The organism is Serratia sp. MF1(2023) (assembly GCF_030954545.1).
In the GTDB taxonomy this organism is placed as follows: domain Bacteria; phylum Pseudomonadota; class Gammaproteobacteria; order Enterobacterales; family Enterobacteriaceae; genus Serratia; species Serratia sarumanii.
Map to the genome: position 1 here is coordinate 57,672 of NZ_JAVHUX010000048.1, position 55,030 is coordinate 112,701.

The 55,030-nt window shown below is 61.5% G+C and carries 59 protein-coding genes, 1 tRNA gene and 1 riboswitch (2 of these 61 only partly in view); of the genes, 32 read left to right on the forward strand and 28 right to left on the reverse strand.

Annotated elements, in window-relative coordinates; genetic code table 11:
- From dacA to lipA, 4 genes are all read left to right on the forward strand, one after another.
- Positions 1-805: the 3' portion of a D-alanyl-D-alanine carboxypeptidase DacA gene (gene dacA, locus REA38_RS23280; protein ID WP_033637426.1), read on the forward strand. Its footprint begins 407 nt before the window's first position; the window shows 805 of its 1,212 coding nt (coding positions 408-1,212); its start codon lies off the left edge, out of view; the stop codon is at positions 803-805.
- Between the two features lie 104 nt (positions 806-909).
- Positions 910-1,176 carry a DUF493 family protein YbeD gene (gene ybeD / locus REA38_RS23285; RefSeq protein ID WP_033637425.1) on the forward strand — a complete coding sequence of 89 codons (267 nt, stop codon included), beginning with the start codon at positions 910-912 and terminating at the stop codon, positions 1,174-1,176.
- A gap of 134 nt (positions 1,177-1,310) precedes the next feature.
- Complete coding sequence (gene lipB / locus REA38_RS23290; protein ID WP_033637424.1) at positions 1,311-1,979, forward strand: lipoyl(octanoyl) transferase LipB; 669 nt, start codon at positions 1,311-1,313, stop codon at positions 1,977-1,979.
- The gene (gene lipA / locus REA38_RS23295; RefSeq protein WP_025301835.1) at positions 1,972-2,937 is read left to right on the forward strand and encodes a lipoyl synthase; all 966 of its coding nucleotides are present in this window, start codon (positions 1,972-1,974) and stop codon (positions 2,935-2,937) included. The genes lipB and lipA overlap by 8 nt, the downstream gene beginning before the upstream one ends.
- Before the next feature lie 93 nt (positions 2,938-3,030).
- Here lipA and tatA read toward each other — a convergent pair whose 3' ends face one another.
- Positions 3,031-3,246, reverse strand: a complete 216-nt coding sequence (gene tatA / locus REA38_RS23300) for a Sec-independent protein translocase subunit TatA (protein ID WP_004940019.1) — start codon at positions 3,244-3,246, stop codon at positions 3,031-3,033.
- 218 nt (positions 3,247-3,464) lie between these two features.
- Between tatA and REA38_RS23305 the strand changes: the two genes are divergently transcribed.
- Positions 3,465-4,532, forward strand: coding sequence for a diguanylate cyclase (locus REA38_RS23305; RefSeq protein ID WP_308886710.1), 1,068 nt, complete (start codon positions 3,465-3,467; stop codon positions 4,530-4,532).
- Between the two features lies 1 nt (position 4,533).
- On the opposite strand, the gene REA38_RS23310 is transcribed toward REA38_RS23305, so the two are convergent.
- Positions 4,534-4,665: a hypothetical protein gene (locus tag REA38_RS23310; protein WP_257791060.1), complete on the reverse strand. Its 132-nt coding sequence runs from the start codon at positions 4,663-4,665 to the stop codon at positions 4,534-4,536.
- A gap of 122 nt (positions 4,666-4,787) precedes the next feature.
- Positions 4,788-4,850, forward strand: a riboswitch (Fluoride riboswitch).
- A 79-nt stretch (positions 4,851-4,929) separates the two neighbouring features.
- Here REA38_RS23310 and crcB point away from each other — a divergent pair.
- The 3 genes from crcB (at position 4,930) to REA38_RS23325 (ending at position 7,395) form a co-directional block, all read left to right on the forward strand.
- Complete coding sequence (gene crcB / locus REA38_RS23315) at positions 4,930-5,313, forward strand: fluoride efflux transporter CrcB (RefSeq protein ID WP_039566950.1); 384 nt, start codon at positions 4,930-4,932, stop codon at positions 5,311-5,313.
- 288 nt (positions 5,314-5,601) lie between these two features.
- On the forward strand, positions 5,602-6,198 hold the full coding sequence (locus tag REA38_RS23320; RefSeq protein ID WP_038877424.1) for a TetR/AcrR family transcriptional regulator: 597 nt from the start codon (positions 5,602-5,604) through the stop codon (positions 6,196-6,198).
- Between the two features lie 6 nt (positions 6,199-6,204).
- On the forward strand, positions 6,205-7,395 hold the full coding sequence (locus tag REA38_RS23325) for a multidrug effflux MFS transporter (RefSeq protein ID WP_308886712.1): 1,191 nt from the start codon (positions 6,205-6,207) through the stop codon (positions 7,393-7,395).
- A gap of 57 nt (positions 7,396-7,452) precedes the next feature.
- On the opposite strand, the gene cspE is transcribed toward REA38_RS23325, so the two are convergent.
- Entirely contained in the window at positions 7,453-7,662 is a 210-nt protein-coding gene (gene cspE / locus REA38_RS23330; protein WP_004940030.1) for a transcription antiterminator/RNA stability regulator CspE, read from the reverse strand.
- A gap of 346 nt (positions 7,663-8,008) precedes the next feature.
- On the opposite strand from cspE, the gene REA38_RS23335 reads away from it, so the two are divergent.
- From REA38_RS23335 to REA38_RS23360, 6 genes are all read left to right on the forward strand, one after another.
- On the forward strand, positions 8,009-9,172 hold the full coding sequence (locus REA38_RS23335; protein ID WP_103829762.1) for a M20 peptidase aminoacylase family protein: 1,164 nt from the start codon (positions 8,009-8,011) through the stop codon (positions 9,170-9,172).
- 188 nt (positions 9,173-9,360) lie between these two features.
- Entirely contained in the window at positions 9,361-10,686 is a 1,326-nt protein-coding gene (locus tag REA38_RS23340) for an LLM class flavin-dependent oxidoreductase (protein WP_308886713.1), read from the forward strand.
- A gap of 26 nt (positions 10,687-10,712) precedes the next feature.
- Positions 10,713-10,922, forward strand: coding sequence for a hypothetical protein (locus tag REA38_RS23345; RefSeq protein WP_308886714.1), 210 nt, complete (start codon positions 10,713-10,715; stop codon positions 10,920-10,922).
- Between the two features lie 9 nt (positions 10,923-10,931).
- Positions 10,932-11,459 carry a GNAT family N-acetyltransferase gene (locus tag REA38_RS23350; protein ID WP_308886715.1) on the forward strand — a complete coding sequence of 176 codons (528 nt, stop codon included), beginning with the start codon at positions 10,932-10,934 and terminating at the stop codon, positions 11,457-11,459.
- Positions 11,460-11,489: 30 nt separating this feature from the next.
- Positions 11,490-12,377 (forward strand): amino acid ABC transporter permease, encoded by an 888-nt coding sequence (locus REA38_RS23355; protein WP_049199974.1) that lies wholly within the window; start codon positions 11,490-11,492, stop codon positions 12,375-12,377.
- Positions 12,378-12,386: 9 nt separating this feature from the next.
- Positions 12,387-13,214 carry an amino acid ABC transporter ATP-binding protein gene (locus REA38_RS23360; RefSeq protein ID WP_033637416.1) on the forward strand — a complete coding sequence of 276 codons (828 nt, stop codon included), beginning with the start codon at positions 12,387-12,389 and terminating at the stop codon, positions 13,212-13,214.
- A gap of 36 nt (positions 13,215-13,250) precedes the next feature.
- Here REA38_RS23360 and REA38_RS23365 read toward each other — a convergent pair whose 3' ends face one another.
- Entirely contained in the window at positions 13,251-13,760 is a 510-nt protein-coding gene (locus REA38_RS23365) for a VOC family protein (RefSeq protein WP_033637415.1), read from the reverse strand.
- A gap of 165 nt (positions 13,761-13,925) precedes the next feature.
- On the opposite strand from REA38_RS23365, the gene REA38_RS23370 reads away from it, so the two are divergent.
- Positions 13,926-14,405, forward strand: coding sequence for a cold shock domain-containing protein (locus tag REA38_RS23370; protein WP_308886716.1), 480 nt, complete (start codon positions 13,926-13,928; stop codon positions 14,403-14,405).
- Positions 14,406-14,429: 24 nt separating this feature from the next.
- Here the strand turns inward: REA38_RS23370 and REA38_RS23375 are convergent, their stop codons facing one another.
- The 7 genes from REA38_RS23375 to REA38_RS23405 all read right to left on the reverse strand — a co-directional run bounded on the left by REA38_RS23375 (position 14,430) and on the right by REA38_RS23405 (position 18,921).
- On the reverse strand, positions 14,430-15,878 hold the full coding sequence (locus REA38_RS23375; protein WP_033653356.1) for a GGDEF domain-containing protein: 1,449 nt from the start codon (positions 15,876-15,878) through the stop codon (positions 14,430-14,432).
- A gap of 630 nt (positions 15,879-16,508) precedes the next feature.
- Positions 16,509-17,060 (reverse strand): flavodoxin family protein, encoded by a 552-nt coding sequence (locus tag REA38_RS23380; RefSeq protein ID WP_033653217.1) that lies wholly within the window; start codon positions 17,058-17,060, stop codon positions 16,509-16,511.
- Positions 17,061-17,509: 449 nt separating this feature from the next.
- Entirely contained in the window at positions 17,510-17,653 is a 144-nt protein-coding gene (locus REA38_RS23385; RefSeq protein WP_162882640.1) for a hypothetical protein, read from the reverse strand.
- 109 nt (positions 17,654-17,762) lie between these two features.
- Positions 17,763-18,089: a gamma-glutamylcyclotransferase family protein gene (locus REA38_RS23390; RefSeq protein ID WP_033647222.1), complete on the reverse strand. Its 327-nt coding sequence runs from the start codon at positions 18,087-18,089 to the stop codon at positions 17,763-17,765.
- 132 nt (positions 18,090-18,221) lie between these two features.
- Positions 18,222-18,298: transfer RNA gene (locus REA38_RS23395), tRNA-Arg, on the reverse strand.
- 96 nt (positions 18,299-18,394) lie between these two features.
- Positions 18,395-18,733, reverse strand: a complete 339-nt coding sequence (locus tag REA38_RS23400) for a hypothetical protein (RefSeq protein ID WP_308886719.1) — start codon at positions 18,731-18,733, stop codon at positions 18,395-18,397.
- Entirely contained in the window at positions 18,712-18,921 is a 210-nt protein-coding gene (locus REA38_RS23405) for a hypothetical protein (RefSeq protein WP_207764472.1), read from the reverse strand. Before REA38_RS23405 ends, REA38_RS23400 begins: the two co-directional genes overlap by 22 nt.
- 205 nt (positions 18,922-19,126) lie before the next feature.
- Between REA38_RS23405 and folD the strand changes: the two genes are divergently transcribed.
- The gene (gene folD, locus REA38_RS23410; protein ID WP_033637396.1) at positions 19,127-19,993 is read left to right on the forward strand and encodes a bifunctional methylenetetrahydrofolate dehydrogenase/methenyltetrahydrofolate cyclohydrolase FolD; all 867 of its coding nucleotides are present in this window, start codon (positions 19,127-19,129) and stop codon (positions 19,991-19,993) included.
- Positions 19,994-20,003: 10 nt separating this feature from the next.
- Positions 20,004-20,216, forward strand: a complete 213-nt coding sequence (gene ybcJ / locus REA38_RS23415) for a ribosome-associated protein YbcJ (RefSeq protein WP_033637394.1) — start codon at positions 20,004-20,006, stop codon at positions 20,214-20,216.
- Positions 20,217-20,277: 61 nt separating this feature from the next.
- On the opposite strand, the gene cysS is transcribed toward ybcJ, so the two are convergent.
- Positions 20,278-21,663, reverse strand: a complete 1,386-nt coding sequence (gene cysS / locus REA38_RS23420) for a cysteine--tRNA ligase (protein ID WP_308886720.1) — start codon at positions 21,661-21,663, stop codon at positions 20,278-20,280.
- Between the two features lie 308 nt (positions 21,664-21,971).
- Here cysS and ppiB point away from each other — a divergent pair, with 308 nt between their 5' ends.
- From ppiB to purK, 4 genes are all read left to right on the forward strand, one after another.
- Positions 21,972-22,466 (forward strand): peptidylprolyl isomerase B, encoded by a 495-nt coding sequence (gene ppiB, locus REA38_RS23425; protein WP_016928800.1) that lies wholly within the window; start codon positions 21,972-21,974, stop codon positions 22,464-22,466.
- 10 nt (positions 22,467-22,476) lie between these two features.
- The gene (locus REA38_RS23430) at positions 22,477-23,199 is read left to right on the forward strand and encodes a UDP-2,3-diacylglucosamine diphosphatase (RefSeq protein WP_074026641.1); all 723 of its coding nucleotides are present in this window, start codon (positions 22,477-22,479) and stop codon (positions 23,197-23,199) included.
- 149 nt (positions 23,200-23,348) lie between these two features.
- The gene (gene purE / locus REA38_RS23435; RefSeq protein WP_033653219.1) at positions 23,349-23,873 is read left to right on the forward strand and encodes a 5-(carboxyamino)imidazole ribonucleotide mutase; all 525 of its coding nucleotides are present in this window, start codon (positions 23,349-23,351) and stop codon (positions 23,871-23,873) included.
- Positions 23,870-24,937 (forward strand): 5-(carboxyamino)imidazole ribonucleotide synthase, encoded by a 1,068-nt coding sequence (gene purK / locus REA38_RS23440; RefSeq protein ID WP_047568935.1) that lies wholly within the window; start codon positions 23,870-23,872, stop codon positions 24,935-24,937. The genes purE and purK overlap by 4 nt, the downstream gene beginning before the upstream one ends.
- A 162-nt stretch (positions 24,938-25,099) precedes the next feature.
- Here the strand turns inward: purK and REA38_RS23445 are convergent, their stop codons facing one another.
- The 3 genes from REA38_RS23445 to ybbA form a co-directional block, all read right to left on the reverse strand.
- Entirely contained in the window at positions 25,100-26,056 is a 957-nt protein-coding gene (locus REA38_RS23445; RefSeq protein ID WP_308886721.1) for a helix-turn-helix domain-containing GNAT family N-acetyltransferase, read from the reverse strand.
- Positions 26,057-26,260: 204 nt separating this feature from the next.
- On the reverse strand, positions 26,261-28,693 hold the full coding sequence (gene ybbP / locus REA38_RS23450; RefSeq protein ID WP_308886722.1) for a putative ABC transporter permease subunit YbbP: 2,433 nt from the start codon (positions 28,691-28,693) through the stop codon (positions 26,261-26,263).
- Positions 28,690-29,376 (reverse strand): putative ABC transporter ATP-binding protein YbbA, encoded by a 687-nt coding sequence (gene ybbA, locus REA38_RS23455; protein WP_004940192.1) that lies wholly within the window; start codon positions 29,374-29,376, stop codon positions 28,690-28,692. The genes ybbP and ybbA overlap by 4 nt, the downstream gene beginning before the upstream one ends.
- Here ybbA and tesA point away from each other — a divergent pair.
- The 3 genes from tesA to REA38_RS23470 all read left to right on the forward strand — a co-directional run bounded on the left by tesA (position 29,347) and on the right by REA38_RS23470 (position 31,720).
- Positions 29,347-29,985, forward strand: a complete 639-nt coding sequence (gene tesA, locus REA38_RS23460) for a multifunctional acyl-CoA thioesterase I/protease I/lysophospholipase L1 (RefSeq protein WP_160866764.1) — start codon at positions 29,347-29,349, stop codon at positions 29,983-29,985. The genes ybbA and tesA overlap by 30 nt on opposite strands.
- Before the next feature lie 26 nt (positions 29,986-30,011).
- Positions 30,012-30,788, forward strand: a complete 777-nt coding sequence (locus REA38_RS23465; protein ID WP_308886723.1) for an SDR family oxidoreductase — start codon at positions 30,012-30,014, stop codon at positions 30,786-30,788.
- 77 nt (positions 30,789-30,865) lie between these two features.
- A complete protein-coding gene (locus REA38_RS23470; protein WP_041033725.1) occupies positions 30,866-31,720 on the forward strand; it encodes a co-chaperone YbbN in 855 nt (284 codons plus the stop codon).
- A gap of 283 nt (positions 31,721-32,003) precedes the next feature.
- On the opposite strand, the gene cfa is transcribed toward REA38_RS23470, so the two are convergent.
- The 5 genes from cfa to REA38_RS23495 all read right to left on the reverse strand — a co-directional run bounded on the left by cfa (position 32,004) and on the right by REA38_RS23495 (position 38,102).
- A complete protein-coding gene (gene cfa, locus REA38_RS23475; protein ID WP_308886724.1) occupies positions 32,004-33,155 on the reverse strand; it encodes a cyclopropane fatty acyl phospholipid synthase in 1,152 nt (383 codons plus the stop codon).
- A 194-nt stretch (positions 33,156-33,349) separates the two neighbouring features.
- Positions 33,350-34,252 (reverse strand): carbamate kinase, encoded by a 903-nt coding sequence (locus REA38_RS23480; protein WP_308886725.1) that lies wholly within the window; start codon positions 34,250-34,252, stop codon positions 33,350-33,352.
- Between the two features lie 21 nt (positions 34,253-34,273).
- Positions 34,274-35,143 (reverse strand): DUF2877 domain-containing protein, encoded by an 870-nt coding sequence (locus tag REA38_RS23485; protein ID WP_308886726.1) that lies wholly within the window; start codon positions 35,141-35,143, stop codon positions 34,274-34,276.
- A 16-nt stretch (positions 35,144-35,159) separates the two neighbouring features.
- On the reverse strand, positions 35,160-36,425 hold the full coding sequence (locus REA38_RS23490; protein ID WP_015376903.1) for a DUF1116 domain-containing protein: 1,266 nt from the start codon (positions 36,423-36,425) through the stop codon (positions 35,160-35,162).
- A gap of 9 nt (positions 36,426-36,434) precedes the next feature.
- Positions 36,435-38,102: an acyl-CoA synthetase FdrA gene (locus REA38_RS23495; RefSeq protein ID WP_308886727.1), complete on the reverse strand. Its 1,668-nt coding sequence runs from the start codon at positions 38,100-38,102 to the stop codon at positions 36,435-36,437.
- Between the two features lie 357 nt (positions 38,103-38,459).
- Here REA38_RS23495 and allD point away from each other — a divergent pair, with 357 nt between their 5' ends.
- From allD to allE, 4 genes are all read left to right on the forward strand, one after another.
- Entirely contained in the window at positions 38,460-39,509 is a 1,050-nt protein-coding gene (allD, locus tag REA38_RS23500; protein ID WP_048321330.1) for an ureidoglycolate dehydrogenase, read from the forward strand.
- 172 nt (positions 39,510-39,681) lie between these two features.
- Positions 39,682-40,929, forward strand: a complete 1,248-nt coding sequence (gene allC / locus REA38_RS23505) for an allantoate deiminase (protein ID WP_308886728.1) — start codon at positions 39,682-39,684, stop codon at positions 40,927-40,929.
- The gene (locus tag REA38_RS23510; RefSeq protein ID WP_308886729.1) at positions 40,926-42,185 is read left to right on the forward strand and encodes an MFS transporter; all 1,260 of its coding nucleotides are present in this window, start codon (positions 40,926-40,928) and stop codon (positions 42,183-42,185) included. The genes allC and REA38_RS23510 overlap by 4 nt, the downstream gene beginning before the upstream one ends.
- A 57-nt stretch (positions 42,186-42,242) precedes the next feature.
- On the forward strand, positions 42,243-43,028 hold the full coding sequence (gene allE / locus REA38_RS23515; protein WP_033637377.1) for a (S)-ureidoglycine aminohydrolase: 786 nt from the start codon (positions 42,243-42,245) through the stop codon (positions 43,026-43,028).
- A 53-nt stretch (positions 43,029-43,081) separates the two neighbouring features.
- On the opposite strand, the gene REA38_RS23520 is transcribed toward allE, so the two are convergent.
- From REA38_RS23520 to REA38_RS23550, 7 genes are all read right to left on the reverse strand, one after another.
- A complete protein-coding gene (locus REA38_RS23520; RefSeq protein ID WP_308886731.1) occupies positions 43,082-44,224 on the reverse strand; it encodes a glycerate kinase in 1,143 nt (380 codons plus the stop codon).
- Between the two features lie 128 nt (positions 44,225-44,352).
- Positions 44,353-45,606: an MFS transporter gene (locus tag REA38_RS23525; RefSeq protein WP_223307168.1), complete on the reverse strand. Its 1,254-nt coding sequence runs from the start codon at positions 45,604-45,606 to the stop codon at positions 44,353-44,355.
- A gap of 255 nt (positions 45,607-45,861) precedes the next feature.
- Positions 45,862-46,743: a 2-hydroxy-3-oxopropionate reductase gene (gene glxR, locus REA38_RS23530; RefSeq protein ID WP_033637374.1), complete on the reverse strand. Its 882-nt coding sequence runs from the start codon at positions 46,741-46,743 to the stop codon at positions 45,862-45,864.
- 10 nt (positions 46,744-46,753) lie between these two features.
- The gene (hyi, locus tag REA38_RS23535; RefSeq protein ID WP_047568952.1) at positions 46,754-47,533 is read right to left on the reverse strand and encodes a hydroxypyruvate isomerase; all 780 of its coding nucleotides are present in this window, start codon (positions 47,531-47,533) and stop codon (positions 46,754-46,756) included.
- Positions 47,534-47,544: 11 nt separating this feature from the next.
- The gene (gene gcl / locus REA38_RS23540) at positions 47,545-49,326 is read right to left on the reverse strand and encodes a glyoxylate carboligase (RefSeq protein WP_049213828.1); all 1,782 of its coding nucleotides are present in this window, start codon (positions 49,324-49,326) and stop codon (positions 47,545-47,547) included.
- A gap of 119 nt (positions 49,327-49,445) precedes the next feature.
- Positions 49,446-50,261, reverse strand: coding sequence for an HTH-type transcriptional repressor AllR (gene allR, locus REA38_RS23545; protein WP_015376892.1), 816 nt, complete (start codon positions 50,259-50,261; stop codon positions 49,446-49,448).
- Positions 50,262-50,331: 70 nt separating this feature from the next.
- Positions 50,332-50,817 carry an ureidoglycolate lyase gene (locus REA38_RS23550; protein WP_101427862.1) on the reverse strand — a complete coding sequence of 162 codons (486 nt, stop codon included), beginning with the start codon at positions 50,815-50,817 and terminating at the stop codon, positions 50,332-50,334.
- Between the two features lie 353 nt (positions 50,818-51,170).
- Here REA38_RS23550 and allS point away from each other — a divergent pair, with 353 nt between their 5' ends.
- From allS to REA38_RS23565, 3 genes are all read left to right on the forward strand, one after another.
- Positions 51,171-52,085, forward strand: a complete 915-nt coding sequence (gene allS, locus REA38_RS23555) for an HTH-type transcriptional activator AllS (protein WP_033653232.1) — start codon at positions 51,171-51,173, stop codon at positions 52,083-52,085.
- Positions 52,086-52,157: 72 nt separating this feature from the next.
- On the forward strand, positions 52,158-53,063 hold the full coding sequence (locus REA38_RS23560; protein WP_004940203.1) for an SPFH domain-containing protein: 906 nt from the start codon (positions 52,158-52,160) through the stop codon (positions 53,061-53,063).
- 2 nt (positions 53,064-53,065) lie between these two features.
- Positions 53,066-53,527 (forward strand): NfeD family protein, encoded by a 462-nt coding sequence (locus tag REA38_RS23565; RefSeq protein WP_033637369.1) that lies wholly within the window; start codon positions 53,066-53,068, stop codon positions 53,525-53,527.
- Here REA38_RS23565 and cueR read toward each other — a convergent pair.
- Positions 53,524-53,925: a Cu(I)-responsive transcriptional regulator gene (gene cueR, locus REA38_RS23570; protein WP_033637368.1), complete on the reverse strand. Its 402-nt coding sequence runs from the start codon at positions 53,923-53,925 to the stop codon at positions 53,524-53,526. The genes REA38_RS23565 and cueR overlap by 4 nt on opposite strands.
- A gap of 108 nt (positions 53,926-54,033) precedes the next feature.
- On the opposite strand from cueR, the gene copA reads away from it, so the two are divergent.
- Positions 54,034-55,030 carry the 5' end (the start) of a copper-exporting P-type ATPase CopA gene (copA, locus tag REA38_RS23575; RefSeq protein WP_308886734.1) on the forward strand. 1,715 nt of this gene lie beyond the right edge of the window, so 997 of the gene's 2,712 nt are visible here — the first part of the coding sequence; it begins with the start codon at positions 54,034-54,036; its stop codon lies off the right edge, out of view.

The window sequence follows — 55,030 nt, forward strand, 5'->3', positions numbered from 1 at the left end:
CCTGCAATCCGGTAACGACGCCTGCGTGGCGATGGCCGACTACGTCGCCGGCAGCCAGGACGCGTTCGTTAACCTGATGAACACCTACGTCAGCAAGCTGGGCCTGCAGAACACCCACTTCCAGACGGTACACGGCCTGGATGCCCAGGGCCAGTACAGCTCGGCGCGTGACATGGCGCTGATCGGCCAGGCGCTGATCCGCGACGTGCCGGACGAGTACGCGATTTACAAAGAAAAAGAGTTCACCTTCAACAATATCCGCCAGATGAACCGCAACGGTCTGCTGTGGGATAACAGCCTGAACGTCGACGGCATCAAAACCGGCCACACCGACGCGGCGGGTTACAACCTGGTGGCTTCGGCGACCGAAGGCCAGATGCGCCTGATCTCCGCAGTGATGGGCGGCCGCACCTACAAAGGCCGCGAAGCCGAGAGCAAGAAACTGCTGACCTGGGGCTTCCGCTTCTTCGAAACCGTGGCGCCGCTGAAGGTCGGTAAAGAGTTCGCTTCCGAGCCGGTCTGGTTCGGCGATGCCGACCGCGTTGAACTGGGCGTGGACAAAGACGTCTACCTGACCATCCCGCGCGGCCGCATGAAAGATCTGAAGGCCAGCTATGTGCTGAACACGCCGGAAATTCACGCGCCGCTGGCGAAAAACCAGGTGGTCGGCAGCATCAACTTCCAGCTGGACGGCAAAACCATCGACCAGCGTCCGCTGGTGGTGATGAACGAAGTGAAAGAAGGCGGTTTCTTCAGCCGCATCGTGGACTACATCAAACTGATGTTCCACCACTGGTTCGGTTAACGGTTGAAACGGGCGAAATTGCCCCCATATAGTGAATAACACTAACTCCCGCCCCGGCGGGAGTTATACTTTATAGATTAGCTAGCACTCTGGAGCGCACGCACATGCAAAAAACTAAACTGAACGAACTGCTCGAATTCCCTTGCCCGTTTACCTACAAGGTGATGGGCCTGGCGCAGCCTGAGCTGGTTGACCAGGTAGTTGAAGTGGTGCAGCGCCATGCGCCGGGCGACTACAACCCGCAGGTCAAGCCAAGCAGCAAAGGCAACTACCACTCGGTCTCCATCACCATCAACGCCACTCACATCGAGCAGGTCGAAACCCTGTACGAAGAGTTGGGTAACATTGAAATTGTTCGCATGGTGCTGTAATTCCAGCATAAACCCCTGCTTATCAACCCGGGATGGCGCAGCGTCTTCCCGGGTTGCGCATTTTTGGTCAGCGAAAGGCTGGCCGCAGACCGGAGCGCCCGGTATAATGGCTTTACCACTTCTGTAACCTGACGATGACTCTTTTGCAACCAGACAAGATCATTTTGCGTCAGCTGGGGTTGCAGCCCTACGCGCCTGTATCCCAAGCCATGCATAACTTCACCGACAGTCGTACCGAGACCACGCCGGACGAGCTGTGGCTGGTGCAGCATCACCCGGTGTTCACCCAGGGCCAGGCCGGCAAAGCTGAGCATGTGCTGATGCCCGGCGATATCCCGGTGATTCAGAGCGATCGCGGCGGCCAGGTGACCTACCACGGGCCGGGCCAGCAGGTGATGTACGTGATGGTCGATCTGAAACGCAACAAGGTCGGCGTACGCCAATTGGTCACGGCGATAGAAGATACGGTTATCAACACCCTCGCCCACTTCCGCCTCGAATCGCGCGCCCGTCCGGATGCGCCGGGCGTGTACGTGGGGGAGCAGAAAATCTGTTCGTTGGGTTTGCGGATCCGCAAAGGCAGCTCATTCCACGGCCTGGCCCTGAATGTGGCGATGGATCTCAGCCCCTTCCAACGCATCAACCCTTGCGGTTACGCCGGCATGCAAATGACGCAGGTCAGCGCGCTGGCGCCCGGCGTTGGCATTGAAGACATACACCCAATCCTGGTACAGGAATTTGTTCATTTACTCGGCTACCAGACGGTCGAGCTTCGTAACTGGAACCTGCACGATTATGAGTAAACCAATTCAGATGGAACGCGGCGTCAAATACCGCGATGCTGACAAAATGGCGCTGATCCCGGTCAAAACGGTGGTCACCGAACGGCAGGAGCTGTTGCGTAAACCCGAGTGGATGAAGATCAAACTGCCTGCCGACTCAACGCGCATTCAGGGCATCAAAGCCGCCATGCGCAAGAACGGCCTGCACTCCGTCTGTGAGGAAGCCTCGTGCCCTAACCTGTCCGAGTGTTTCAACCACGGCACTGCCACCTTCATGATCCTCGGCGCCATCTGTACCCGCCGCTGCCCGTTCTGCGACGTGGCCCACGGCCGCCCGATCGCGCCGGACGCCAACGAGCCGGAAAAGCTGGCGCAAACCATCGCCGACATGGCGCTGCGTTATGTGGTGATCACCTCGGTTGACCGCGACGATCTGCGCGACGGCGGCGCTCAACACTTTGCCGACTGCATCTCGGCCATCCGCGCCAAGAGCCCGAACATCAAAATTGAAACGCTGGTGCCGGACTTCCGCGGCCGTATGGATCGCGCGCTGGAGATCCTCACCGCCACGCCGCCGGACGTATTCAACCACAACCTGGAAAACGTGCCGCGCGTATATCGCCAGGTGCGCCCGGGCGCCAACTACGAGTGGTCGCTGAAGCTGCTGGAGCGCTTTAAAGAAGCGCACCCGGATATCCCGACCAAATCCGGCCTGATGGTCGGCCTGGGCGAAACCAACGCGGAAATCGTCGAAGTGATGCGCGATCTGCGCCGCCACGGCGTGACCATGCTGACGCTGGGGCAATACCTGCAGCCGAGCCGTCACCACCTGCCGGTGCAGCGCTACGTCAGCCCGGCCGAGTTCGACGAGATGAAAGAAGAAGCGATGGCGATGGGCTTCACCCACGCCGCCTGCGGCCCGTTCGTGCGTTCGTCTTACCACGCCGATCTGCAGGCCAAAGGGATGGAAGTGAAATAACGCGTAATAGTTTGTTACGCTAAAGACGGCGGAAACGCCAAAAAACGGATGTCCGCAAGGCATCCGTTTTTTATTGCGCGCCACCAGGCGGGGTTAAACGTCTTTCTTTTCGACGCTCTGCTGAGCGGACTGGCTTTCGGCGGCGTTGTTGCCGGCGGCCGGCGGCGTGCTGTCGTCGCCCACGGCTTTTTTAAAGCCTTTCAGCGCCGCGCCAAGATCGGCGCCGAGCGTGCGCAGTTTGCTGGTGCCGAACAGTAAAATCACCAACACCGCAATCACCAGAAGTTTGGTAATGCTGATACCTTCCATACTCACCTTCTTATCATAGAGCGCTGCGTGAACAGCGAGAAAAACTGACCTTGCCTGCGAATATTTAGCGACTTTCCTTCGGCTCGCACAACCGCAACATGTAACAGAGTGAGATCCGTCGCAGGAATGCCACGCGGCCGCACGGCGCGGATTCCAGACTATTCTTAGTTTATCGCCCGCATGATACGCTGCCGTGATACTTATCAGGGAGATGCCGGATGTATATTGCTCCACCCATTTTCGATGCCCGAAAATCCGGCCTCAGCTTCGCCAAACGCACCTATCTGCCCCGCGTCGCCGGCCTGGGACTCGGCTTTATCTGCGTCTGCGCCGTGCTCTACCCCTTGGCTCCGCCCACGGCGGTCTGGCTATTGCTGGCCTTTCACGGCTTTCTCTGGCCGCATCTTGCCTACCGCCTGGCCCGCCGCGCCAAAGATCCGTTCAAAGCCGAGATCCGCAACCTGCTGATCGACTCCGCCTTCGGTGGCTTCTGGGCCGCGATGATGGCGTTCAATGCGCTGCCGGCGATCGTCATCCTGTCGATGATGAGCATGAACAACATCGCTTCCGCCGGCAAAGCGCTGTTTGTCAAAGGGTTGGCGATTCAATTGGCCACGGCGGCGCTGACCGGCGCGCTGCTCGGCTTCCCATTTCAACCGCACAGCACGCCGCTGCAAATCTATCTGTGCCTGCCGATGATCTACCTGTACCCGACGCTGCTCGGGCTGGTGACCTACCGCACCGCCAAGCGGCTGGCGGAAAAGAAACAGGAGCTGCAACGCATCAGCACTCGCGATGGGCTGACCGGCTTGTACAACCGCCGCCACTGGGAGCACCTGCTGCATCGCCAGTTTGACAGCTGCCGCCGCTACCAGGACAACGCCACGCTGATCCTGATGGATATCGATCGCTTCAAAACCATCAACGACACCTTCGGCCACGCTTTAGGGGATGAGGCCCTGGCGGCGCTGGCGGAAGAGCTGCTGATCGGCTTGCGCAACGTGGATATCGTCGGGCGCTACGGCGGCGACGAGTTTGGCGCGGTGCTGCCGAACACCAGCGCCGAACAGGCGGAAACCGTCCTGCAGCGTATCCAGCAGCGACTGGACGCCGTTATCTTCAAAGAGGCGCCACAGCTGCGGCTGCAGATCAGCGCCGGTATCGCCAACTACCACCCCGCGCAGGGCGGTTATCTGGACTGGCTGAAAGCGGCCGACGGCGCGCTTTACCGGGCGAAGCAAAATGGCCGCAACCGGCTGGAAACGGCGGCGCCGACGGGCGACTAACTTACTGGTTTAATAACTTGGCAAAATACTTCGGCGCTTCGACAAAGCCTTCACGCCGGTAAAACGCATGCGCCCGCTCGCTTTCCACCGCCACCAGCAGCGCCTCGGTGCCGGGATAATCCAGCGCCGTCATTAATTCGGCGATCGCTCAGGCGCGCCGTTCTGATTTTCATGGGGTGACCTCGCAGATTGTCGATACTACAAAATAGGCGGCGTTAGGTGTAACATCCATCCGGTGCGGCGAAAAAGGCCGTGCGGCCCGCTGGAGATGACATTCCTCCCTAACCGCCTTCACAGGCTGATGATGTCTACGTAACCTCTCGGAGAGAGGCGCGTAGCGTTACGCCTGTCCCTTTCCGAACCCCGTGAATTTCTCTGATTGAAAGGGAGTTGCCCCATGTTGAGCTCTTTACTGGCCGTATTTATCGGCGGCGGCGTCGGCAGCGTTTTGCGCTGGGCGGTAAGCATGAAAATGAACCCGCTGAACGCCCACATTCCGCTCGGTACGCTGATGGTCAATCTGATCGGCGGTTTTATCATCGGCCTGGCGATGGCGATTTTCACCCGCATGACGCATCTGGATCCCACCTGGAAATTGCTGATCACCACCGGGTTCTGCGGCGGCCTGACCACCTTCTCCACCTTTTCGCTGGAGGTGGTGTACCTGATGCAGGATGGCCGCTTCGGCTGGGCGCTGGCCAACATGCTGCTCAACCTGGCCGGCTCGCTGGCGATGACGCTGCTGGCTTTCATGCTGGTGATGTGGGCCAACGGGCGCTAAGCCCTTAATGTTTCCTTAATCTTGCATGCGCATAATCTCATCCAGTACTCCTGACTGGATGAGAAACCGCTATGTTTAGCCTGCCGAAAACCGCCGCCGAAGCGATTGCCGTTGCGCTGTGCGTGCTGATCGTCGCCGCCTTTATCAAATCCTACCTGTTCGCTTAAGCGCTTTTTCCCGCAGCACGCGTTCATGTTGCGTCTTTCCCGCCGGTTACACTACAATTGAGAATGAACGTTCACACCCAAAAATGTGAACCCGGCTCACGCGTAGCAAAGGATCGGGCAGATGCTCTCCCCCAACGACAGTAAACAGGCCAAGGTGCAGGCCCGCCGCGATCAGATCGTCGAAGCGGCGAAAACCAGCTTCCGCCGCCACGGCTTCCACGCCGCCAGCATGGCGGAGATCGCCCAGGGCTCGCAGCTCAGCGTCGGGCAAATCTATCGCTATTTCGCCAATAAAGACGCGATTATCGAAGAGATCGTCAACCGCATCATCGCCAGCAAGATGCAGCGGCTGGAAAACCTTGGCGATCACATCAACCTGATCGCCGGCACGCTGGCGGCGCGCACGCTGTTTCAGCAGCCGGGCGAGAGCGAAACCGACCACATGCTGATGCTGGAAGTGACCGCCGAGGCCACGCGCAACCCGGTGGTGGCCAAAATGCTCAGCGATGCGGAAGCGCGGCTGTTTCGCCACGTGTGTCACAATCTGCAGCGGCTGTATCCCCATTTCAGCGCGGAAGAGATCGCCGCACGGGTGGAGTTTATCGCCGTTATGAGCGAAGGCACCGGTTACCGTATCCTTACCACGCAAAAAGCCGATGCGTCCCTGCTGCGCGATCTGTATCAGCAGGCCATTTCTCACCTGTTCAGGAAACGCTAATCTCCCATGACCAAACACATAGCCAGACAACGTCTGGTGTACGCCGTCGTGCTTGGCCTGTTGGCCGCGCTGGGGCCGCTGTGCACCGATCTCTATCTACCCGCCCTGCCGGAAATGGCGGGCGAACTGAATACCTCCACCGCCGCCGCACAGCTCAGCCTGACCGCCGGGTTGCTAGGCCTGGGCGTCGGCCAGCTGATTTTCGGCCCTTACAGCGACAAACTGGGCCGCATGCGCCCGCTGTTGCTGTCGCTGATCCTGCTGCTGGGCGCTTCGCTGTGGTGCGCCCTCGCGCCCACCATCGACCAGTTGCTGATCGCCCGTCTGCTGCAGGGCATCGCCGGCGCCGGTGGCGCGGTGATTTCCCGCGCCATCGCCCGCGATCTGTACGCCGGCCATGAGCTGACCCGCTTCTTCGCCCTGCTGATGCTGGTCAACGGCCTGGCGCCGATCGTCGCGCCGGTGTTGGGCGGCGTGATGCTGCAGGTGATGAACTGGCGCGGCATCTTCGGCGTGCTGGCGGCCATCGCCGTGCTGCTGTTCAGCCTGTCGGCGCTGAAGCTGCGCGAATCCCTGCCGGTAGAACGCCGCAGCCAGGGCGGTATCCTGGCGATGCTGATGTCGCTGGGCGGGTTGCTGACCCAGCGCTATTTTATGGGCCTGTGCCTGACGCAAGGTTTCGTGATGACCGGCATGTTCGCCTATATCGGCGCCTCGCCTTTCGTCTTGCAGCAGATTTACGGCCTCAGCCCGCAGATGTTCAGCCTGTGCTTCGCCATTAACGGCGTCGGGCTGATCATTGCGGCGCAGCTGGCCAGCAGCCTCAGTTCACGTTGGGGTGAGCGGCGGGTGTTGAGGGGCGGGCTAACGCTGGCGGCCGTCGCGTCGCTGTTGCTGCTGTTGGCCGCCGCACTGCATGCGCCGCTGGTGTTACTGCTGGTGCCGCTGTTCTTTTCGGTGGCGGTGATCGGCATCGTCGGCCCGACCGCCTCTTCGCTGGCGATGCAAAGCCAGGGAGACAAAGCGGGCAGCGCTTCGGCCTTGATCGGCGTGTGCATGTTCGCCCTCGGCGCCTGCGCCGTGCCGCTCACCGGGCTGGGCGGCACCTCGGGCCTGTCGATGGCGCTGACCATCGTCGGCTGTTACGCCATCGCCATCCTGCTGTTCAGCCTGTTGGCCCGCCGCAGCGAGGCATAACGCGCCCAATAAAAAACCCGCTCAATGAGCGGGTTTTAAGAAATTCAGCTACGCAGCTTAGATAGCAGTAACGTTAGCGGCAGATGGGCCCTTGGCACCGTTCGTGATTTCAAACTCTACACGCTGGCCTTCAGCAAGCGTTTTGAAACCGTTGCTAACGATGGCAGAGAAGTGAACGAAAACGTCCTTGCTACCATCTTCCGGAGTAATGAAACCGAAGCCTTTGGATTCATTAAACCACTTAACGCTACCTTTAATCTTAGACATCAAACTTACCTTTAACGTGAATGAAAGACACAAAACCTGTGTCGATTACAGTACAGCAAGCAGGCAGGATTTTGTCCACCACCGCGATCACAGAAATCCGATAAAGAGTGAAAAAATCCGTGTAGCCCGGTGTAAATGGATTGCACCGGTTGCGATAAGCTCCCGTTCCAGGTCAATCCTCTCCACGCGCCGGCGAACAATGCGCGAACGGCCAAACCCGCCCGCTTACCCCAGCGTTGACGTCCCCATGCAGACGCAATCGCTATGAAATATAACCAGATGGTCTTTTTGCTTCGGCGGCCTCTGCACTAGGGTTAGGGTTTATTTCCCACTGTGAGCCAAGCCTATGACCAGCCAGTTGGCAGACAAAATCATCGCCTATCGGCGTGAGCTGCACCAAAACCCGGAGCTTTCCAATCACGAATTCGCCACCACCGCTCGGCTGACGCGCTGGCTGCAAGAGGCGGGCATTAACCTGCTGCCGCTGGCGCTGAAAACCGGCGTCGTGGCGGAGATTGGCAGCGGCAAGGGGCCGATCATCGCGCTGCGCGGTGACATTGACGCCCTGCCGATCGACGAAATCGCCGACGTGCCCTTCAGCTCGCAAAACCGCGGCGTGATGCACGCCTGCGGCCACGACTTTCACACCTCGGTGATGCTCGGCGCCGCACACCTGCTCAAAGCGCGTGAGGCCGACCTGCCCGGCACGGTGCGCATCTTCTTCCAACCGGCGGAAGAGACCTTCAACGGTGCCCGGCATCTGATCGACGCTGGCGCGCTGGATAACGTTGCGGCGGTATTTGGCCTGCATAACGCGCCGGAGCTGCCCACCGGCACCTTCGCCACCCGCGCCGGGCCGTTCTACGCCAACGTCGATCGCTTCCAGATCCTCATCACCGGCAAAGGCGCGCACGCCGCCAAACCGGAACAGGGCGTCGACACCATCGTCACCGCCAGCCAGATCGTCGGCGCACTGCAGACGCTGCCCAGCCGCAGCTTCAGCTCGCTGGAATCGCTGGTGGTGAGCGTAACGCGCATCGAAGGCGGCAATACCTGGAACGTGCTGCCGCAAACTGTGGAGCTGGAAGGCACGGTGCGCACCCACAGCGACGCGGTGCGCCGCCAGGTGCCGGACAAAATTCGCCAGGTGATCGACGGCGTTGCCGCCGCGCTGGGCGCGCAGGCCGAACTCCGCTGGCAGCCGGGGCCGCCGGCGGTGATCAATGATCCGCATTGGGCGGCGTTCAGCAAAACCGTCGCCGCCGAGGCCGGTTACCGGGTCGAAGAGGCGGAACTGCAGATGGGCGGTGAAGATTTCGCGCTGTATCTGCACCATGTGCCGGGCGTATTCGTCAGCATCGGCTCCGCCAGCGAATTCGGCCTGCATCATCCGCGTTTCAATCCCGATGAACGCGCTCTGTTCCCCGCCGCGCAATATTTCACGCTGCTGGCGGAACGCACGCTGCAACAATTAACCACCGCACCGGAAAAAGCCCTCAGCAACGCCTGAATAACGGTAAAGCGTATTTTCCCGACGCCGCGGATGCCGCGTCGGGGATTATTTTTTCGCTCGCCGTGATATTTGCAATTTTCAACATTTGAATATGCTGTTTTGTTGTTTTACATCCCGCCGCCGCTCATCAATAGTGGGCACATCAGACACCGCGCGCCTCTGCGGCGCATGACAGGATAATTACGATGAGCGACAACGCGACTAATCAACGGCAATTGCGGCTGGGTGCCATTCTGCATGGCGCATCGGGAAATATGTCCGCCTGGCGCCACTCGGACGCCACCGCCGACGCCAGCATCAACCTCGAATTTAATATCGCCACGGCGAAAAAAGCCGAACAGGGGAAATTCGATTTCGTCTTCGTCGCCGATGGGCTATATATCAACGAAAAGTCCATTCCGCATTTTCTTAATCGTTTCGAACCGCTCACCCTGCTGGCCGCGTTGTCCGCCGCCACCGATAAAATCGGCCTGGTGGGCACCCTCTCCACCTCCTACAGCGATCCGTTCACCGTCGCCCGCCAGTTCGCCAGCCTCGATCACCTGAGCAACGGCCGCGCCGGCTGGAACGTGGTGACCTCGCCGCTGGAAGGCTCGGCCAAAAATTTCTCGCGCAAAGAACACCCGGAGCACAGCCTGCGTTATCGCATCGCCGGCGAGTTTCTCGACGTTGCCAAAGGGCTGTGGGACTCCTGGGAAGACGACGCCTTCGTGCGTAATAAGGCCAGCGGCGAATTTTTCCGCGCCGGCAAACTGCACACTCTCAATCACCAGGGGGAATTCTTCTCGGTACAGGGGCCGCTGAACATCGGCCGCACGCCACAGGGGCGCCCGATCCTGTTCCAGGCCGGCGCCTCCGAAGACGGCAAACGGCTGGCGGCCCAACACGCCGATGCGATCTTCACCCATCACGACACGCTGGAGCAGGCGCAGGATTTCTACCAGGACGTGAAGCGGCAGCTGGTGGAACAGGGGCGCGAACCGGACGATCTGCGCATCTTCCAGGGCGTCAGCGTAATCGTCGGCGACGACGACGCGGACGTCGAGCGCCAGTACCAGGAGACCGCCCGCCTGGTCAGCATCGAGAATGCCCTCAACTACCTCGGCCGCTACTTCGAGCATTACGACTTCGCCCGTCATCCGCTGGACGCCCCCTTCCCCGACATCGGCGATCTGGGGCAAAACAGCTTCCGCAGCACCACCGACGCCATCAAGCGCAGCGCCCGCGAGCGCAACCTCACGCTGCGCCAGGTGGCGCTGGAAGCCGCCTCGCCGCGCCCGGTGTTCAGCGGCACGCCGGAAGCGGTGGCGGATGGCCTGCAACGCTGGTTCGACGGCAAAGCCGCCGACGGTTTCATCATCAGCGGCGGTACGCCCAACGCCTTCGGCCACTTCGTCGATCGGGTAGTGCCCATCCTGCAGCAACGTGGCCTGTTCCGCCAGGCGTACCACGGCGACACGCTGCGTGAACATCTAGGCCTGAAGCGCCCGTTGAACAGATTCACCCAATAATAAGATTGCTTTCAGGGATACCCGCTATGCAGAAAACCGTTACCGCCGCCCTCGTGGCGGCCTTGCCGAGCCTGACCGGCGCCGCACAGGCGGGCACCGGCATCGATTTGCAGACCTATGCCCCCCCTATTCACGCGCCGAAGAACCCGCAGGCGAACGCCATGGTCAACCGCAGGGGCGAGAGCGCCGAACGCCTTGCGCAGTCGGAAATCAACCCGCCCGGCCAGGGCGATTAGGAGCGCGCGATGACGCAAGACACCTTCATTCAGACGCTGCCGACCGACCCGCTGATCGCCCCGGTGATCGAAGGGCTGTTCGGCGAATATCGTCAGCGCTACGGCGACTATTTTGGTGACCAGGAACCGGAAGCGCTGGATCTATACGCGCCACCGCAAGGAGCCTTCATCGTGCTGCTGCGCGCCGGTGCGCCGATCGCCATGGGCGCCTTCAAACGCTATGACGCACAAACCGCCGAGCTGAAGCGCATCTGGACGCGGGGCGATCTGCGGCGCCAGGGCCTGGCGCAGCGGGTGTTGCAGCAGCTCGAAACGCTGGCGCTGGCGCAGGGATATCGCCGGCTCTATCTGACCACCGGTTTTCGCCAGCCCGAAGCGGTGGGCCTGTATCTGAGCAACGGGTATCAGCCGCAGTTCGATCCCACCGTCGACAGCGAGGTTTACAGCCGCCCACCCTACGATGGCCGCCTGCCGTTCCGCAAAAGCCTGATTGCAGAGGACGCATGTTGTTGCGCGTCGGAAAGGAAAATCGCCTAAGGCCCCTTTATCTGTATCAGGAGACATGACATGTCCAAACAAGACGTCTTGAAAGTGGTGCCCGCCCGCTATCCGCTGCGGCTGATCGGCGCGCTGTTTTCGCTGTTTATTCTGGCCGCCATCGTGCAATCGGTGGCGGGCAACGCGCGCTGGGAATGGGGCGTGTTCGCCGAGTGGTTCTTCGCGCCGGCGGTGCTGGCGGGGCTGGGGCAAACCCTGCTGCTGACGCTGCTCGGCACGCTGTTCAGCATCCTGTTCGGCACCTTGCTGGCGCTGGCGCGACTGTCGCGCTCTTACCTGTTGGCGTCGCTGGCCTGGGGTTATATCTGGCTGTTTCGCTCGCTGCCGCTGATTCTGGTGCTGATCATCCTGTACAACTTTTCCTACCTGTACGACGCCATCTCGCTGGGCATTCCCTTCACCTCGGTGGTGTTCGCCAGCTATCCGACCATCGACATTCTCGGCCAATTCGCCGTGGCGGTGCTGGGCCTGACGCTGGTGCAGTCCGCCTACACCGCCGAGATCATCCGCGGCGGCATTTTGGGCGTGGATTACGGCCAGCACGAAGCGGCGGCGGCGCTGGGCCTGCCGGGCTATCGCCGCACCTTCCGCATCATTCTGCCGCAGGCGCTGCGCTCCATCATTCCGACCGGCTTCAACGAGATCATCAGCCTGGCGAAAGGCACCTCGATCGTTTACGTGCTGGCGCTGCCGGAGCTGTTTTATACCATTCAGGTTATCTATAACCGCACCCAGCAGGTGATACCGCTGCTGATGGTCGCCACCGTCTGGTATCTGTTCATCACCACCGCGCTGTCGGTGATCCAATACTACATCGAGCGCTATTTCGCCCGGGGCGCGGTGCGCGAACTGCCGCCGACGCCCTGGCAGAAACTGGCCGGCTGGCTAAAACGTTAGGAGATCCGCATGTCTGAAGCCATTGATTATTACGCCTTGCCCGAACAGCCGGCGCGCAATCTCACCCCGGTGCCGGCACGCGGCCTGATCGAAATCAGCAACGTCAGCAAGTTCTTCGGCAAGCACAAGGCGCTGGACGACGTCAGCCTGACGCTGCAGCCGGGCACCGTCACCGTGATCCTCGGCCCTTCCGGCTCCGGTAAATCGACGCTGCTGCGTGCGATCAACCACCTGGAGCGCGTGGACGAAGGCTTTATCCGCATCGACGGCGACTACGTCGGCTATCGCCGCAAGGGCAACCGGCTGTATGAGCTGAAGGAAAAGGCCATCCTTCGGCAACGCATCAACGTCGGCTATGTGTTCCAGAATTTCAACCTGTTCCCGCACCTGACAGTGCTGGAAAACATCATCGAAGCGCCGGTGGTGCACAAAATTCACTCCCGCGAACGGGCGAAAGCGGTGGCCTATGCGCTGCTGGATACCGTCGGGCTGCGCCACAAGGCGGACGCCTACCCGCGCCACCTCTCCGGCGGCCAACAGCAGCGCATCGCCATCGCGCGCGCGCTGGCGCTGAACCCGAAGGTGATCCTGTTCGATGAACCGACCTCCGCGCTCGATCCCGAGCTGGTCGGCGAAGTGCTGGATGTGATAAAGGGGTTGGCGGATCTGGGCGTCACGCTGGTGGTGGTCACGCATGAAATCGGCTTTGCGCGCGAAGCGGCGGATCGGGTGGTGTTTATGGTCGATGGACAGATCGTCGAGCAGGGCGACGCCAGGCAAGTGCTGGCCCAGCCGCAGCATCCGCGCACCGTCAACTTTCTCAACAAAGTGCTGTGATCGTCGGGGCGCCGCGGCGCCCCGTACCCGAGCTGCTTACCGGCCGGCGAAGCGCCGCTTCTCGGCGGCGAAATCCAGCGGGCGGATCCCCTGCTGGTTTTTATCCTCTTCGGTCAGCAACGCCGGCGGAATAAACCACGTCACCTCGAACAGCAGCCCGTCCGGATCGTGGCCATAAATGCTTTTGTGCACGCCGTGATCCTCTTCCAGCCCGAGAATGCCGCGTTCGGCCAGCTGGTGACGAATGCGCTCCAGCTCTTCCAGGCTGTCCACTTCCCAGGCCAGATGGTACAGCCCGGCCGCTGGCTCATGCTCCGCCGGCGGCTCGTTGTTGGCGCGAAAGACCCCGGCGCGCTGCTGGCCCAGGTTCTTGCTGAACAGCGCCAAATCGTGATCGTTGTCCGAATCGGCGGCCTGGGTAAACACCGCCCGATCGGGGCTGTCGGACGGCTTGAGCTTGAACCCCAACACCTGATGATAAAAGTCGGCGCTCTGCCGCACGTCGCTGACATACAGCACGGCGTGATTGAGACGTTTGATGCCCATCGCTATTCCTTTACGCATTGAATGAAGTCAGCATGAACATAGCATGTGGGGGGAAAGCCGCTAAATGCCGTTATCGCATGACGAAATGCCGCCCGCGCAATCTGTCGCTGCAAGACATTCCGCGCTATCATAAGCGCTGTATAGAACCCTTTTGTGAGAATAGCGATGAACGGCAAGATAACGACTTTTTTTGAAGACAAAGGCTTCGGCTTTATTACCGACGAGAACGGAGAAAATCGTTATTTTCACGTGATTAAAGTGCAAAACCCGGAGCTGATTAAGAAAAACGCGGCGGTGACCTTCGAACCGACCAACAACACCAAAGGCCCGTCGGCTTATGCGGTTAAAGTGTTGGCGCCCAGCAAATACATCATCATAGCCAATGAAAGAATCAAGATCGCCAGCATCAAGTCTTTCAATACCTTCAGCAAGGAAGTGCCGGCCAAAGCCGACGTGGATAAAGAGAACACCGTGCTGTCGGTCGGCCTGCTGATGAACCGCATTCGCCCGCAGGCAGAAGATCAGGCGCAGACCATGCAAACGCTGCGCATGCTGACCATTACCACCTTCCAGAACACCACCCATACCTTCTCCGAGCACGAGATCGATATGGATGAGACCATTAAGGCGCTGAAAAGCCTGTAAGCGCCGGTTGCCCAGCGTCGAGCCCTAGCGGAACAGGATATGCTCGACGCTGTTGCCGCTCACCACGTTGAACGACTCCACCCGATTACGCCCCTGCGATTTGGCGCGATACAGCGCGATATCCGCCATATTCATCAGTTGCTCCAGCGATTTCACCTCATTCATCGCCAGGCTGGCGACGCCGACGCTGATGGTGATTTTCAGCGTCTGTTTGCCTTCCGCCTGCAGTTCCGCCTGCTCCACCAGCCGGCGCAGATGTTCCCCCAGCGCCACGCCCTGCGCCGCCAGCGCGCGCGGCAGCATGATGGCGAACTCTTCTCCGCCCAGGCGGCCGAACAGCTGATCGTGCCGCAGCTCGCGCCGCACGATGTGCGCGAACGACGCCAAAACCTGATCGCCGGCGCTGTGGCCGTGCGTATCGTTGATCTGCTTAAAATGGTCGATGTCGATCAGCAGTAGCGACACCGCCTCTTTCGAGCGGTGCTTGTGTTCCAGCAGCTCGCCCGCTTTGCGCGTCATCGCGCTGCGCGCCAGCACCCCGGTCAGAAAATCGTGGTTGGCGCTGTGCTCCAGACGCCGCATCAGTTTGCGGTTGGCGGCGATAGAGCTGGCGAGGATCAGCGGCCCCATCACCAGCATGGCGATGCCCAAGCGGGCGGACATCAGCGTGTCGAGGAAGGCGTTGTGGTTGTTCGGCGTTTCGTACAGCACCAGGTTGGCGGAAATGCTGCTGATCTCGGTCATGCCGGTCAACAGCGTCAGCAACGTCACGGGGAACAGCGGGTAGCGCACCGCGCACCACAGCAGCGCCGGGATCGGGAAGGCGATAGCGCCCGGCCCGCCGATATAGACGCTGAATATCAGCGACAGCAGCAGCGCCAGCAGCGGCAGGCAGCCCTTCAGGCGCCAACGCACCTGCATGCGCAGCAGCTGCTTCAACCGCGGCGCCGCCATCAGCACCGGCAACAGCAGCAAGGTCGTCGAGAACTGCTCGCTGAACCAGGCCAGCCAGGCGACCACCACCGTGTTGTTGTACAGGCTGTCGTTGCGCAGCACCGACAGCGTCGACGCCACCGCCGCGCCGGCCAGGCTGGCGCTGAACATATAGAGTATCGCCTGGGGTTTGCCCATGCGCCGTTGAGATTGGGGCAGCATCAGCATGATGCCGTAACCGACGGCGATCAGCGACATGTTGCAGGCGTTCAGCCACAGCGCCAGAGACCAGCCTTCGCCGGTGCTGAGATCGGCGGCGACCATGCCCAGATAGGTGGTAAGCCAGCCGAGCGGCGTGGCGTAAACGGGTTTTCGCAGCAGCAGGCCGAGCAGAATCGCATTCACCGGCCAAAATAAGGAAAGCGAGCCAATCGGCCGGCTAAGAATACCCACCAGGGAAAGTAAAAAGGCCAGCATGAAAAGATTGATCAGCTGAACCGTTAGCGGCAGGCCATGCCTGGCGTTTATTCTGGCGTTCATCGCCTCGCCCATATTTTGCTAATAACCAGAATAATAATGTGCATACTCTCTCGCCCGGCCAGTGAGGGATAGTCAATCCGAATTTCAACCAAAAAAGCCAGACAAATCAATAATAAAAAGCATTAACATTTAATTAACAGACTTTTCTTAGCCTGATGCGCCTGCGGCGGACTCCCCCCGCATAGCGTCAGCAAATAATGCCCGCTCTGCTGTCAGCATAGCGCATAGCGTAATAGGCCGCCGAGGGCGTTAATTACATTAATAAGTTTATGGTTATTGGTCGTTGAATGCTGTTTGAATAACTGCGCGATTATTTTCCTGCAACTGGGCCGCCCGTGCAATAACAACCCCAAAAAAGCCCGCATAGCGCGGGCTTGCCTGAACAACAGCAAATCGACAGTGACAACACGGCCATGCCTTGCATGCCCGTGCTGCCGCGCAGTATAGCGGTGCAAGCTTAAGCAGACCTTAGCAACAAAAAACCCGGCCTAGGAACCGGGAATATTTGTACGAAATGCAGTGTTAGCCCAAGCAGGCTAATAACATTTCGCAGCTTACACGCCAATTGTGCAGAGAAAATGAACGCGGCGTCCGTTCAACCGCACCGCCGCCCTCTCTGCACGGAAGGGCTTACGCCAGTTTGGCGGCAAAGCCCGCTACGCGCTGGCCATAAAGCTTGGCGGTCGCCAGATCGCCCGACAGCATCTCATCCACGCCGGCATCCGCCGGGGTCTGCACCAGCAGCCCCACCGAACCGCCCAGGTTATTGACGTCGGTGCGCTGCGCCGATTTGGTGTTGGCCGGCATCAGCCCCAGGCTGACCCACAGGCCGCCATGTTGTGAAGCCAGCGTCTGCAGCGCGATCAGCGTTACCTGCTTGTCGCCGTTCAGGCTGGCGCTGTTGGTAAAGCCGCCGAACACTTTGTCTTGCCACTTGCGGCCGAACCAGGCCTTGGAGCTGGCGTCGGCGAATTTCTTGAACTGCCACGACGGGCCGCCCATATAGGTCGGCGAACCAAAGATGATGGCGTCCGCCTCATCCAGCGTCTGCCAGGCTTCGTCGCTGATATCGCCGTTCTGATCGATGGCGATCAGTTCCGCCCCGGCGCCTTCCGCCACGACTTTCGCCAAACGCTCGGTATGGCCGTAGCCGGAATGAAACACCACTACTGTCTTCGCCATAGAAATTCTCCACTCATTGCACAAAGGCGCCGACGGCGCCCCTCTCGCGTTCAATCTAATCAAGCGCGCAGCGGCTGAATACCAAATAAAACTGACGGTGTTATTCAAAAAAATCGCGTTACTCTGCCAGGCATGCGCAGATAAAAAAAATCCCGCGCAAGGCGGGATAAACTTAACAGGGATGGGGTAATACACTACAGGGAATGGATAACACACAACATCATCGGGTAGAGCTACAGTACCAATCCCAATGTATAGAACTGTCATCCCCGCGTAAGTTTGCTCGGCCAGATGTAACGCCGAATGGGAAATATGACATTTTTCTCAACGCATCACGAACAGGCGCGACTCAAACCGCCGCTCTTGAAGATGCCGGTATTGCCCGCCCCCCGGCGACGAACGGCCGAAGTTCGAAAAATCGGCGCAATCAGCGCACCGCCGCACGGCCCTCAGCGGATTTCAACAGTGATATCCGGGTAAGCTTGCTCACCGTCGCTGAGGTAATGCCCCAACGCCCGGTAAGCCATAACGTACAGCACGGCGGCGGCGCACAGGCACAGCAAGGTCACGAGCAGGAATCTGGATTTGCGCACGATAGGCTCCGTGGAGAAATTTTCGCCTATTGTAGCGCGGCAAAATAAACGAAGGTTCAATTGCCGGCGGGTCAAGCGCCTCACCCTCACTCGGCGAGGCGGCTTCATATCATTTCTTCAGCATGTAGATAAACGAATCGACGGTTTCGCCGCCGGCGGTGGTGACGCTGACCGCCACTCGTTCATAGCCCTCACCTTCAAACGCATCGAGAGTCGGCCAGTGGTTGACGAGGTTAGCTGAACGGAACAGAAACCCGTTCACCCGATTGCCACTGTTATCCAGCACGATGCCCGGGTAGCCCATCTCGGCGCCCCAGCCTTCGTTAAGCAGCGAGCCGCCGACGCTGCCTTCTTCCCAGCTGCCGCCGATGGCTTCCATAATGTGCGCGTTGGGCCTGCCCGGCCCCAGGGTGCCGTAAACGAATAAGCTTTGCATTTTTCTCTCTACTACTCACTGAAAGTTAACGCATGAACATAGCATGACGTTCAGCGGCGAGCCAACGGGAGTACGGGTAGCGCAGTCGAGTTTTCAAGGGAACAAGTAGGGGGAAAAAAATCAAGGGAGTAATGGCACGCCCTATAGGATTCGAACCTATGACCTACGGCTTAGAAGGCCGTTGCTCTATCCAACTGAGCTAAGGGCGCATTGAGATGCGGCAACCTGCGGCTGCGGGTTGGGATTATACGGTCAGAGGTTAGCGAGTCAATGCCTTTTCATGGCGTTACGGCAGCGGCCGTGCTTTATGGCGTTTTTTCCGCCAGCGCCCGCACGGCGAGGGTTCCCGTCAACCGGGCGCCGCCATGCAGAGCCAGGCCAAAGCCTATGTAAATCGGCGCACGCTCAGCCCCTTGCCGCCCACCGCCCCGCCGCAGGCAAAGGCGGGCGGACTGCACCACTGCGGCGATGTCCCCCCAATCGGCATGCTCAACCACCCGCGCGTTGCAGGTCACCGCCACCCTTTCCTCCAGTGTGGCGTCGGGGCGTGCGCTGTTTAAAGAAGCCTGGCTCCCCGATGCCCAAACCAGCAACAGCGCGCAGCCTGTCCAGGCACAGCCTTTCATGCGCATAACTTCCGCCACAGCGCACTCAGGCGCGCCCGCCACGACAGCGCTCCTTCATGCTTGCCGAGCCGATGCAGCGCGGTGAGTTGCGCGCTGTCCGCCGGATGCAGCGAAGAATCGAACACCGTTTCCCCTATGCGTTTAGGCTCCGCCGGTTGCTCGTCAGGCTGATGATGCAACGGGTAAAGCCGGGTTATCGCCCTCATGATCCTGCCCTCTTTCGCCCAGTGAACCGCCCCAGCGTATCCAAGTGCCGGTAAAAATGGCGTAGAGGATCCTGAGGCCGGCATAAAAAAAGCGTAAATCGGCGTCGGCAACGGCCGCGAGGGTGATTCTGCGCCTGACAGCGCGCTCAGCTTCTGCCAGAATAGCGGCATCCCCGCTTTTCTTAATTGATGGATTTCCACACTGATGTCAGCAAAGATTATTGATGGTAAAACGATTGCGCAGCAGGTTAGAAACGAAGTGGCTGAGCAAGTGAAACAACGTCTGGCGGCCGGCAAACGCGCCCCAGGGCTGGCGGTTGTGCTGGTCGGCGAGAACCCGGCTTCGCAAATTTACGTCGCCAGCAAGCGCCGCGCCTGCGATGAAGTCGGCTTCCTTTCCCGCTCCTACGACCTGCCCGCTGCCACCAGTGAAGCCGAGCTGCTGGCGTTGATCGACCAGCTGAACGCCGATCAGGAAATCGACGGTATCCTGGTGCAGCTGCCACTGCCGGCCGGCATCGATAACGTCAAGGTGCTGGAACGCATCCACCCGGACAAAGACGTCGACGGCTTCCACCCGTACAACGTCGGCCGCCTGTGCCAGCGCGCCCCCAAGTTGCGCCCGTGCACGCCGCGCGGCATCGTCACCCTGCTGGAGCGTTATAACATCGATACCTACGGCCTGAACGCCGTGGTGGTCGGCGCCTCCAACATCGTCGGCCGCCCGATGAGCATGGAGCTGCTGCTGGCCGGCTGCACCACCACCGTCACCCACCGCTTCACCAAGAATCTGCGTCACCACGTCGAGAACGCCGATCTGCTGGTGGTGGCGGTCGGCAAGCCGGGCTTCATTCCGGGCGACTGGATCAAACCGGGCGCCATCGTGGTGGACGTCGGCATCAACCGCTTGGAAAGCGGTAAAGTGGTGGGCGACGTCGATTTCGACGCCGCCAGCGAGCGCGCCGCCTACATCACCCCGGTGCCGGGTGGCGTTGGCCCGATGACCGTTGCTACACTGATCCAAAATACCTTGCAGGCCTGCGAGGAATATCACGACGTTCAACCTAAATAAGTAAGGCAGTATGGAAATTTTCAATCTGGACAATCATCCCCACGTCGAACTGTGCGATCTGCTGAAGTTCCAGGGCTGGTGTGAAAGCGGCGGCGCCGCCAAAGAAGTCATCGCTGAAGGGCAGGTGAAAGTCGACGGCAAGGTCGAAACCCGCAAGCGCTGCAAGATCGTCGCCGATCAGGTGGTGGAGTTCAACGGCGGCAAGGTCATGGTTAAACCCTGACCCGCAGCCATAGAAAAAGGCGCTGAATTCAGCGCCTTTTTTGTTTTTCCCTGCGGCCGGATTACTTACGGCGCCAGGTAGTGCCCTGCGGGCCGTCTTCCAGCACGATGTTCATCTCGTTCAACCGATCGCGGGCGGCATCCGCCAGCGCCCAATCCTTCGCGGCGCGCGCTTCGTTACGCTGTTTGATCAGCGCTTCGATCTCCGCCACTTCGCCGTCGTCAACCTGAGCGCCTCCTTGCAGGAACTGCTCCGGCTCCTGCTGCAGCAGGCCGAGCACCTTCGCCAGCTTGCGCAGTTCCGCCGCCATGCCGTTGGCCGCCGCCATGTCTTCACCCTTGAGGCGGTTAACCTCGCGCGCCAGATCGAACAGCGTCGAGTAGGCTTCCGGGGTGTTGAAGTCGTCGTCCATCGCTTCGCGGAAGCGGGCTTCGAACGCTTCGCCGCCGGCCGGCGCGGCGTCGGCGTCGGTGCCGCGCAGCGCGGTATAGAGGCGCTCCAGCGCGGTATGCGCCTGTTTGAGGTTCTCTTCGCTGTAGTTCAGCTGGCTGCGATAGTGGCCGGACATCAGGAAGTAACGCACCGTCTCCGCATCGTAATGGCCGAGCACGTCGCGGATGGTGAAGAAGTTATCCAGCGATTTGGACATCTTCTCTTTGTCGATCATCACCATGCCGGAGTGCATCCAGTAATTGACGTACGGGCCGTCGTGGGCGCAGCTCGACTGTGCGATCTCGTTCTCGTGGTGCGGGAACATCAGATCGGAACCGCCGCCGTGAATGTCGAAGTGGGTGCCCAGCTGTTTGCAGTTCATGGCGGAGCATTCGATGTGCCAGCCCGGACGGCCCGGCCCCCACGGCGACTGCCAGCTCGGCTCGCCCGGCTTGGACATCTTCCACAGCACGAAGTCCATCGGGTTGCGCTTCACGTCGTCGATCTCCACGCGCGCGCCGGCCTGCAGCTGATCCAGATCCTGACGCGACAGCAGGCCGTATTGCGGATCGCTGTCGATGGAGAACATCACGTCGCCGTTGCTGGCCACGTAGGCGTGATCGCGATCGATCAGGCGCTGGGTGATCTCGATGATCTCGGCGATGTGCTGGGTCGCGCGCGGCTCTTGATCCGGGCGATCGATCAGCAGCGCGTCGAAGTCGGCGTGCATTTCCGCCAGCATGCGTTCGGTCAGCTGGTCGCAGGTCTCATGATTTTCCGCCGCGCGGCGGATGATTTTGTCGTCCACGTCGGTGACGTTGCGCACGTAGTTCAGCGAATAGCCGAGGTAGCGCAGGTAACGCGCCACCACGTCGAAAGCGACAAAGGTACGACCGTGCCCGATGTGACACAGGTCATAAATGGTTACCCCGCACACGTACATGCCCACTTTCCCGGCATGAATGGGTTTGAATTCCTCTTTTTGACGACTCAGGGTATTAAAAATCTTTAGCATCGGGAGATTCCGTGGTGTGCGTGATAACAAAAAAGATAACCGGGCTTCAGGTTTCCGCCCGGTAGCGTATTGAAACCTGAAGCCTGATCTATTGCAAGGTTAAGGCCATGCTTTGCTGATTTCACGCGAATAAAATGCGCGAAATTCGGCGGCCGGCGCAATTGTTATAATATAACACAAATGCGATTACCACAGACAGTGCGCGGTTGAGCCGCTGCTGACTCGCTGGGGCGGATATGTTATAAGGGCGGTCTGAATGTTCACTCGCTTTACGTGACGTCTCACTTCACCTTGTTAGGATTAAAACTATGGTTACTTTCCACACCAATCACGGCGATATCGTTATCAAGACCTTTGCTGACAAAGCGCCGGTTACCGTTGAAAACTTCCTGAACTACTGCCGCGCCGGTTTCTACGACAACACCATCTTCCACCGTGTGATCAACGGCTTCATGATCCAGGGCGGCGGTTTCGAGCCGGGCATGAACCAGAAAGCGACCAACGCGGCCATCAAGAACGAAGCCAACAACGGTCTGAAAAACACCATCGGCACCCTGGCAATGGCGCGCACCAACGATCCGCACTCCGCCACCGCACAGTTCTTCATCAACGTGGCTGACAACGACTTCCTGAACTTCCGTGGCGAAAACGTGCAGGGCTGGGGCTACTGCGTGTTTGCTGAAGTGGTTGAAGGCATGGACGTGGTCAACAAGATCAAAGGCGTGAAAACCGGCCGCAGCGGTATGCACCAGGACGTACCGGTAGAAGACGTGGTGATCAACAGCGTGACCGTCAGCGAGTAATCGCGGCTGCATGAGTACGCTGTTCATCGCAGATCTGCACTTGTGCGCACAGGAACCGGCAATCACTGCCGGTTTTCTGCGTTTTTTACGGCACGAAGCGGTGCACGCCGACGCGCTGTACATCCTTGGCGACCTGTTTGAAGCCTGGATCGGCGACGACGATCCCGAGCCGCTGCACGCGGAGATCGCCGCGGCGCTGAAAGCGCTGCAACAGGCCGGCGTGCCCTGCTACTTCATCCACGGCAACCGCGATTTTCTGCTCGGCAAGCGCTTCGCCCGCGCCAGCGGCATGCAGCTGCTGCCGGAAGAGAAAGTGCTGGAGCTGTACGGCCGCAGGATCCTGATCCTGCACGGCGACACCCTGTGCACCGACGATCACGCCTATCAGCAATTCCGCCGTAAAGTGCACAACCCGCTGATTCAAAAATTGTTCCTGGCGCTGCCGCTGCGCTGGCGATTGAAGATCGCCGCCAAAATGCGCGCCCGCAGCCAGCAATCCAACCAGGACAAGTCGGAAGCCATCATGGACGTCAACCCGCAGGCGGTCGAGCAAACCATGCTGCGCCACGACGTGCACTGGATGATCCACGGCCATACCCATCGCCCGGCGGTGCACCGGCTGGCGTTGAGCAACGGCGAAGCCCATCGCGCGGTGCTGGGCGCCTGGCACGTCGAAGGATCGATGATCAAAGTCAGCGCCGACGCCGTCGAGCTGATCCAATTCCCATTCTGAATTCCGGACTGGCGCGCGAGTGAAAATTCGCGCTTTTGACGGTGAAAACCGGCGACGCAACCGTTTTCCTCGCCGTGCGCTCATGGTATGCTCTACGCCCTCATTCGGCCCTCAGCCGACGCCAGACAAATCACAGGAGCCTTACACCCATGGGAGCCAACGCCGCTTCAGCCGCCACTACCGGGGCGAAAATCGCAATTGTAATGGGATCGAAAAGTGACTGGGCCACCATGCAGTTCGCCGCCGAAGTCCTGACCCAGCTCGATGTCCCCTTCCATGTCGAAGTCGTTTCCGCCCACCGCACGCCGGACAAGCTGTTCAGCTTCGCCGAGCAGGCTACCGCCAACGGTTTTGACGTGATCATCGCCGGCGCCGGCGGTGCGGCGCACCTGCCGGGCATGCTGGCGGCGAAAACCCTGGTGCCGGTGCTGGGTGTGCCGGTGCAAAGCGCCGCGCTGAGCGGCGTAGACAGCCTGTACTCCATCGTGCAGATGCCGCGCGGCATTCCGGTGGGCACGCTGGCGATCGGTAAAGCCGGCGCCGCCAACGCCGGGCTGTTGGCGATGCAGATCCTGGCGCTGCACGACGCCGCGCTGGCGCAGCGTTTGGCGGACTGGCGTCAGGCGCAGACCGAAGACGTCTTGAACCACCCCGATCCGCGGGAGGATGCATGAAGCCGGTTTGCGTACTGGGCAATGGCCAGCTGGGGCGCATGCTGCGCCAGGCAGGAGAACCGCTGGGCATCGCCGTTTACCCTGTCGGCATCGATGCCGAGCCCGAAGCGGTGCCGTATCAGAACAGCGTCATTACCGCCGAGATCGAACGCTGGCCGGAAACCGCGCTGACGCGCGAGCTGGCGACCCACAGCGCCTTCGTCAACCGCGACATTTTCCCGCGCCTGGCGGATCGCCTGACGCAAAAACAGCTGCTCGATCAGCTCGGCCTGGCGACCGCGCCGTGGCAGCTGCTGGCGAGCGCCGCCGAATGGCCGCAGGTATTCGCTTCGCTGGGCGAGCTGGCGATCGTCAAACGCCGGGTCGGCGGCTATGACGGCCGCGGCCAGTGGCGCTTGCGCCCGGGCCAGGAAGCCGAACTGCCGGCCGACGCCTATGGCGAGTGCATCGTCGAGCAAGGCATCAATTTCTCCGGCGAAGTGTCGCTGGTGGGCGCGCGCGGCCACGACGGCCGTTCGGTATTCTACCCGCTGACCCACAACCTGCATGAAGACGGCATCCTGCGCACCAGCGTGGCGCTGCCGCAGCCCAACCCGGCGCTGCAGCAACAGGCCGAGCAGATGCTGGCGGCGATCCTGAACGAGCTGAACTACGTCGGCGTGATGGCGATGGAGTGCTTTATCGTCGGCGATCGGCTGCTGATCAACGAACTGGCGCCGCGCGTGCACAACAGCGGCCACTGGACGCAAAACGGCGCGTCCATCAGCCAGTTCGAGCTGCACCTGCGCGCTATTCTCGGCCTGCCGCTGCCGCAGCCGGTGGTGAGCACGCCGTCGGTGATGGTCAACCTGATCGGCACCGCCGTCAACGAACAGTGGCTATCGCTGCCGCTGGTGCATCTGCACTGGTATGAGAAAGAGGTGCGCCCGGGCCGCAAGGTCGGCCATCTCAATCTGAACGACCCGAGCGCCGCCGATCTGCGCCAGGCGCTGCAGGCGCTGGCGCCGCTGCTGCCGGGCGAATACCAAAGCGGGCTGGCCTGGGCGCAGCAGAAGCTGCTCTAAGGCTGCTGCCTCAGCAGCAGAAAGCAAAAGGGGCCCTGTTCATTCAGGTGCCCCTTTTCATCTTCCTGAGATTGATGTGCCCATTCCGCGATACCGGCACCGGGCCTTTCATGTCCGCTATCCTTTCTTTGTGTTTTACAGCCGCGCTTTGTTTTCAGAACACTAATTCCCCGGGCGACAAGAACGGGTAAATTTCTGTTCAGTGACGATCGTTCCCCATTGATTGCCGATTTCTTCCTGCATCAGCTCAAAGCCAAAAGATTCATACAGCCGACGTGCGGCATCCAGTCCCTTGAACGTCCAGAGATGAACGGCCGAAAAACCCAAGCGATCGCAGAAAGCCATCGCGTTACTGAGCAGTTGGCGCCCTACGCCGCTTCCACGGCATCCTTCATCCAGTATGAACCAACGCAGATGGGCAGCGTTCTGCCCCAAAGCCTGCCCATCAATGGCCACCGATCCCACGATACGGTCATTGAGCATGGCCAGCCAAATCTGATTACCTGGCTGGTTCAGACGGCCGGTGAATTCCGCGAGGCCTGCAGCCACCTGACTCTCGAAGAACGCCCCGAAACCGGCGTGGCGGGAGTAAAACTCGGCATGCATTTCAGTGATTCGACCAATCATACCTGTCTGATAACCGGAACGAATGGTGAAAGGCGTCTGCAAAGTTTGTCCGGTGGCAAGACGGTGCGTTTGCAGAGCACCGGCATAGGCGCTCAGTCCCTGAGCAACGGTTTGTTGCTGCAATGGGTGCAGATGCGCCAGCGCCGTCGTAACCTGTTGCCGCCCATAGGCGTGGATCCTGGCCACCGTCTGTCTGCCGGTTGCTGAAAGACAGAGTGGTTTCAAACGGGTGTCATCTTCTCCGGCGGTTTCAATCAGCAATCCTGCCCGCATCAGTTTACCGACCATCCGACTGACGCTGGATTTATCCAGACCGAGTACCAGTACCAGCTGAGCGGCGGTCATCATTTCCTGCAGCTCGATTTCAAGAAGCGCATGTACAGCGGATGGGGAAAATTCAGTGCCTGCCAACGTCGTACGCATGAATCCTAATTCCCGCACTATGGTTCGGGAAGCCGTACGTATCGTTTCTATCAGAGAGTCTTCATTCATGTTTATGTATCTCGCAGAGAGCCGATGAACGACCAAGCAGTTGCAATATACAACCATATAGTTGCTTTATACAACTTACTTTAAAGCTCAATCAGCCATCGTAAGCGCTAACAACCAAGGCAGCGCCACGCCCTTTGCAATTGAACAGCCTGGGTTTTGGCAAGATTGCGGCAGCCCGAGAGCTGCCCCTAATCTTGCTTTACCTCAGCCATCATAACTGCGGAACAGCGCCCGGCCGCGCAGCAGGCGCACGCCCAGCCAGCCGCCGCACAGCGACAGCAGCAGCGCGCTGGCCAGCGGCAACGCCCACCACAGCACCGGCGTCGGCGTCCACGGGAAGTCGAACACCCGGCTCTGCAGCAGCCACAGCGCCGCCTCGGCGCCCACCGCCGCCGCGATGCCCGCCACCAGCCCCAGCAGGGCGAACTCGCACCACAGCGTGCGGCGCAGCAGCCGTTTGCCGGCGCCCAGCGTGCGATACACCACCAGCTCCTGGCGGCGCTGACGCATGCCGACCTGCACCTGCGCCAGCAGCAGCAGGCCGCCGCACAGCACCACCAGCACCACCATCACCTCCAGCGCGCGGCTGACCTGCTGCAGCACGCCGCCGACCTGTTTCAGGATCGCGCCGATGTCCATCAGGCTGAGCGTCGGGAACTGGCGGTTGAGCTGGGTCAGCATCTGACCGTCGCCGTCGTAGCGGAAGCTGGTAAGCCAGGTCTGCGGCTGGCCGTCCAGCGCGCCCGGCGGGAAGATAAAGTAAAAGTTCGGCTTCAGGCTTTCCCAATCCACCTGGCGCAGGCTGGTGACTTTGGCGCTGAACGCCTGGGTATCGCCGCTGAAGGTCAGCGTGTCGCCCAACTTGATCTTCAGCCGCCCGGCAATGCCTTCATCCATCGAAACCTCGCCGGCTTTCGGCGGCCAATTGCCCGCCACCAGCGGATTGTGATCCGGCAGATCGGCCAACCAGGTCAGGTTCAGCTCGCGGTTCACCGCCTCGCCGCCCGGATCGTCTTCATGCACCCGCTCGGTCGCCAGCTGCTGGTTAATCTCGGTCAGGCGCACCCGGACGATCGGATAATAGGTTTCCGGCTTGATCTGGTGCTGCTGCAGGAAGGTTTTCACCTGCGGCACCTGCGCCTCGGTCATGTTGAGCAGGAAATAGTTCGGGCTATCCGGCGGCAGCTGTTGCTGCCAGCGGTCGAGCAAATCGCCGCGCAGCACCAGCAACAGCGCCAGCAGCATAAACGACAGCGAGAACGCCGCCAGCTGGCTGATGGTCACCCACGGCTGATGCAGCAGGCGGTTGACCGCCAGCCGCAGCGCCAGGCTCTTGAGCGTGATGCGGCGCAGCAGCTGCAGGCTGCCCCAGCCGATGCCGCCCAGCAGCAGCGCCAGCACCGCCATGCCCGCCAAGATCGCCCACAGCAGCGTGCTGGCCCCCATCAGCGTCACCAGCAGCGCCACCACGATCGCCGCCGTCACCGGCAGGAAGTAGCGCAGCGGCCAGACGTTGGCCACTACGTCGCGGCGCAGCACCCGCAGCGGTTGGGTGGCCAGCAGCTGACGGTACGGCCGCAGCCCGACCAGCAGCGAAATCAGCACCAGCGCGCCGAGCGCCCACAGCCACGGCCAGGCGCCGGCGGCGGGCAATGCGGCCGGCAACACCGGCTTCAGCAGGCGAATCAACAGCGCTTCGAACGCCAGCCCGATCGCCCCGCCACACACCGCCGCCAGCGCCATCACCGCCAGCCACTGGCCGACGATCAGCTTACGCAGCGCGCCGCGCCCGGCGCCAAGGGTTTTCAGCACCGCGATCAGATCGTAGCGGCTGCGACAATAGTGGCTCATCGCCACCGCCACGGCGGCGATCGACAACAGCAGCGTCAGCAGGGCCGACAACAGCAGGAACTGTTGGGATCGCTGCAGCGACTTGCCGAGCGCGCTGCCGGACTCCTGCAGCCCGAACCAGCGCTGATCCGGCGTCAACTGCGGCGTCAGCCGCTCCTCGTAACGCTGAATATCCGGCTCGGCGCCGGCGAACATGTAGCGGTAGGTCAGGCGACTGCCCGGCTGCACCGCGCCGGTCTTATCGACGTCCGCCAGGTTGATCATGATGCGCGGCGCGGTCTGGAACGGGTTGAAGCCGGCGTCCGGCTCCTGAATGATTTCACCGGCGATGCGTAGCGTGGTGTCGCCCACCTCGAGCGAATCCCCCACTTTCACGTTCAGCAGCGCCAGCAGACGCGGCGCCACCAGCACGCTGCCCGGTTCGGGCTTGATGTTGGCCGGGCGCGTTTCCAGCTTGCCATACAGCGGATAGGCCAAATCGGTGGCTTTCACGTCTGCCAGCTGCGGCCGGTCGCCGGCATAGGTCATGGTGGCGAACGACAGCTGGCGGCTCAGCGTCAGCCCCTGCTGTTGCGCGTCCAGCAGCCAGCCTTCCGGCACCGGATGCGCGCTGCGCAGCACCCGATCGCCGGCGATAAAATCGCGGCTCTGCTGGCTGAGCCCTTTGTCCATGCGATCGCTGATGCTGCCCAGCGCCAGCACGCAGGCCACGGAGAGCGTCAACGCCAGCCAAACGATCAGCAGCGACGGCGAGCGCCATTCGCGCCAGAACCAGCGCCAGATCATGCTTCCTCCCACAGCTTGCCTTCACGCAGCCGCAGCCGCCGCTGGCAGCGCGCCGCCAGGGTTTCGTCATGGGTCACCAGGATCAGGGTGGTGTCAAAATCGCGGTTGAGAGAGAACAACAGGTCGGCGATGCGATCGCCGGTCTGGCGATCGAGGTTGCCGGTCGGTTCATCGGCGAACAGCACCCGCGGCCGGCCGCTGAAGGCGCGCGCCAGCGCCACACGCTGCTGCTCGCCGCCGGACAGCTGCGCCGGCAGGTGATCGAGCCGTTTGCCCAATCCCAGCTGTTCCAGCAGCTGCACCGCCTGCTCGCGGCTCTGCCTGTCGCTCTCGCCGCGCAGCAGCGCCGGCAGTTGCACGTTTTCCAGCGCGTTCAGCGTCGGCACCAGCATGAACGACTGAAACACGAAGCCGACGTTCCTGGCGCGCAGCGCGGCGCGGCCTTCTTCGTCCAGCGCGGTCAGCGACTCGCCCAGCAGGCGCACCTCGCCCTCGCTGCCGTCATCCAGCCCGGCCAAAATGCCCAGCAGGGTCGATTTCCCCGATCCGGATTCGCCGATCAGGGCGATCGTCTGCGCGGGTTTGACAAGCAGCTCGACTCCGGTAAGGATGGTGAGCTGATGCTCACCCTGACCAACGTGTTTACTAAGATGATGAACTTCAAGAACGTTTTCCGCTGGCATCTTCCCTTCCTTTTGCTGTTGGGATTATTCAGTTTACGCGCTGTCGCCGCCGATACCTTGTTGATTTTGGGCGACAGTTTAAGCGCCGGCTACCGCCTGCCGATCGAGCGGGCCTGGCCGACGCTGTTGGCCGAACAGTGGCAGAAAAAACCGGGCGCGCCGCAGCTGGTCAACGCCAGCATCAGCGGCGACACCGCCGCACAGGGGCTGGCGCGTCTGCCCGCGCTGCTGAAACAGCATCAGCCACGCTGGGTGCTGATCGAGCTGGGCGCCAACGACGGCCTGCGCGGTTTCCCGGCGCCGGACATGCAGCGCGATCTCGGCCAGATCATCACGCGGGTGCAGCAGGCCGGCGCACAGCCGCTGCTGATGCAAATTCGCATCCCGCCGAACTACGGCCGCCGCTATACCGAAGCGTTCAGCGCCGTCTACCCGGCGCTGGCCAGGCAGTTCAACATTCCGCTGCTGCCGTTCTATATGGAACAGGTGGTGGTGAAGCCGGAATGGATGCAGGATGACGGATTGCACCCCAATGGGGACGCCCAGCCGTTTATCGCCACCTGGATGGCGGAGCGCCTGGAACCGCTAGTAAAACATGAGTCTAACTAAATTAGGGTCGTACACTAGGTAAAGTTATGCAAAAAGCAGTATTGATAACCGGCTGCTCCAGCGGAATTGGATTGATTGCGGCGCAGGATCTGCGCAACCGCGGCTACCGGGTGCTGGCCGCCTGCCGCAAGCCGCAGGACGTGGAAAACATGCGCCAGCTCGGGCTGGAAGGCATCGAGCTGGATCTGGACGACAGCGCCAGCGTCGAGCGCGCCGCCGCCGAGGTGATCGCGCTGACCGGCTGCCGCCTGTACGGCCTGTTCAACAACGGCGGCTTCGGCGTTTACGGCCCGCTCAGCGGCATCTCGCGCAGCCAGCTGGAGCGGCAGTTCGCCACCAACCTGTTCGGCACCCACCAGTTGACCCAGCTGCTGCTGCCGGCGATGTTGCCGCACGGCGAAGGGCGCATTATCCAGACCAGCTCGGTGATGGGCCTGGTCTCCAGCGCCGGGCGCGGCGCCTACGCCGCCAGCAAATTCGCGCTGGAAGCCTGGTCAGACGCGCTGCGCATGGAGCTGCACGGCAGCGGCATTCAGGTCAGCCTGATCGAACCGGGGCCGATTTCCACCCACTTTAGCCAGAACGTCAATCAGACGCAGAGCGACAAGCCGGTGCATAACCCCGGCATCGCCAAGCGCCTGACGCTGCCGCCGGAGGCCATTCTGCCCAAGCTGCGCCACGCGCTGGAAAGCCCGCGCGCCAAACTGCGCTACCCGGTGACCCTGCTGGCGCACGCGATGAGCGTGCTGCGCCGCATTCTGCCGGGCCGCTGTCTGGATTGGCTGCTGCGCAGCAACGCTTAATTCGCCCGCCGGGGTTGAAGAATGGCGGCGCGCCCCCATTTACACCCCATGGCTCCGCACGATCAGAGAGAAAAAAGATGCTAGCTCAAGCTGTTGTTGATATTAACGAAACTAACCTGCACCAGACGCTGGAACAGTCGATGTCCATTCCGGTGCTGTTCTACTTCTGGTCCGAGCGCAGCCAACACTGCCTGCAGCTCACGCCGGTGCTCGACAAACTGGCGGCGGAATACGCCGGCCAGTTCATTCTGGCCAAGGTGGACTGCGACGCCGAACAGATGATCGCCTCCCAGTTCGGGCTGCGCTCCATTCCGACCGTCTACCTGTTCAAAGACGGTCAGCCGGTCGACGGCTTCCAGGGCCCGCAGCCGGAAGAAGCGATCCGCGACTTGCTGCAGCGTTTCCTGCCGAAGGAAGAAGATCTGAAACTGGCGCAGGCGCAGGAACTGCTGGCCGCCGGCAACGCTGCCGAAGCGCTGCCGCTGCTGAAAGACGCCTGGCAGAGCAGCCAACAGCGCAGCGACATCGGCCTGACCCTGGCCGAAACCCAGATCGCGCTCAGCCGCAGCGAAGACGCCGAAGCGGTGCTGGCGACCATCCCGCTGCAGGATCGCGATACCCGCTATCAGGGCCTGGTGGCGCAGATTGAACTGTTGAAGCAGGCGGCGGACACCCCGGAAATCCAACAGCTGCAACAGCAGGTGCAGCAGCAGCCGGGCAACGTCGAGCTGGCGGTGCAGCTGGCGCTACAGCTGCATCAGGTCGGGCGTAACGAAGAAGCGCTGGAACTGTTGATGGGGCATCTGAAGAAAGATCTGGCCGCCGCCAACGGCAACGCGCGCAAGACCCTGATGGACATTCTGGCCGCGCTCGGCACCGGCGACGCGCTGGCCGGTAAATATCGCCGCCAGCTGTACTCCCTGCTGTACTGATATACCCTTCGTCTTTCCAGCCGCATCGTTGTTGGCTGCACGTTCGAACCCCAGTCACTTAGTTATCTAAGCTCCTGGGGTTTCTCACGTTTGCCGCCTAGACGCAACTGGAAATCCATTGGGTATATGTGTTGTCCCAAAGTAAATATTGAAGGGTATCCCCTAAATAGTTCGAGTTGCATCAAGGCGGCAAGTTTGTAAGTCCCCGGGAACTTACTCAAGTAAGCGACCGGGGCGCGCAAACGCAGCCAACACAGATGCAGCTTGAAATATGACGGGGATATCAGCGATAGACCCGCACCCCGCCTTCCACGCCCGCCGGGCTGAACAACACCTGCCACAGCTGAATGTTGCGCGAACGGAACGCGCCGGCGCAGGCGTTCAGGTAATAAGTGAACATGCGTTCGAAGCGCTCGGAATAGCCGCCGGCCAACTCTGGCCATGCCCGTTTGAAGTTCTCCAGCCAGGCCATCAGCGTGCGATCGTAATCGGCGCCAAAGTTGTGCCAATCCTCCATCACGAAACGCCCTTCGCTGGCCTCGGCGATATGCCGCACCGAAGGCAGGCAGCCGTTGGGGAAGATGTATTTGTCTATCCAGGCGTCGACGTTGAGATCGGTCTGATTGGAACCGATGGTGTGCAGCAGGAACAGGCCGTCGGGCTTCAGGTTGCGCGCCGCGACGCTGAAATAGGTCTCGTAGTTTTTCGGCCCGACGTGCTCGAACATGCCGACCGACACGATGCGATCGAACTGGCGATCCAGATCGCGGTAATCCTGCAGCAAGATCTCGACGTCCAGCCCGGCGCAGCGTGCCTGCGCCAGCTTCTGCTGCTCGGCGGAAATGGTCACGCCGTGCACCGAGACGCCGTAGTTTTGCGCCGCAAACTGCGCCAGCCCGCCCCAGCCGCAGCCGATATCCAGCAGCGTCATGCCCGGTTTCAGCTGCAGTTTCTCGCAGATCATCCGCAGCTTGGCCTGCTGCGCCTGCTCGAGCGTCTGCGCCTCTTTCCAGTAACCGCAGGAGTATTGCATGTAGGGATCGAGCATCGCCCGGAACAGGTCGTTGCCAATGTCGTAGTGCTCTTTGCCCACCTGCCAGGCGCGCTTGCGCGATTGGCGGTTGAACAGCCGGGCATAGGCGATGCGCGCGATGTCGCTCAGGCTTTTCGGCAGCCGCTCATCGACGCCGGCCTGCAGAATGCGGGTGAACAGCATATCCAGCCGTTCGCACTCCCACCAGCCGTCCATATAGCCTTCGCCGAAACCGAGCGAGCCTTCCTGCAAAATGCGTTTAAACAGCGCCGGGTTGTGCACCCGGATATCCCAGGCGCGCGGGCCGTTGATGGCGACGCTGGCTTCCGCCAACATCTCCTCCACAATGCGATACCAGCGATCCTTCTTCTGGGCGAGTTCATCAACACTGAGCGAATCCATAACAATCCTTGGCCGAAATGTCATTTCAAAAAGCATAGTCGCAAATAAAAATGACAAATTTTTGACGGTAAATACGGGGGTGTTTTTACTCTAGCCAAGGCGAGCAACATCATGAAATGAATAAAAATTATTGAAATCATGCCATTTAGGCATACTTATCCGCGCCAGCGCGGGCGCGGATAAACCGACGGCGGCTAAGGCAAAATAGAGGTGCCGGCCTGGCCCGCCAGCACCGCGTCGATATCCTGCAGGCCGCCGATATGGGCCGTGCGCCCGGTGCGATCGACGAAGCGGCTGACCGCCATGATCTTCGGCCCCATGGCGCCGTCCGCCACCGCCATCGGCGCCAGCTCCTGCGTGGTGGCGCGCCGAATGGCGCGCTGGCGCGGCGTGCCCCACTCCTGATACACCGCGTCGGCGTCGGTGAGGATCACCAGATGATCGGCTCCCACCTGCTCCGCCAACAGCGCCGCCGCCAGATCTTTGTCGATCACCGCTTCGCTGCCCGTCAGCCCACGCTCGCCGGCGATCATCGGGATGCCGCCGCCGCCGTTGCAGATCACGATGTGCCGCTGCGACAGCAGCAGCATGATCGCCTCGATGTCGAGGATCTTTTGCGGTGCCGGCGAAGGCACCACCCGGCGGATGTAGTTGCCGTCCGCCTTCAGCGTCCAGCCGTATTTGGCCTCCAGCGCCTGCCGCTGTTCCGGCGCATACACCGGCCCGATGAACTTGCTCGGCGCCAGATAATCCGCATCCTGCGCATCCACCAGCACCCGCGTCAGCAGCGTGGACACCGGCTGCTGCGGATGGCTGGCGCTCAACTGCTGCGCCAGCATATAGCCGATCATGCCCTGGCTTTCGGCCACCAGAATATCCAGCGGATAGGGCGGCACGTCGCGGTACGCCAGATTCTGCAACGCCAGCAGTCCTACCTGCGGCCCGTTGCCGTGCACGATGGCGATGCGGTATTTCTGCGCCAGCTTGCCGATGGCGTCGGCGATGAGGGCGATGCTCTTATACTGATTCTCCGCAGAGAGCACGGCTCCGCGCTGCAACAGGGCGTTGCCGCCCAACGCAATGACCAAGGTTTTCATGGTTTGCACCCGTAGTTGAAATCATACCGTCCCGGCCGGATCCGCGATCCGGCCCTCGTGTTCACACCGCGCGCCGCACAGTGCGTTAATCGTCGTCACCCCCAGCCACACGCCCAGCAGCGTGTCCGCTCCCGAAAAGTGCCCCAGGCTCAGCACCGCCTCCACCGCCGCCGATACCTCTTCAGGCGCCCGCAGTCCCAGCGCCAACGCATGCAGCGGCGTGGCGAACACGCCCTGCTCGGCGTAACGCAGGTAGTGCGCGCTCACCAGCGTGGTCAGCGCGTCCAGCGGTGGCGTCTGGGCGAAAAACGGCGCCAGCCCGGCGACCTGAATGCGGCTGTCGAGGTGCGCGCTCAGCAGCAGGCCGAGCAAGGTGTCGTCGTTGCTCGGCGTCAGCCCCGGCCCCTTGCCCAGCGCCTGGCGCCAGTCGACCGTGCCGCCCCGCAGCCAACGGGAGAAATCCCGCACCAGCGCGGCCGGCTCCGGCGTTAACGGCTGCTTCACCAATCGGCCCAGCTCGCCGTGTAACCCGCACTGCGCCGTGCAGCGCTGCAATACCGCCGTCAGCGGCCGATCGGCAATGGCCGCGCGCGGTGTCAGCGCCAGATCCCGCGCCGCGGCGGCGGGCCGCACCAGGAGCGCATCCAACGTGATGCCTGCGGCGGAGAAGGCGCAGCGCCCTACGGACGGCACCGCACGCCGCACGCGATCGAAATCCCGCGCGCTGAGCTGCCACCCCATCGGGCTCAGGCCGCTGCCGGCGCGGTGCAGCGTCAGCAGCCGCGCGCGTTCCGTCAGGAAATTGATCGCGTTGTTGAAGCTGCCGACGCAGCGCAGCGCGCCGTAGTCTTGCGTCGCATGGCGGCTGCCGGCCAACGCGATAATGTCCATACGCCCCTCCGTTCGCTTACGCCGTGATGCCGAGCTTATCGGCCAGCGCTTCGATCGCTTTCTCGAAGCAGCCGAGCGGCGCGCGCACCGTGCCGGCGCCAATTTGCCCGACCCCGGCTTCGCGGTGGGCGATGCCGGTGTTGATCAGCGGCGTGATGCCGGTTTCCACCACCCGGCGCGCATCCAGCCCCAGGCAGGCGCCCTGGAAGTCCCAGGTCGGGATCTGCAGCATCATGTTGCGTTCGAGGTAGATTTCCGCCATTTCCTCGGAGATGTCGGTGGCGGCGCTCATGCCGCCGGAAGCCCCGACGAAGCGCGTCACGCCCGGTGCCGCGACCATCGCCGCGCCGCCAATGCCGAAAGTTTCGGTGATCGCGCTGTCGCCGATGTCCGGGTTGGCGTCCGCCTGGCTGAAGCCGGAGAAGAACAGCCCTTCCGGCGTATTGACGGGGGCGGTGAACCAACGATCGCCCATCCCGCTGATCTTGATACCGAAGTTCTTGCCGTTGCGGGTCATTACCGTGACGATGGTGCCCTGCTCAATCTCCGCCCCGGCGTCCATCGCCGCCTTGCAGTAGGCCATCGCCAGATTGAGGAAGAACTGATCGGTGATGCTGAGGAACTGCATCACCTGCGCCAGCTCCGCCTTATCGCGCGGCAGCAGGCTGATCTCCGGCGCCAGCCTGCGCATCAGCAGCGCCGAGGCCGCGATATTGCGCTGGTGGAATTCGTCCCCCATGCTGATCGCCTGCGCCATCAGCGCGGTCAGATCGATCCCTTCCTCCAGCGTCGCCAGTACCGCTTTCAACACCGGAGCCAGCGAGTCGCGCATCCAGCGCAGGCGCTGCTGCACGTCCTCGCCGTAGGCGCCGAAGCGCATCACTTTACCGATGCCTTCGTTCATGTTGCAGTAGGCGTAATTGCCGTGAACGGTGTTCCTGACCACCACCATCGGCATGTGAGCCGAGGTGATGCCGCCCATCGGCCCCACCGCGCTCACGCTGTGGCACGGGATGAATTCGATTTCCCCCTGCTCCAGCAGCGCCAGCGCCTGCTGCTCATCCTGCGCCCAGCCTTCGAACAGGCAGGCGCCGATGCAGGCGCCGCGCACCGGGCCGCTCATCTCTTGCCAGGTGACCGGCGGGCCGGCGTGCAGCAGCTTGCGCCCTTCGGCCAGCTGCGGGATCAAACGGTGCGCCAGATCCACATCCTGCCAGTGCGGGCGCGCCTCGCGGATACGGGCGATAACGGCGGCGTTTGCTTGCTCAATCGTTGCGTACATAGCGGTTCCTTACTTTAATTTTTTCAAGATGTTGGCGAATCGTTGATCGCCACCGGCCACCGGCGCCCACTGGTAGTGCACCACCGGGATGTCGCTGGTTTGCAGGTCATCGGCGAAGCTGCGCAGCCCGGCGTTGATCACCGCGACGCCGTCCAGCAAGGCCGGCCGTTCGCGTTCAGGTGCGGGTAAGACGGGGGTAATCAGCTGGTGCGCCAACGCGACCGCCGCCGGCAGCGACGGCATCACCGCGATGCCGGCCTCCTGCAGGGTGGCGATTTGCCGAGAGCGCTGCTGTGGATCCTGTTCGGTGCCGGTGACGGTGGCGATCGCCGCCAGCGGGTGGGCCGCGCCGCGCGCCGCGCGCACGTTGGCCACCTCGGCCGCCAGCGACGCCGCCGGATCGTCCTGAGCGCCGAAGCCGATCACCACGTCCAGCAGCAACACGCCGGTCTGCGGCTGCTGCGCCAGGCGGGCGATTTCTTGATTGCGGGCGGTCGGGTCAATCATCGGGTGCGGTCGCCCCTGGGTATAAAAGTCATCGCCCATGTCGATGATGCGATGGCCGTCGGCCATCAGCATGGCGCCGCGCGGGTGCTCGCTATCCACCGGCAGGGACAGTTTTTCCGCCAGCAGCATCGCGCATTCGGCGGCCAGCGTGCCGCCGGCGTACAGCCCGGCGATTTTGCCGCCGGGCACCGCGGGCTGTTGTGCCGCCTGTTGCTGCACGTAGCCCAGCATCGCCGCCAGCCGCGCCGCTTCATCCAGCGTGGCGGCGAACGTGATGTTGCCCTCCTGACGCACGGCGGACTGCGCGCCGAGGAACAACGCCACCACCGGCTTGCCGAGCGCTTTCATCTCGTCAATCACCCGCTGGCGCACCTCGGGTGCCGGCGGTTTGGACACGAACGCCAGCACCAGACTCTGCGGATCCGCCGCCAGCATGCGCAGCGCGCTGATGGCGCTGATACCGCCGATCTCCGCCGTCAAATCCCGCCCGCCGAGGCCAATGGCGTGCGAGATGCCCTGGCCCGCCAGGGCAATTTGCGAAATCAGTTCCTGAATGCCGGTGCCGGAGGCGCCCACCACGCCGATAGATCCGGCGGGCGCCACGTTGGCGAACGCCAGCGGCGCGCCGGCGATGCAGGCGGTGCCGCAGTCCGGCCCCATCACGATCAGCCCGCGTTCGCGCGCCTTGGTTTTCAGCGCCACTTCCTGCGCCACGCTGACGTTGTCGGAGAACATCATCACGTTGCAGCCGTCTTCCAGCGCGCTATCCGCCAGCTCCGCCGCGTATTCGCCGGCGATCGAGATCAGCGCCAGATTGGCGGCGGGCAGCTTCTGCCTGGCGGTGCGCCAGCTGCGCGCCCGCAGCAGTTTTTTGCCGCCCTGGCTGCCCTGCGTAATCGCCTTGAGCGCCGTCTCCAGCGCCGCGCCAATCTCCTCGGCGATCGTCTCGTCGGCGGACTCCGCCTTGATCGCCACGCAAATATCGTTCGGCGTCGCTTCGCTAAACTGCGGGTGCCAGAAACCGGTCACCTCCAATAAGGATTTATTGGCCGGTGTCCCCATCATGACGGATATTTCCTCGACCTTGGGAGATTCACTGAGTTTGCGGGAGATCAACATCAGGCTGACGGAATCCTGAAAGCTCCCCTTTTTAATAAAAGCATGGATCATGGTGATATCCTTAGAACAGCATTTAATAATATCGGCAATATTCCCGCACCGGCGGCACGGCGACGCATTGAATTCAGCGAAAAGGTTAATTATCAAGCTACAAATTAAAACCGCGCCCCGAGGTGAGTACGGTCACACTTTATCCATTGTTAGAAAAAATAACTTAATCACCTGAATATTAGTTAATCCAGAAGGGAAAAAGCATTTATAAAAAAACTTCTAACAATGGCGATTTAATTCAACGAATTTTTAATCCAATCGGATAAAACGCATCTGGATCACATTATTCCCCCCCGGTATTTATACATTACAACGCAGAGGCGAATTAAATAAACCGTAGTGATAAAAGGACTGTATATGAAGGTCTCTAAACAACAATTACATCAGCTTATCCAGCAAAAAATTCACGCCGCCGGCCTGAGCCAGGAACACGCCGGCATCGTCGCCGACGTGCTGGTTCATGCCGATGCGCGCGGCATTCATTCTCACGGTGCGGTCAGGGTCGAATACTATTCCGAACGCATCAGCAAAGGCGGCACCAATAATCACCCGCATTTCACCTTTGAGAAAACCGGCCCCTGCAGCGCCATTTTCGACGGCGACAACGGCGCCGGGCACGTGGCGGCCAAGCTGAGCATGGATCGCGCCATTGAAATGGCGAAAGAGAACGGCGTGGCGGTGGTGGGCGTGCGCCGCATCGGCCACAGCGGGGCGCTGTCCTACTTCGTGCAGCAGGCGGCGCGCGCCGGCATGGTCGGCATTTCGCTGTGCCAGTCCGATCCGATGGTGGTGCCGTACGGCGGCGCCGAGGTCTACTACGGCACCAACCCCATCGCCTTCTCCGCGCCGGGCGAAGGCGACGAGCTGATCACCTTCGATATGGCCACCACCGTGCAGGCCTGGGGCAAAGTGCTGGACGCCCGCTCGCGCAACGCCGCCATCCCCGACACCTGGGCGGTGGACGCCGAGGGCAAGCACACCACCGATCCGTTCGCCGTCAGCGGGCTGCTGCCGATCGCCGGGCCGAAAGGCTACGGCCTGATGATGATGGTCGACGTGCTGTCGGGCATTTTGCTCGGCCTGCCGTTCGGCAAACACGTCAGCTCGATGTATCACGATCTCAGCGCCGGCCGGGAATTGGGGCAATTGCATATCGTCCTGAATCCGGGTTATTTCACCAACGAATCGACGTTCCGTAAAAATATCAGCCAGGTCATGAAAGAGTTGAATGCCGTTAAGCCGGCGCCGGGCGTCAGCAAAGTGCTTTACCCGGGGCAGAACAGCCATGCGCGTGAAATGGAAAGCGAGAAAAACGGTATCGAAATCGTCGACGACATTTATCAATACTTAATTTCAAATGCTATTTACCAGCGTTCTTACGACCATAAAGATCCCTTCGCCAGTTAACGCACTCTTATTATCGTGGGCTTTTTACGCCGCGGCTCGCGGTTGATATTTCTGAGCCGGGGAGAAAAAAGAAAACCTTCATCAGCGCGCTCAGCGCAATAGGTCGGCCGGCGGCGAATAGCCTCCGCCCTGGCCGCATCGCCGCTGAGACACAACATGCGGGCAGGTAAACATGAAAGACTTCCAACAAGAAATCCGTGATATTTCCGGCTGGTTATCGAAAATCGGCGCCGACCCCAGCGGCGGCATGACGCGTCTGCTTTATACCCCGGAATGGATCGAAGCGCAGCACGCGCTGAAAACCACCTTCGAGGCCGCCGGACTGCGCACCCATTTTGATGCGGTCGGCAACCTCTTCGGCCGGCTGGAGGGCAGCAAATACCCCGACCAGGTGATTCTCTCCGGTTCGCACATCGACACGGTGGTCAACGGCGGCAACCTCGACGGCCAGTTCGGTATCGAAGCCGCCTTCATGGCGATCAAACACCTCAAAGACACCTACGGTCCGCCGCTGCGCAGCCTGGAAGTCATCGCGCTGGCGGAAGAAGAAGGCAGCCGCTTCCCTTATGTGTTCTGGGGCAGCAAGAACATCGTCGGCCTGGCCCGGCGGGAAGACGTGCAGCACATTACGGACGCCAAGGGCGTCGGCTTCGTCAACGCCATGCACGACGCCGGTTTCGATTTCCCTCCGCCGCATCAGCCGCTGCGCAGCGACATCGCGGCCTTCGTCGAGATCCATATCGAACAGGGCAAGGTGCTGGAAACCGAAGGCAAAACCATCGGCGTGGTGACCAGCATCGTTGGCCAACGGCGTTATGACGTGCGGCTGCAGGGCGAAGCCAACCACGCCGGCACCACCCCGATGAGCTACCGCCGGGATACCGTGCACGCCTTCAGCCGCATCTGCTGCGAATCGATCGCCAAGGCGCGCGCCGAGGGCGACCCGCTGGTGCTGACCTTCGGCAAGGTGGAGCCGAAGCCGAACACCGTCAACGTGGTTCCGGGCTTCACCCACTTCACCCTCGACTGCCGCCACACCGATCAGGCCGCGCTGCTGCGTTTCACGCAGGAGATCGAGCAGGATATCCAGCGCATCTGCGCCGAGATGGGCATCGAGGCCGAGATCGATCTGTGGATGGACGAAGCGCCGATCCCGATGAACGAACAGCTGGTGGCCTGCGTCAGCCGCCTGTGCGAAACGCAGCGGCTGAATTACCGCATGATGCACAGCGGCGCCGGACACGACTCGCAAATCTTCGCCCCGCGCGTGCCGACGGTGATGATGTTCGTGCCGAGCATCGCCGGCATCAGCCATAACCCGGCGGAAAAAACCGCCGTCGCCGATTTGAACGAAGGGGTGAAAATCCTGGCGCAGACGCTGTATCAGCTGGCCTACACCGAACAGGGGGCCGAGGCATGAGCAACGACATCGACCCGCGCTACTGGAAAAAGATCGTCGTCGTGCTCTGTCTGGGCTGGGCGGTGATCTGGATCTATCGCACCGTCCTGACGCCGATCTTCCCCGAGATCCAACAAACCATCGGCGCGCACTCCAATGCGGAAATGGGGCTGATCGCCAGCTTCTACTTCTTCGCCTACACCGGGATGCAGATCCCGGCGGGCATCCTGGTGGACAAATTCGGCAAGAAGGTGGTGCTGATCCCGGGCTTCTGCCTGTTCATCATCGCCACGCTGCTGATCGGCAACGCCACCAGCCTGACCATGGTCTATGCCGGCAGCCTGCTGGCGGGCATGGGCTGCGGCTCTTATTACGGCTCGGCCTACTCTCTGTCGTCGGAGAATATCCCGCTGGAACGCCGTGGCCTGGCAACCGCGGTGATCAACAGCGGCTCGGCGCTCGGCATGGCCATCGGCCTGATCGCCTCCAGCCTGCTGGTGAAAAGCTTCAACATGAACTGGCAGATCATGCTGTTCATCATCACCGGCCTGCTGGTAGTGATGACGCTGGTGTTCGCCGTGGTCATCAAAGGCTCGCAGCCTCACGCCGCGGCGGCCGTCAGCCAGACCGTTGCGCCGACGGCTGCCGAGCCCGAGGAGGACGGCCAGTCCAGCGGCCTGTTCAGCCTGCGCATGATCTCCGCCTACGCGATGTACTTCGCCACCTGCTACGGCTACTACATGATAGTCACCTGGCTGCCCTCGTTCCTGCAGCAAGAGCGCGGCTTTGAAGGGGTGGCCATCGGCTTCTCCTCCGCCCTGGTGGCGTTCGCCTCGGTGCCGGGCGCGCTGTTCTTCAGCCGCATGTCCGACCGTTTCCGCAACAAGAAGGTGCAGCTGATCATTTTCCTCGAGCTGTGCGCGGCGGTGATGCTGGTTTGCACCGTCATTTCGCCGGACTCCACCATGCTGCTGATCAGCCTGATCCTGTACGGGTTGCTGGGCAAGCTGGCGGTCGATCCGATCATGATCTCCTTCGTCGCCGACAACGCGCCGAAGAAAGGCTATGGCACCAGCTTCGGCGTGTTCAACTTCTTCGGCATGTCCTCGTCGGTGATCGCCCCCTTCCTGACCGGCGTGATCTCCGACAGCACCGGCTCCAAGGTGATGGGCTTTTACATCTCCGCCGCCATCCTGCTGGTGGGCACCGCCATTTTCTTCACCGTCAACGTCTTGATGAAACGCACTACGCCAACCCGAACGGCCACCGAGGCCTGACGGCGCTTTTTTACCGGGCGCCGCCGCGGCGCCCTTTCAACGATCAGGAGAATCAACGTGGGTTACTTCAACAATCAAACCGGATATCCAACCGACATTCTGTCAACGCGCGCCATCATCAAACGCGGCAACTATGCGCTGATCCCGCCGAACGGCCTGGTGCGCAACGTCATTCCCGGTTTTGAAAACTGCGACGTCACCATCTTGTCGACGCCGAAATTGGGCGCCACCTTCGTCGATTATCTGGTAACGCTGCACGACTGCGGCCGCAACACCAAAGGCTTTGGCGGCGAAGAGATCGAAACCTTCGTGTACGTCATCGACGGCGCCATCACCGCTTCCGCCGACGCCACCGACTACCCGCTGACCGCCGGCGGCTATCTTTACTGCCCGGCGGGCGTCACCCTGCGGCTGGAAAACGCCAACGGCGGCCAATCCAGCCGCCTGTTCCTCTACAAGCGCCGCTACCAGCGCATCAAGGGTTACGAGGCGCACGTGGTCAGCAACAACGTCGCCAACCTGGAAAAGATCCACTACGAAGGCATGAGCGAGGTGATCCTGCAGGATCTGCTGCCGAAAGATCTGGGCTTCGACATGAATATGCACATCCTCTCCTTCGCCCCCGGCGCCAGCCACGGCTACATCGAGACCCACGTGCAGGAGCATGGCGCCTACATTCTCAGCGGCGCCGGTGTGTACAACCTGGACAATGAATGGATGCCGGTGAAGCAAGGCGACTATATCTTCATGGGTGCCTATGTGCAGCAGGCGGGCTATGCGGTGGGCCAGGAAACCTTCAGCTACATCTACTCCAAGGACTGCAACCGCGACGTCGAGCCGTAAGCGCTTCGCCGCCAAAACCAAGGCCACCTGCTCGCGCAGCGTGGCCTTCTTTTTTATCCCAATCGCCGGCCGATGCGCATCGCGCGGGCGACGTTGGCGGCGCTGCGCTGCAGGTTGAGCTCCCCTTGCGACAGCGCGGCCTCCAGCGCACTCAGGCGCGGCAGAATGCTGAACATCGCGTCTATTCCCTGCGCGTGCAGCGCCTCCGCCCCTTCCTCCACCACGCCGGCCAGCGCGATGACCGGCAAACCGCGCGCCCGCGCCAGACGGGCGACGCCGGACAGCGCCTTGCCGCCCAGCGTTTGGCTGTCGATGCGCCCTTCGCCGGTGATCAACAGATCGGCCTCCGCCAGCGCCTGCTCCAGGCCCAGCGCCGCCATCACGATCTCGATACCCGGCTTCAGCGTTGCGCCGAGAAACACCTGGCAGGCGATCCCCATGCCACCCGCCGCCCCGCCGCCGGCGACGTGCCGCACGTCGCGCCCGGTGCTCTGGCGGATCACCTCGGCATACTGCGTCAGGCCCTGTTCCAACTGCGCCACCATCGCCGCCGTCGCCCCCTTCTGCGGCCCAAACACCGCCGCCGCACCGCGCGGCCCCACCAGCGGATTGTCTACGTCGCAGGCGACCTCGATCCGGCACTGCCGCAGGCGTGCGTCCAGCGTGCCGAGATCGACGCCGCTCAGCGTCGCCAGCTCGCCGCCGCCCCACGGCAGCGCCTTGCCGTCCGGGCGGTAGAAGCGCCCGCCCAGCGCCTGCACCATGCCGACGCCGCCATCCACCGTGGCGCTGCCGCCGATGCCGAGGATCAGGTGGCGAATGCCCTGATCCAACGCATGCCGGATCAGTTCGCCGGTGCCGTAGCTGGTCGCCAGCAGCGGGTTACGGCGCGCCGCCGGCGTCAGCATCAATCCGCTGGCCGCCGCCATTTCGATCACCGCCGTCTTGCCGTCGCCGCTGATGCCGTAAAACGCCGCCACCCGTTCCCCCAGCGGCCCCGTCGCCGATACCGTCACCTTACGCCCGCCGGTGGCGGCCACCAGCGCGTCCACCGTGCCTTCGCCGCCGTCGGCGATCGGCAGGCAGACGCACTCGGCATCGGGATAAACCTCGTGGAAGCCGCGCGCGATCGCCCGCGCCGCCCGTTCTGCGCTGACGCTTTCTTTAAATGAATCCGGTGCAATAACAATTTTCATGCTGCCTCCTTTATTCGAGACGAAATAAAAATGGCCATGCCTTCCCCCGCTGAAATAATCAGATGAGAAATGCATGGCGAAATAAAATAAAACTGTTGCCGACTATTTAATGAAGATGAAGGGAAGCGTTATTTATTGACCCATTTCGCCGGCACGCTGTAGGTTAATATCGCCCCCAGTATCATCATTGTCGACAAGACGCACATCGCCGCCAAATTGCTGTGGGTCAGCTGTTTGAAATAGCCGATGATATAAGGCGAAATAAAACCGCCGATGTTGGCAATGGAATTGATGAGCGCAATGCCCGCCGCGGCGCAGGTGCCGGTAAAGATGGCGTTCGGCAGGCTCCAGAACAGCGGCGACGGCACCAGGCTCGACGCCACCGCCACGCACAGCGCCGCCATCACCACGTGCTTGTTATCCGGGAACAGGCCGATGAAGATCAGCGACACCGCGGCGATGCAGAACGGCACGATGATGTGCCAGCGCCGCTCGCGATGCTTGTCCGAACTGCGCGCGGCCACCAGCATCGCCACCACCGCCAGCATGTACGGCAGCATGGTCAGCAGGCCGATATCCATCACCGAGGTCACGCCGGTGTCGCGAATGATGGTCGGCACCCAAAACGCCAGCCCGCCCTGGCCCATCACGGTGCAGAAGCAAATCAGCCACATTTTGGTGAACGCGGACGATCTCAGCATGCTTTTCATCGTCCACTCCTGCCCGCCGGCGGCGCCCTGGCGCGGCGCGCTCTGCGCCATATCCTCTTTGATCAGCGCCTTCTCCTGCGGGCTGAGCCACTTGGCGCTCTGATAGGTGTTATCCAGGAAACAGAAGATGACGATGGCGATCAGCAGCGCGCGCGGGCCGCTGATAAAGAACAGCCACTGCCAGCCGGAGAGATTCATCAGGCCGTTCATGTGCTCGATGATCCACCCGCACAGCGGGCCGCCGATGATGTTGCTGACCGGGATACCGCACACGAACAGCGCGGTCATCTTGGCGCGCTGGCTGGACGGGAACCACAGCGTCAGATAGAGGATCACGCCGGGGTAGAAGCCGGCCTCCGCCAGCCCCAGCAGGAAACGCGCCAGGTAGAATTGCCAGGGGTTGGTGATAAAGATGCTCAGCATCGAAATCGCCCCCCACACCACCATCAGCAGCGCGATGATCTTTCTGGCGCCGTAGCGGCTCAGCAGAATATTACTGGGTACCCCGGCGATGATATAGCCGATGAAAAACACCCCGGCGCCCAGCCCGTAAACGGCTTCGGCCATCGAGACATTGCCGTTCAGAATATCGGGCATCATTTGAAATTTCGAGAACGAAATGCCAACCCGATCGAGATAACCGACGATATAGCTCACTAATAAAATGGGCATAATGCGCCAGGCGATTTTTCGATATAAACGGTTTTTGTCAGGGGCGGTAAGAATATCTTTATCAATAACAGCATTATCGGTTGCCATATTCAGTGTCTCCTCGGTTGGCATCCTGCTTTTTACTTTTTATTGTGCTGAATCATTTTTTATTGGATTGGCGGGGGACCCTCTTTATTTATCATAAAGAGGGCGTTATTAATGTCGAACATCTCTGATTCTAACGATAAGCCGGCGAATTAAATGCCGGGGGTACTCTTAGCCGGCCACCCGGTGGTTGCCCATGATCTCCAGCGCCCGCACCAGCGCGGAGTGATCCAGTTCGCCGTCGCCATTGGCGGCGCAGACGTTGAACAACTCCTGGCAAGTGGCGGTATTCGGCAGGCTGAGCGCCAGCGCCTTCGCGCCCTGCAGCGCCAGATTAAGATCCTTCTGGTGCAGCGAGATGCGGAACCCCGGCGCGAACGCCCGCTTGATCATCCGCTCGCCGTGCACCTCCAGAATACGCGACGAGGCGAAACCGCCCATCAGGGCTTCGCGCACCCGTGCCGGATCGGCGCCGGCGCGCGAGGCGAACACCAGCGCCTCGGAGACCGCTTCGATGGTCAGCGCCACGATGATCTGGTTGGCGACCTTGCAGGTTTGCCCGTCGCCGTTGCCGCCGATCAGCGTGATGTTCTTGCCCATCAGCGCCAGCAGCGGCTGCACCCGTTCGAAGGTCGCTTCCTCGCCGCCCACCATGATGGTCAGCGTGCCCTGTTTGGCGCCCACTTCGCCGCCGGAAACCGGCGCGTCCAGGTACTGGGCGCCCAGCTGGTTGATGCGCTGCGCGAACCGCTTGGTCTCCAGCGGTGAAATGGAGCTCATATCCACCACCACTTTGCCGTTCAGCTTGCCGGCGGCGCAGCCGCGTTCACCGAACAGCACCTCCTCCACCTGCGGCGTATCCGGCACCATGATGAAGATCACGTCCGCCTCATCCGCCACCTGCTGCGGATCGCCGCAGGCAATGGCCCCTTGCTGCAACAGCGCCGCCGGCACCTCATGCCGGGTATGGGCGTAAAGCGTGTGCCCGCCCGCCAGCAGCTTTTCCGCCATCGGCGCGCCCATGATGCCCAGACCGATAAATCCCACTTTCATTTTCATCTCCTCAAGACAGGTATTTTTTAATCCATGACAGGCCGCTTTCCGTGGTGGTGAGCGGTTTGTATTCACAGCCGATCCAGCCGCGGTAACCCATGCGATCCAGCTGCGCGAAGATAAACTCGCAGTTGATTTCGCCGGTGCCCGGTTCGTGCCGCCCCGGGTTGTCGGCGACCTGAACGTGGTCGATCTTCGCCAGCAGGCGCTCGAGGGTCTGCGTCAGCTCTCCCTCCATGCGCTGCATGTGGTAAAGGTCGTACTGCAGATACAGGTTGGGGCTGCCGATCGCTTCGATCAGTTCGATTGCCTGCCGGGAGGTTTGCAGGTAGAACTGCGGCATGTCGTAGCGGTTGATCGGTTCGATCAGCAGGCGGATATTCTGCCGCGCCAGAGCGTCGGCGGCGTAGCTCAGGTTCTCTTTCACCCGTTCGTCGGTGGCGTGGCGGCCGACGGCGGGATCCGGATTGCCGATCAGGCAGTTGATGCGATCGCAGCCCAGCGCCTGCGCATACTCGATCGCGCGCCCGACGCCGTCGCGGAACTCCGCTTCGCGCCCCGGCAAGCAGGCGATGCCCCGTTCGCCCGCCGCCCAGTCGCCGGCCGGCAGGTTGAACAGCACCTGGCTCAGGCGATGCGCCTCCAGTTCGCTGCGCAGCGCGGCGATCGGGTAGTCATAGGGAAACATGTATTCCACCGCGCTGAAGCCCTGCTCCTTCGCCCGACGGAAGCGCTGCATGAAATCGACTTCGGTGAACAGCATGGACAGGTTGGCTGAAAATTTCGGCATGGTAAGGCTCCTCAACGATAATCAAAGAAGTTGACCGAGGTCGGCGCGTCTTCCGGCGTTGCCGCCACCGGTTCGAACTCGTTGACGTTATCCAGCTCGGTGCCCATGGAAATATTGGTGACGCGCTCCAGGATGATTTCCACCACCACCGGCACCCGGTGCTGCTGCATCAGTTCCTGGGCCTGACGGAACGCCGGCGCGATCTCTTCCGGTTTGAACACCCGCAGCGCCTTGCAGCCCAGCCCTTCCGCCACCTTGACGTGATCGACGCCATACTCGCCAATCTCCGCGTTGTTGATGTTTTCAAACGACAGCTGCACGCAGTAATCCATATCGAACCCGCGCTGCGCCTGGCGGATCAGCCCCAGGTAGGCGTTGTTCACCAGCACGTGGATATAGGGCAGCTTGAACTGCGCGCCGACCGCCAGCTCTTCGATCATGAACTGGAAATCATAGTCGCCCGACAGCGCGATCACCTTGCGCTGCGGATCGGCGGCGCACACGCCCAGCGCCGCAGGCAGCGTCCAGCCCAGCGGGCCGGCCTGGCCGGCGTTGATCCAGTGACGCGGCTCGAAAACGTGCAGCATTTGCGCGGCGGCGATCTGCGACAGCCCGATGGTGGTGACGTAGCAGGCGTCGCGGCCGAAGGCACGGTTCATCTCTTCATACACCCGCTGCGGCTTGACCGGCACGTTGTCGAAGTGGGTCTTGCGCAGCAGCGTTTGCTTGCGCTGCAGACAGGCGGCGCACCAGGCGTCGCGATTCGGCAACTCGCCGCGCTCGAAGCGGCGCTTTGCCGTGTCCACCAGCATTTGCAGCGCGATGCGCGCGTCGGAAACGATGCCCAGATCCGGGCAGATCACCCGGCCAATCTGCGTCGGCTCGATATCGATGTGCACCACCTTGCGCCCGGCGGTGTACTTGTCCACCGAGCCGGTGTGGCGGTTGGCCCAGCGGTTGCCGATGCCGAACACCAGATCCGAATCCAGCAGGTTGGCGTTGCCGTAGCGATGCGAGGTTTGCAGGCCCGCCATGCCCGCCATCAGCGGGTGATCGTCCGGAATGGCGCCCCAGCCCATCAGCGTCGGGATCACCGGCACGTTGCAGATCTCCGCCAGCTGCTGCAGCAGATCCGCCGCATCGGCGTTGTGAATGCCGCCGCCGGCGATGATCAGCGGCTTTTTCGCCGCGCACAGCAGATCCAGCGCTTTGTCGATCTGCATCTGGGTGGCCGCCGGCTTATAGGCGGGCAGCGAAGAGTAGGTGTCCGGATCGAACTCGATCTCCGCCATCTGCACGTCGAACGGCAGGTCGATCAACACCGGGCCCGGCCGGCCGGAGCGCATCAGGTGGAACGCCTGCTGCAGCACACGCGGCACCAGCGCCGGCTCCTGCACGGTGACCGCCATCTTGGTCACCGGCTTGGCGATCGATTCGATGTCTACCGCCTGAAAATCTTCTTTGTGCAAACGCGCACGCGGCGCCTGGCCGGTGATGCACAGAATCGGGATCGAGTCGGCGGAGGCGGAGTAAAGGCCGGTGATCATGTCGGTGCCCGCCGGGCCGGAGGTGCCGATGCACACGCCGATATTGCCGGCGGCGGCGCGGGTGTAGCCTTCCGCCATGTGCGAGGCCCCTTCCACGTGCCGCGCCAGGTAGTGTTTGATGCCGCCGTGCCGCCGCATCGCATCGTAGAACGGGTTGATCGCCGCGCCGGGCACGCCGAACGCGGTGGTGATCCCTTCTTTTTCCAGCACGTGCATTGCCGCGTCTACCGCTCGCATAATTGCCATGTGATGCTCTCCTCAATTTATTGGAAAATTTTTCCAACTTAAAATTACGCTCAAAAAAACCCGTTTGCTCATCAAACGGGGAGTCTTGCTCCGCGCCGGTTCAGCCCGGCGCGCGACGTTTACGCCTTGCTGCGCGATTCGCCCAGCGCGGCGCTGATGTCTCTGGCCACTTCACCCACCAGTTCGCCCAGCTCCTTGAACCGCTCCTTGCCGACCCGCGAACTGGGCCCGGAGATGGAGATAGCGGCGATCACGTTGTTGTTGCGATCGAAAATCGCCGAAGCCAGGCAGTTCAGGCCGAGCGCGTGCTCTTCATCGTCGATGGTGTAGCCCTGTTCCAGCGACTGATGCAGATCCTTGCGCAGCAGGTTCACGCTGGTCAGCGTCTTCGGCGTATAGGATTGCAGCCCCGAACGCACGATCAGATCCAGCATCTCCTCTTCCGCCAGCGGGTACAGCAGCGCCTTGCCGGCGCCCGAGGCGTGCAGCGGCAAGCGGCTGCCCAGCGGCGCGCACATGCGCACCATAGCCTGGCACTCGCATTGGCGAATCAGCACCGCGTCGAAATTGTTGCGGATCGCCAGGTTGGCGGTCTCGCCGGACAGCAGCATCAGCCGGCGCATGAACGGCCCGGCCACCGATACCACGTCGCGATCGTTCATGTAAGCGGAACCGACGGTGAACGACTGAATGCCGATATGCCACCAGCCCAGCTGTGGATCCTGAAAGACGAATTCCGATTTCTCCAGCACTTTCAACAACCTGAAGGTGGTGGAAAGCGGCAGCTCCAGCTTTTCGGACAGCACGGAAACCGACGAACTCCCCCCGGCGTTGGCCAGGTACTGGAGGATCTCCAGCCCGCGATCCAACGCCTGCGCCCCTTTGGTGGCGCCGGCTTCGGTGGCGGGTCGTCCTTTCCTGCGTAATTCGGTCATTCAAGCTTCCTTTGTCAGTGACGGCATGGGTGACGCTATGATAAACGCCCAGCGCGGCGTGCGGCCAGCGCTATGCCAAAACTATGCGATACGGCTCCGGCAAGCGGCTGACCACGCAGTTGTCGGCGCCCGCGCGGTCGATGGTGAAAAAGTCGGTGACCTTCGCATAGGCGAACAGCGGGTGGTGCCAGACATTGCGATGATAGTTGATCCCCTGTTTGCCGTTGGTGATAAAGGCGCGCAGGGTGCCGACGGGGATGGTTTCGCCCGGTTCGGCGACGATCACCACGAAGCGTTCGCCGTTCATCGGCACAAAGGTCTGCGACGAGAGCGGATGCTTTTCCAACAGGGAAAAGGTCATCGGCAGATCGCAGGGTTCCGCCCGGTTGATGCTGGCCAGCACCCGGTTGCCGTCGGACACCTCTATCCTGGCGAGATCGTGATAACGCTCGGTTTTTCCGTCATTGATATGAAAGAAACGCGAGCCCTCTATCTGCAATACATCGCCGTAAGGCGCAAAGGCCGCCGGCGTTAATTCTTCGATGACTAAATCCATGTGATTCTCCCAAGCGCATGACCCAGACGACGATTGAACGGCGATATTTCACCCAACGCCTTCACTCTAGACAGCGCGTGGTGAATTTGACAGCATTTTTTTGGAAAATTTTTCCACAACAAGATCGCCAGCACACTTTATGATCGAAGAGCAATATTAGTTTCCTTAAATCAATGAATTAAAAAACCGCCTAATCCATCATCGGGCAAAATGGGGCGGCGCGCGTTCATCGCTGTCGGGTGATTCTGTGACCGGGATCGTGGGGTTGCGCTTTGCCGCTGCCTATCGCACCGCAACATCAGTAGATTCTTCTCACCGATAACCGAAAAGGCGGTGTCAGCCAAGGACCCCTCATGCTGGATCACGAAACCATTCGTTCGTTTATCAAGGTTGCCGAGTGCCAAAGTTTCTCCCGCGCGGCGGAGCTGCTGCACAAAACCACCGCCACCATCAGCTACCGCATCAAAACGCTGGAAGAGAGCATCGGCACGCAGCTGTTTATCCGCACCACCCGCACCGTCAACCTGACGCCGGCCGGAGAGTATTTGCTGGAACGCTGCCGCCAGTGGCACACCTGGCTGGACGCCATGCCGGGCGAGCTGCGGCAAATCAACGACGGCGTAGAGCATCAGGTGAATATCGTGATCAACAACCTGCTGTACGACGCCGCCGCCGTAGCCGGGCTGTTAACTCACCTGCACGACAAATACCCGTTCACCCAATTCCACATTTCCCGCCAGGTGTACATGGGCGTGTGGGACGCGTTGCTGAATGAGGATTGCCATCTGGCGATCGGCGCGGCGGGCAATGAATCGCTGGAAAACAGCATCAAGGTGCTGCCGCTGGGCAAAATAGAGTGGGTGTTCGCCATCGCGCCGACGCACCCGCTGGCCGCCGCCGCCGATCCGCTGAACGAAACGCAGCTGCGCCCTTACGCCGCGATCAACGTCGAAGATACCGCACGCCATTTGGCCAAGCGCACCGCCTGGCTGCTGTCGGGCCAGCAGGAAATCAAGGTGCCGGATCTGCGCACCAAGCTGGAGTGCCATCTGCGCGGTCTCGGGATCGGTTTCCTTCCGCGCCGGCTGTGCCAAACTTATCTGGAGAGCGGCGAGTTGGTGGCCAAACAGCTCAAATACCCGCGCCAGTCTTCTCCCCTGTCGCTGGCCTGGTCCGATGCTCGCGGCGGCGAAGCGGTGCGCACCCTTATCAACCTGTTCCAGACGCGAGATCCGCTGATCGCGGGTTTGATCGGCGCTCTGGATTAAGTCTCGGTATCGGTAGGCATTTTTCCGGCGCTGACGTAATATCTGTTTACATATGTCTGACAGGAGGTTTGCATGCTTACTTTTATCCCCATCGTGATCGTCGTCGCGCTGATTGTGGTGTTCGCCGGCGTCAAAATTGTGCCGCAGGGGTTCCAATGGACGGTAGAACGCTTCGGCCGCTACACCAAAACGCTGATGCCGGGCCTGAACCTGGTGGTGCCGTTCATGGACCGCATCGGCCGTAAAATCAACATGATGGAACAGGTGCTGGACATTCCCTCACAGGAGGTGATTTCCCGCGATAACGCCAACGTCGCCATCGACGCGGTGTGCTTTATCCAGGTGGTCGATCCGGCCCGCGCCGCCTACGAGGTCAGCAACCTCGAACAGGCGATCGTCAACCTGACCATGACCAACTTCCGCACCGTGCTCGGCTCAATGGAGCTGGACGAAATGCTGTCGCAGCGCGACAGCATCAACAGCCGCCTGCTGCACATCGTCGATGAAGCGACCAATCCGTGGGGGGTGAAAATCACCCGTATCGAGATCCGCGACGTGCGGCCGCCGGCGGAACTGATCGCCTCGATGAACGCCCAGATGAAGGCCGAACGGACCAAGCGCGCCGACATCCTGGAGGCAGAAGGGGTGCGTCAGGCGGCCATTCTGCGCGCCGAGGGGGAGAAACAGTCGCAGATCCTGAAGGCCGAGGGCGAACGCCAGTCGGCATTCCTGCAGGCGGAAGCGCGTGAACGCGCCGCCGAGGCCGAGGCGCGCGCCACCCAGCTGGTGTCGGACGCCATCGCCAGCGGCAACATTCAGGCGGTGAACTACTTCGTGGCGCAGAAATACACCGACGCGCTGCAGAAGATCGGTTCCTCCAACAACAGCAAGGTGGTGATGATGCCGCTGGACGCCAGCAGCCTCCTCGGCTCTATCGGCGGCATTACCGAACTGCTGAAAGAAAGCAAAGGCAAATAATCATGCTCGAACTGATCGCGGCGAATCCGCTGTGGTTTTGGCTCTCCCTCGGGGGCGTGTTGCTGGCGGCGGAAATGCTCGGCGCCGGCGGTTACCTGCTGTGGAGCGGCGTGGCGGCGCTGTTGGTCGGCGTGCTGATCTGGCTGCTGCCGCCGCTTTCCTGGGCGTGGCAGGGCATGATCTTCGCCGTCCTGACCGTCGTCGTCGCCTATCTGTGGTGGTACTGGCTGCGCCGGCGCCCGGCGGCCGCATCCGGCGGTTCGCCGGTGCTCAACCAGCGCAACCGCCAGCTGATCGGCACTCGCGCCACGCTGACGGAGCCGATGCACAACGGCATGGGGCGCATCAATATCGGCGACAGCAGCTGGCGCGCGCAGGCGGCGGAAGATCTGCCCGCCGGCACAGAAGTGGAAGTGGTAGCGGTGGAAGGCGTCACGCTGGTGATCCGCGCCATCGGCCGCTAATTTGAACGACAGCATCCTGCCAGGTTGTTGATGATGGGGCACTCCGCCCCCTCGTCGCCCGGGCATTGGTCGGCCAGCGTCACCAGGCGCTGGCGCATTTCGCCCAGTTCGCTGATGTGCCTGTCGATCTCCGCCACCTTCTGCAGCGTGCGCGCCTTCACGTCGGCGCTGTGGCGGGCCGGATCGTTGAACAACGCCACCAGCTCGCGGCACTCGTCCAGGTTGAAGCCCACCTGCCGCGCCTGGCGCAGCAGCGTCAGCTCTTCAACGTGCCTGGCGGAATAATGGCGGTAACCGTTATCGCTGCGGATCGGGGCGGTAATCAGCGCTTTCTCTTCGTAAAAACGAATCGTTTTGCTGGTTAACCCGGTTTTTTTCGCGACGTCGCTAATATTCATTTTCCCTCCTTGACCTTACCCTTGCTGGAAGGTTTAAGCTCCATTCTTAGTGAAAACAGGTCCGGCGGTCAACCTTTAAACACCGCCGTTTAAGCAAGGAGTTCAATCATGTCACACACCACTATGCTGGCATTGCAGGGGCTGTCCTGCATGAACTGCGCGCAGCGGGTGAAAAAAGCCCTGGAAAGCCGCAGCGATGTCGAACAGGCGGACGTTAACGTGCATTACGCCAAAGTGACCGGCGACGCACCGGACAGCGCGCTGATCGACAGCGTGATCGCCGCCGGTTATCAGGCCGAAGTCGCGCCGCACGCCGATACCGAACTGCAGCTGAGTGGCCTGAGCTGCATGCACTGCGTCGGCACCACCCGCAAAGCGCTGGAAGCGGTGCCGGGCGTGTTCGCCGCCGACGTCGCTATCGACAGCGCGAAAGTGTACGGCGATGCCGATCCGCAGGCGCTGATCGCCGCGGTGGAAGATGCCGGTTATCACGCCAGCGTAGCGGGCGCCGCCGCCCCAAAAACTGAGCCGTTGACTGACGCAACACCTTCGTTGCCGGACGTTCAGCCAGCGGCGCAATCTCCCCTTCCGGCAACCGACGGCGCGGACGACAGCGTACAGCTGCTGCTCAGCGGCATGACCTGCGCCAGCTGCGTCAATAAAGTGCAGCAGGCGCTGCAAAGCGTTCCCGGCGTTGAGCACGCGCGCGTCAACCTGGCGGAGCGCAGCGCGCTGGTGACCGGCGCCGCCGATGCGCAGGCGCTGGTGGCGGCGGTGGAAAAAGCCGGCTACGGCGCCGAAATGATTCAGGACGAGACCGAACGCCGCGAGCGCCAACAGCAGACCGCACGCGCCAACATGAAGCGCTTTAGCTGGCAGGCGGCGCTGGGTCTGGCGTTGGGTATCCCGCTGATGGCCTGGGGGCTGTTCGGCGGCAGCATGACGCTGACGCCGGAAACCCAGCGCCCCTGGCTGCTGGTCGGCGTCATCACCCTGGCGGTGATGGTGTTCGCCGGCGGGCACTTCTACCGCAACGCCTGGCGCGCGCTGATGAACGGCAGCGCCACCATGGATACCCTGGTGGCGCTCGGCACCGGCGCCGCCT

What these genes read in the sequence shown, in the direction of transcription:
- REA38_RS23560 (WP_004940203.1), top strand. Translation starts at nt 52,158, where the DNA reads ATGCTTACTTTTATCCCCATCGTGATCGTCGTCGCGCTGATTGTGGTG.
- REA38_RS23510 (WP_308886729.1), top strand. Translation starts at nt 40,926, where the DNA reads ATGAGCAACGACATCGACCCGCGCTACTGGAAAAAGATCGTCGTCGTG.
- REA38_RS23405 (WP_207764472.1), bottom strand. Translation starts at nt 18,921, where the DNA reads ATGAGGGCGATAACCCGGCTTTACCCGTTGCATCATCAGCCTGACGAG.
- REA38_RS23340 (WP_308886713.1), top strand. Translation starts at nt 9,361, where the DNA reads ATGAGCGACAACGCGACTAATCAACGGCAATTGCGGCTGGGTGCCATT.
- ybeD (WP_033637425.1), top strand. Translation starts at nt 910, where the DNA reads ATGCAAAAAACTAAACTGAACGAACTGCTCGAATTCCCTTGCCCGTTT.
- REA38_RS23320 (WP_038877424.1), top strand. Translation starts at nt 5,602, where the DNA reads ATGCTCTCCCCCAACGACAGTAAACAGGCCAAGGTGCAGGCCCGCCGC.
- allC (WP_308886728.1), top strand. Translation starts at nt 39,682, where the DNA reads ATGAAAGACTTCCAACAAGAAATCCGTGATATTTCCGGCTGGTTATCG.
- REA38_RS23310 (WP_257791060.1), bottom strand. Translation starts at nt 4,665, where the DNA reads ATGACGGCGCTGGATTATCCCGGCACCGAGGCGCTGCTGGTGGCGGTG.
- REA38_RS23430 (WP_074026641.1), top strand. Translation starts at nt 22,477, where the DNA reads ATGAGTACGCTGTTCATCGCAGATCTGCACTTGTGCGCACAGGAACCG.
- REA38_RS23565 (WP_033637369.1), top strand. Translation starts at nt 53,066, where the DNA reads ATGCTCGAACTGATCGCGGCGAATCCGCTGTGGTTTTGGCTCTCCCTC.
- glxR (WP_033637374.1), bottom strand. Translation starts at nt 46,743, where the DNA reads ATGAAAGTGGGATTTATCGGTCTGGGCATCATGGGCGCGCCGATGGCG.
- purK (WP_047568935.1), top strand. Translation starts at nt 23,870, where the DNA reads ATGAAGCCGGTTTGCGTACTGGGCAATGGCCAGCTGGGGCGCATGCTG.
- cfa (WP_308886724.1), bottom strand. Translation starts at nt 33,155, where the DNA reads ATGGATTCGCTCAGTGTTGATGAACTCGCCCAGAAGAAGGATCGCTGG.
- purE (WP_033653219.1), top strand. Translation starts at nt 23,349, where the DNA reads ATGGGAGCCAACGCCGCTTCAGCCGCCACTACCGGGGCGAAAATCGCA.
- allD (WP_048321330.1), top strand. Translation starts at nt 38,460, where the DNA reads ATGAAGGTCTCTAAACAACAATTACATCAGCTTATCCAGCAAAAAATT.
- folD (WP_033637396.1), top strand. Translation starts at nt 19,127, where the DNA reads ATGTCAGCAAAGATTATTGATGGTAAAACGATTGCGCAGCAGGTTAGA.
- REA38_RS23490 (WP_015376903.1), bottom strand. Translation starts at nt 36,425, where the DNA reads ATGTACGCAACGATTGAGCAAGCAAACGCCGCCGTTATCGCCCGTATC.
- REA38_RS23375 (WP_033653356.1), bottom strand. Translation starts at nt 15,878, where the DNA reads ATGAACGCCAGAATAAACGCCAGGCATGGCCTGCCGCTAACGGTTCAG.
- ybbA (WP_004940192.1), bottom strand. Translation starts at nt 29,376, where the DNA reads ATGCCAGCGGAAAACGTTCTTGAAGTTCATCATCTTAGTAAACACGTT.
- REA38_RS23520 (WP_308886731.1), bottom strand. Translation starts at nt 44,224, where the DNA reads ATGAAAATTGTTATTGCACCGGATTCATTTAAAGAAAGCGTCAGCGCA.
- tatA (WP_004940019.1), bottom strand. Translation starts at nt 3,246, where the DNA reads ATGGAAGGTATCAGCATTACCAAACTTCTGGTGATTGCGGTGTTGGTG.
- REA38_RS23525 (WP_223307168.1), bottom strand. Translation starts at nt 45,606, where the DNA reads ATGCCCATTTTATTAGTGAGCTATATCGTCGGTTATCTCGATCGGGTT.
- ybbP (WP_308886722.1), bottom strand. Translation starts at nt 28,693, where the DNA reads ATGATCTGGCGCTGGTTCTGGCGCGAATGGCGCTCGCCGTCGCTGCTG.
- REA38_RS23485 (WP_308886726.1), bottom strand. Translation starts at nt 35,143, where the DNA reads ATGGACATTATCGCGTTGGCCGGCAGCCGCCATGCGACGCAAGACTAC.
- ybcJ (WP_033637394.1), top strand. Translation starts at nt 20,004, where the DNA reads ATGGAAATTTTCAATCTGGACAATCATCCCCACGTCGAACTGTGCGAT.
- cueR (WP_033637368.1), bottom strand. Translation starts at nt 53,925, where the DNA reads ATGAATATTAGCGACGTCGCGAAAAAAACCGGGTTAACCAGCAAAACG.
- REA38_RS23465 (WP_308886723.1), top strand. Translation starts at nt 30,012, where the DNA reads ATGCAAAAAGCAGTATTGATAACCGGCTGCTCCAGCGGAATTGGATTG.
- REA38_RS23445 (WP_308886721.1), bottom strand. Translation starts at nt 26,056, where the DNA reads ATGAATGAAGACTCTCTGATAGAAACGATACGTACGGCTTCCCGAACC.
- hyi (WP_047568952.1), bottom strand. Translation starts at nt 47,533, where the DNA reads ATGCCGAAATTTTCAGCCAACCTGTCCATGCTGTTCACCGAAGTCGAT.
- REA38_RS23345 (WP_308886714.1), top strand. Translation starts at nt 10,713, where the DNA reads ATGCAGAAAACCGTTACCGCCGCCCTCGTGGCGGCCTTGCCGAGCCTG.
- tesA (WP_160866764.1), top strand. Translation starts at nt 29,347, where the DNA reads ATGAACTTCAAGAACGTTTTCCGCTGGCATCTTCCCTTCCTTTTGCTG.
- REA38_RS23370 (WP_308886716.1), top strand. Translation starts at nt 13,926, where the DNA reads ATGAACGGCAAGATAACGACTTTTTTTGAAGACAAAGGCTTCGGCTTT.
- REA38_RS23380 (WP_033653217.1), bottom strand. Translation starts at nt 17,060, where the DNA reads ATGGCGAAGACAGTAGTGGTGTTTCATTCCGGCTACGGCCATACCGAG.
- REA38_RS23360 (WP_033637416.1), top strand. Translation starts at nt 12,387, where the DNA reads ATGTCTGAAGCCATTGATTATTACGCCTTGCCCGAACAGCCGGCGCGC.
- lipB (WP_033637424.1), top strand. Translation starts at nt 1,311, where the DNA reads ATGACTCTTTTGCAACCAGACAAGATCATTTTGCGTCAGCTGGGGTTG.
- allS (WP_033653232.1), top strand. Translation starts at nt 51,171, where the DNA reads ATGCTGGATCACGAAACCATTCGTTCGTTTATCAAGGTTGCCGAGTGC.
- cysS (WP_308886720.1), bottom strand. Translation starts at nt 21,663, where the DNA reads ATGCTAAAGATTTTTAATACCCTGAGTCGTCAAAAAGAGGAATTCAAA.
- REA38_RS23350 (WP_308886715.1), top strand. Translation starts at nt 10,932, where the DNA reads ATGACGCAAGACACCTTCATTCAGACGCTGCCGACCGACCCGCTGATC.
- REA38_RS23355 (WP_049199974.1), top strand. Translation starts at nt 11,490, where the DNA reads ATGTCCAAACAAGACGTCTTGAAAGTGGTGCCCGCCCGCTATCCGCTG.
- gcl (WP_049213828.1), bottom strand. Translation starts at nt 49,326, where the DNA reads ATGGCAATTATGCGAGCGGTAGACGCGGCAATGCACGTGCTGGAAAAA.
- REA38_RS23480 (WP_308886725.1), bottom strand. Translation starts at nt 34,252, where the DNA reads ATGAAAACCTTGGTCATTGCGTTGGGCGGCAACGCCCTGTTGCAGCGC.
- REA38_RS23390 (WP_033647222.1), bottom strand. Translation starts at nt 18,089, where the DNA reads ATGCAAAGCTTATTCGTTTACGGCACCCTGGGGCCGGGCAGGCCCAAC.
- cspE (WP_004940030.1), bottom strand. Translation starts at nt 7,662, where the DNA reads ATGTCTAAGATTAAAGGTAGCGTTAAGTGGTTTAATGAATCCAAAGGC.
- REA38_RS23335 (WP_103829762.1), top strand. Translation starts at nt 8,009, where the DNA reads ATGACCAGCCAGTTGGCAGACAAAATCATCGCCTATCGGCGTGAGCTG.
- lipA (WP_025301835.1), top strand. Translation starts at nt 1,972, where the DNA reads ATGAGTAAACCAATTCAGATGGAACGCGGCGTCAAATACCGCGATGCT.
- REA38_RS23305 (WP_308886710.1), top strand. Translation starts at nt 3,465, where the DNA reads ATGTATATTGCTCCACCCATTTTCGATGCCCGAAAATCCGGCCTCAGC.
- REA38_RS23550 (WP_101427862.1), bottom strand. Translation starts at nt 50,817, where the DNA reads ATGGATTTAGTCATCGAAGAATTAACGCCGGCGGCCTTTGCGCCTTAC.
- REA38_RS23495 (WP_308886727.1), bottom strand. Translation starts at nt 38,102, where the DNA reads ATGATCCATGCTTTTATTAAAAAGGGGAGCTTTCAGGATTCCGTCAGC.
- REA38_RS23325 (WP_308886712.1), top strand. Translation starts at nt 6,205, where the DNA reads ATGACCAAACACATAGCCAGACAACGTCTGGTGTACGCCGTCGTGCTT.
- allR (WP_015376892.1), bottom strand. Translation starts at nt 50,261, where the DNA reads ATGACCGAATTACGCAGGAAAGGACGACCCGCCACCGAAGCCGGCGCC.
- ppiB (WP_016928800.1), top strand. Translation starts at nt 21,972, where the DNA reads ATGGTTACTTTCCACACCAATCACGGCGATATCGTTATCAAGACCTTT.
- crcB (WP_039566950.1), top strand. Translation starts at nt 4,930, where the DNA reads ATGTTGAGCTCTTTACTGGCCGTATTTATCGGCGGCGGCGTCGGCAGC.
- REA38_RS23365 (WP_033637415.1), bottom strand. Translation starts at nt 13,760, where the DNA reads ATGGGCATCAAACGTCTCAATCACGCCGTGCTGTATGTCAGCGACGTG.
- REA38_RS23470 (WP_041033725.1), top strand. Translation starts at nt 30,866, where the DNA reads ATGCTAGCTCAAGCTGTTGTTGATATTAACGAAACTAACCTGCACCAG.